General features: G+C 74.1%; 36 protein-coding genes and 2 pseudogenes. 23 read left to right on the forward strand and 15 right to left on the reverse strand.

From position 1 onward, the window contains the following. A partial coding sequence (locus Q0994_RS31220; RefSeq protein WP_299541527.1) for an alpha/beta fold hydrolase occupies nucleotides 1–1,324 on the forward strand: 1,324 nt, incomplete at its 5' end. A 461-nt stretch (nucleotides 1,325–1,785) separates the two neighbouring features. Here Q0994_RS31220 and sbnB read toward each other — a convergent pair. The 6 genes from sbnB to Q0994_RS31250 form a co-directional block, all read right to left on the reverse strand. Then, nucleotides 1,786–2,793: a 2,3-diaminopropionate biosynthesis protein SbnB gene (gene sbnB / locus Q0994_RS31225; protein WP_299541529.1), complete on the reverse strand. Its 1,008-nt coding sequence runs from the start codon at nucleotides 2,791–2,793 to the stop codon at nucleotides 1,786–1,788. A gap of 54 nt (nucleotides 2,794–2,847) precedes the next feature. Beyond that, nucleotides 2,848–3,795 carry a 2,3-diaminopropionate biosynthesis protein SbnA gene (sbnA, locus tag Q0994_RS31230; RefSeq protein WP_299541531.1) on the reverse strand — a complete coding sequence of 316 codons (948 nt, stop codon included), beginning with the start codon at nucleotides 3,793–3,795 and terminating at the stop codon, nucleotides 2,848–2,850. Continuing rightward, nucleotides 3,792–5,018: a glutamate synthase-related protein gene (locus Q0994_RS31235; protein ID WP_299541533.1), complete on the reverse strand. Its 1,227-nt coding sequence runs from the start codon at nucleotides 5,016–5,018 to the stop codon at nucleotides 3,792–3,794. The genes sbnA and Q0994_RS31235 overlap by 4 nt, the downstream gene beginning before the upstream one ends. Then, nucleotides 5,015–6,031 carry an asparagine synthetase A gene (locus tag Q0994_RS31240; protein ID WP_299541535.1) on the reverse strand — a complete coding sequence of 339 codons (1,017 nt, stop codon included), beginning with the start codon at nucleotides 6,029–6,031 and terminating at the stop codon, nucleotides 5,015–5,017. Before Q0994_RS31240 ends, Q0994_RS31235 begins: the two co-directional genes overlap by 4 nt. 74 nt (nucleotides 6,032–6,105) lie before the next feature. Then, a complete protein-coding gene (locus Q0994_RS31245) occupies nucleotides 6,106–7,389 on the reverse strand; it encodes a methylaspartate mutase (protein ID WP_299541537.1) in 1,284 nt (427 codons plus the stop codon). Then, on the reverse strand, nucleotides 7,376–7,846 hold the full coding sequence (locus Q0994_RS31250) for a cobalamin B12-binding domain-containing protein (protein ID WP_299541539.1): 471 nt from the start codon (nucleotides 7,844–7,846) through the stop codon (nucleotides 7,376–7,378). The genes Q0994_RS31245 and Q0994_RS31250 overlap by 14 nt, the downstream gene beginning before the upstream one ends. A 411-nt stretch (nucleotides 7,847–8,257) precedes the next feature. Between Q0994_RS31250 and Q0994_RS31255 the strand changes: the two genes are divergently transcribed. After that, nucleotides 8,258–17,086 carry a non-ribosomal peptide synthetase gene (locus tag Q0994_RS31255; RefSeq protein WP_299541541.1) on the forward strand — a complete coding sequence of 2,943 codons (8,829 nt, stop codon included), beginning with the start codon at nucleotides 8,258–8,260 and terminating at the stop codon, nucleotides 17,084–17,086. 63 nt (nucleotides 17,087–17,149) lie between these two features. Here Q0994_RS31255 and Q0994_RS31260 read toward each other — a convergent pair whose 3' ends face one another. Then, nucleotides 17,150–18,133, reverse strand: coding sequence for a helix-turn-helix domain-containing protein (locus Q0994_RS31260; protein WP_299541543.1), 984 nt, complete (start codon nucleotides 18,131–18,133; stop codon nucleotides 17,150–17,152). A 292-nt stretch (nucleotides 18,134–18,425) separates the two neighbouring features. Here Q0994_RS31260 and Q0994_RS31265 point away from each other — a divergent pair, with 292 nt between their 5' ends. From Q0994_RS31265 to Q0994_RS31300, 8 genes are all read left to right on the forward strand, one after another. Continuing rightward, nucleotides 18,426–19,166: a peptidase E gene (locus tag Q0994_RS31265; protein ID WP_299541545.1), complete on the forward strand. Its 741-nt coding sequence runs from the start codon at nucleotides 18,426–18,428 to the stop codon at nucleotides 19,164–19,166. Nucleotides 19,167–19,400: 234 nt separating this feature from the next. Continuing rightward, on the forward strand, nucleotides 19,401–22,499 hold the full coding sequence (locus Q0994_RS31270) for a type 2 lanthipeptide synthetase LanM family protein (RefSeq protein WP_299541547.1): 3,099 nt from the start codon (nucleotides 19,401–19,403) through the stop codon (nucleotides 22,497–22,499). Nucleotides 22,500–22,597: 98 nt separating this feature from the next. Beyond that, nucleotides 22,598–22,816, forward strand: coding sequence for a hypothetical protein (locus Q0994_RS31275; RefSeq protein ID WP_299541549.1), 219 nt, complete (start codon nucleotides 22,598–22,600; stop codon nucleotides 22,814–22,816). Between the two features lie 88 nt (nucleotides 22,817–22,904). Continuing rightward, nucleotides 22,905–25,829 (forward strand): AAA family ATPase, encoded by a 2,925-nt coding sequence (locus Q0994_RS31280; protein ID WP_299541551.1) that lies wholly within the window; start codon nucleotides 22,905–22,907, stop codon nucleotides 25,827–25,829. 332 nt (nucleotides 25,830–26,161) lie between these two features. After that, nucleotides 26,162–26,728, forward strand: a complete 567-nt coding sequence (locus Q0994_RS31285; protein WP_299541553.1) for a DUF6643 family protein — start codon at nucleotides 26,162–26,164, stop codon at nucleotides 26,726–26,728. Between the two features lie 89 nt (nucleotides 26,729–26,817). Further along, complete coding sequence (locus Q0994_RS31290; RefSeq protein ID WP_299541555.1) at nucleotides 26,818–27,636, forward strand: MOSC domain-containing protein; 819 nt, start codon at nucleotides 26,818–26,820, stop codon at nucleotides 27,634–27,636. 198 nt (nucleotides 27,637–27,834) lie between these two features. Beyond that, complete coding sequence (locus tag Q0994_RS31295) at nucleotides 27,835–28,437, forward strand: hypothetical protein (RefSeq protein ID WP_299541557.1); 603 nt, start codon at nucleotides 27,835–27,837, stop codon at nucleotides 28,435–28,437. Nucleotides 28,438–28,666: 229 nt separating this feature from the next. After that, the gene (locus tag Q0994_RS31300) at nucleotides 28,667–31,114 is read left to right on the forward strand and encodes a right-handed parallel beta-helix repeat-containing protein (RefSeq protein WP_299541559.1); all 2,448 of its coding nucleotides are present in this window, start codon (nucleotides 28,667–28,669) and stop codon (nucleotides 31,112–31,114) included. Here the strand turns inward: Q0994_RS31300 and Q0994_RS31305 are convergent. Then, complete coding sequence (locus tag Q0994_RS31305; protein WP_299541562.1) at nucleotides 31,084–33,522, reverse strand: hypothetical protein; 2,439 nt, start codon at nucleotides 33,520–33,522, stop codon at nucleotides 31,084–31,086. The two genes, Q0994_RS31300 and Q0994_RS31305, sit on opposite strands and share 31 nt — an antisense overlap. Before the next feature lie 237 nt (nucleotides 33,523–33,759). Here Q0994_RS31305 and Q0994_RS31310 point away from each other — a divergent pair, with 237 nt between their 5' ends. From Q0994_RS31310 to Q0994_RS31320, 3 genes are all read left to right on the forward strand, one after another. Then, nucleotides 33,760–34,596: a DeoR/GlpR family DNA-binding transcription regulator gene (locus Q0994_RS31310; protein WP_299541564.1), complete on the forward strand. Its 837-nt coding sequence runs from the start codon at nucleotides 33,760–33,762 to the stop codon at nucleotides 34,594–34,596. Between the two features lie 236 nt (nucleotides 34,597–34,832). After that, nucleotides 34,833–35,285 (forward strand): SRPBCC family protein, encoded by a 453-nt coding sequence (locus tag Q0994_RS31315; RefSeq protein ID WP_299541566.1) that lies wholly within the window; start codon nucleotides 34,833–34,835, stop codon nucleotides 35,283–35,285. A gap of 498 nt (nucleotides 35,286–35,783) precedes the next feature. Beyond that, nucleotides 35,784–37,820 carry a hypothetical protein gene (locus Q0994_RS31320; protein ID WP_299541568.1) on the forward strand — a complete coding sequence of 679 codons (2,037 nt, stop codon included), beginning with the start codon at nucleotides 35,784–35,786 and terminating at the stop codon, nucleotides 37,818–37,820. Nucleotides 37,821–37,856: 36 nt separating this feature from the next. Here Q0994_RS31320 and Q0994_RS31325 read toward each other — a convergent pair whose 3' ends face one another. Next, nucleotides 37,857–38,990, reverse strand: a complete 1,134-nt coding sequence (locus Q0994_RS31325; RefSeq protein ID WP_299541570.1) for a PLP-dependent cysteine synthase family protein — start codon at nucleotides 38,988–38,990, stop codon at nucleotides 37,857–37,859. Between the two features lie 220 nt (nucleotides 38,991–39,210). Here Q0994_RS31325 and Q0994_RS31330 point away from each other — a divergent pair, with 220 nt between their 5' ends. Both Q0994_RS31330 and Q0994_RS31335 read left to right on the forward strand, forming a co-directional pair. Beyond that, entirely contained in the window at nucleotides 39,211–39,618 is a 408-nt protein-coding gene (locus Q0994_RS31330; RefSeq protein ID WP_299541573.1) for a hypothetical protein, read from the forward strand. Between the two features lie 260 nt (nucleotides 39,619–39,878). Next, nucleotides 39,879–40,397, forward strand: a complete 519-nt coding sequence (locus Q0994_RS31335; RefSeq protein WP_299541575.1) for an ATP-binding protein — start codon at nucleotides 39,879–39,881, stop codon at nucleotides 40,395–40,397. A 65-nt stretch (nucleotides 40,398–40,462) separates the two neighbouring features. On the opposite strand, the gene Q0994_RS31340 is transcribed toward Q0994_RS31335, so the two are convergent. Then, nucleotides 40,463–41,677 carry an ROK family protein gene (locus tag Q0994_RS31340; RefSeq protein ID WP_299541577.1) on the reverse strand — a complete coding sequence of 405 codons (1,215 nt, stop codon included), beginning with the start codon at nucleotides 41,675–41,677 and terminating at the stop codon, nucleotides 40,463–40,465. A gap of 121 nt (nucleotides 41,678–41,798) precedes the next feature. Here Q0994_RS31340 and Q0994_RS31345 point away from each other — a divergent pair, with 121 nt between their 5' ends. The 3 genes from Q0994_RS31345 to Q0994_RS31355 all read left to right on the forward strand — a co-directional run bounded on the left by Q0994_RS31345 (nucleotide 41,799) and on the right by Q0994_RS31355 (nucleotide 45,908). Then, a complete protein-coding gene (locus tag Q0994_RS31345; RefSeq protein WP_299541579.1) occupies nucleotides 41,799–43,025 on the forward strand; it encodes an MFS transporter in 1,227 nt (408 codons plus the stop codon). A 319-nt stretch (nucleotides 43,026–43,344) separates the two neighbouring features. Further along, nucleotides 43,345–44,853, forward strand: coding sequence for a SulP family inorganic anion transporter (locus Q0994_RS31350; protein WP_299541581.1), 1,509 nt, complete (start codon nucleotides 43,345–43,347; stop codon nucleotides 44,851–44,853). 302 nt (nucleotides 44,854–45,155) lie between these two features. Continuing rightward, nucleotides 45,156–45,908 (forward strand): maleylpyruvate isomerase family mycothiol-dependent enzyme, encoded by a 753-nt coding sequence (locus tag Q0994_RS31355; RefSeq protein ID WP_299541583.1) that lies wholly within the window; start codon nucleotides 45,156–45,158, stop codon nucleotides 45,906–45,908. A gap of 27 nt (nucleotides 45,909–45,935) precedes the next feature. Here the strand turns inward: Q0994_RS31355 and Q0994_RS31360 are convergent, their stop codons facing one another. Next, nucleotides 45,936–46,646 (reverse strand): TetR/AcrR family transcriptional regulator, encoded by a 711-nt coding sequence (locus Q0994_RS31360; RefSeq protein WP_299541585.1) that lies wholly within the window; start codon nucleotides 46,644–46,646, stop codon nucleotides 45,936–45,938. 153 nt (nucleotides 46,647–46,799) lie between these two features. On the opposite strand from Q0994_RS31360, the gene Q0994_RS31365 reads away from it, so the two are divergent. Further along, nucleotides 46,800–47,267, forward strand: coding sequence for a nitroreductase family deazaflavin-dependent oxidoreductase (locus Q0994_RS31365; RefSeq protein WP_299541587.1), 468 nt, complete (start codon nucleotides 46,800–46,802; stop codon nucleotides 47,265–47,267). Between the two features lie 143 nt (nucleotides 47,268–47,410). Here Q0994_RS31365 and Q0994_RS31370 read toward each other — a convergent pair whose 3' ends face one another. Beyond that, nucleotides 47,411–48,625, reverse strand: coding sequence for a geranylgeranyl reductase family protein (locus tag Q0994_RS31370; RefSeq protein ID WP_299541589.1), 1,215 nt, complete (start codon nucleotides 48,623–48,625; stop codon nucleotides 47,411–47,413). Between the two features lie 191 nt (nucleotides 48,626–48,816). On the opposite strand from Q0994_RS31370, the gene Q0994_RS31375 reads away from it, so the two are divergent. Next, a complete protein-coding gene (locus Q0994_RS31375; protein WP_299541592.1) occupies nucleotides 48,817–50,181 on the forward strand; it encodes a dipeptidase in 1,365 nt (454 codons plus the stop codon). Nucleotides 50,182–50,333: 152 nt separating this feature from the next. Here the strand turns inward: Q0994_RS31375 and Q0994_RS31380 are convergent, their stop codons facing one another. Beyond that, a complete protein-coding gene (locus Q0994_RS31380; RefSeq protein WP_299541604.1) occupies nucleotides 50,334–51,377 on the reverse strand; it encodes an NUDIX hydrolase in 1,044 nt (347 codons plus the stop codon). Between the two features lie 543 nt (nucleotides 51,378–51,920). Next, nucleotides 51,921–53,026, reverse strand: a pseudogene (locus Q0994_RS31385) (hypothetical protein). Between the two features lie 463 nt (nucleotides 53,027–53,489). Here Q0994_RS31385 and Q0994_RS31390 point away from each other — a divergent pair. Next, a complete protein-coding gene (locus Q0994_RS31390) occupies nucleotides 53,490–53,666 on the forward strand; it encodes a hypothetical protein (protein ID WP_299541595.1) in 177 nt (58 codons plus the stop codon). Nucleotides 53,667–53,733: 67 nt separating this feature from the next. On the opposite strand, the gene Q0994_RS31395 is transcribed toward Q0994_RS31390, so the two are convergent. After that, on the reverse strand, nucleotides 53,734–54,687 hold the full coding sequence (locus Q0994_RS31395; RefSeq protein ID WP_299541597.1) for an ROK family protein: 954 nt from the start codon (nucleotides 54,685–54,687) through the stop codon (nucleotides 53,734–53,736). A gap of 185 nt (nucleotides 54,688–54,872) precedes the next feature. Here Q0994_RS31395 and Q0994_RS31400 point away from each other — a divergent pair, with 185 nt between their 5' ends. Together Q0994_RS31400 and Q0994_RS31405 are read left to right on the forward strand one after the other, a co-directional pair. Further along, nucleotides 54,873–55,901 (forward strand): LacI family DNA-binding transcriptional regulator, encoded by a 1,029-nt coding sequence (locus Q0994_RS31400; RefSeq protein ID WP_299541600.1) that lies wholly within the window; start codon nucleotides 54,873–54,875, stop codon nucleotides 55,899–55,901. Between the two features lie 66 nt (nucleotides 55,902–55,967). Beyond that, nucleotides 55,968–56,861 (forward strand): annotated as a pseudogene (locus Q0994_RS31405) (hypothetical protein); the annotation flags it as partial. Nucleotides 56,862–57,671: the final 810 nt, after the last annotated feature.

Below are 57,671 nucleotides of genomic sequence, written 5' to 3' on the forward strand. Positions count from 1 at the left end.
CCACATCCACACCACCACCGTCACCACCCGCGAAGACACCCCCGGCGACAAACGCCTCACCGCCTACATCGTCACCACCTCCCCCCTCGACAACGACGCCCTACGCACCTACCTCCAGCAGCAACTCCCCCACTACATGATCCCGAGCACCTACATCACCCTCGACCAACTCCCCCTCACCCCCAACGGCAAAGTCGACACCAAAGCACTCCCCGCACCCGACACCCACCGCCCCGACCTCGCCAACGCCTACACCGCCCCCCGCACCGACACCGAACGCACACTGGCGGCGATCTGGGCGGACGTGCTCGGAGTGGACACGGTGGGCGTGCACGACAACTTCTTCGCCCTCGGCGGACAGTCGATCAGCGCGGTGCGGGTGACGTCGCGGATCCGGGAGGCGGGGCTGCCCGTCGCTCTCCAGCAGATCATGCGGCATCCGACGGTGGCGGGGCTGTCGGCCGTACTGGACGTGCCGGAGGCCGGAGCCGGCGGCCTGGTCGTCCTGCTCTCCTCCGAGGCCGACCCCGCGCTTCCCCCGCTGTTCTGCGTACACCCCGGCGGCGGGAGCACGCACCCGTACCGGGCCCTCGCGCAGCGCCTCGCCGGGGAGTTCACCGTGTACGGCATTCAGGCGCCGGGGCTGAACGCTGGCGAGGCGCCGCTCGTCGGCTTCGAGTCCACCGCCGACCGGTACTGGCGGGAGATCCGCCGGGTGCGGCCGGAAGGCCCGTGCACCATCCTCGGGTGGTCGACCGGCGCGGTGATCGCGCACGCCATGGGGGCACGGGACCCGCAGTCGGTGGCGGCCCTGTTCCTGCTGGAACCGGCGGTGACCGGGGACGACCAGCGGGCCCGGTTCCAGCAGCACGCGGAGGTGTACCACCGGGTGAACGCTCTCTGGCAGCGCGGCCAGGGCGAGTCCGGGGCCCGACGCGCCTCCATCGAAAGGGAGTTGAAGCGTCTGGCTCCGCAGATGAACATCGAGGAGGAGGCGGTCACCCTCGACGAGTGGTTGCCCTATGCGGTGCTGGAGGCCGAGGTGCGCTCGCTCGCCGCCTACCGTCCCTCGGGCTCGACGGCCCCGGCGACGCTGTTCGTCAGCGACACGGTCCGGGACGGCAGCGGGGACGAGGTGCCTCCGGCGCGGTACCTCGCGCACTGGCGCGACCTCTACCCGATGGGCCTGGAACTCCGCCCGGTGCCCGGCCGGCACATGGAGATGGTGAAGGGGGACGAACAGCTGTCCCTGCTGGTCGCGGCCGTACGGGAGTCCGTGACGGTCGGCGTCCACCGCGGGCCGGAGCTGCTGCTGCCGGCCTGACGGCCCTCGCGGCCTCCACCGGAAGCCGCCCCCCGCACGCGCGGGGGGCGGCTTCACGTCGTCGTGGAACTGCACGGCCTGCCCTCGGCGCCGGGGCGTTCCCCTCCGTCACACACGGCGTGTGCGACGGAGGCCCGCGGTCGGAACGCCCGGCGCCGGAGGCGTTCCCTCGGGCCGTCCCGCACGAGGGCCCGGGCCCGCACACGACAACGTCCGGGCTGCTCCCGCGCACGCCCGTACACGAGAACGTCCGGGCGGCTCCGTACCGGAGTACGGGCGAACCCGACGGGCGGCTCCTCACACGCGGGTCCGGGTGGACCCGCGCCGGCGGTCGGGTGTCCGCCCTCGCCTGCCGTACTACCCGTCGAAAAGCCCCGGTCCCGGCCCCTCCGACTGCTGCGGAGGGAACCGGGACCGGGGCGAAGGGGCGGCGTCGTGCGGTGGTCAGTGCGGTGGCCGGGTCACCAGCGGGTCAGCTCCGGGAAGAAGCCGGGCACTTCGGTGGCGCGACCGCTGTCGACGGCTGCCCGGTAGATGTGGCGGCCGACGGCCAGGTCCAGCACACCGAGACCGAACGGGGAGAAGATGACCGGCCGGTCACGGTCGAGGGTGACCTCGCCGCGCAGGACGTCGGCCAGGGTGCCGTCGATGAAGTCGCGGTGGCCGTATTCCGTCTCGGTGAGGTGGGGCGAGGTCTGGGCCTTGAGGCAGTGGTCGACGTCGTCCAGGACGTTGTGACACTTGATCATGACGGTGGGGTGGATGTCGCGCAGGGAGAGGTTCAGGATGAGCTGGCCCGAGGGCAGGGTCTGGCCGTCCGCCAGCCAGGGCGCCGGAGCGGTGGTGGCGAGGACGACGAGGTCGGCGGTGGCGAGGGCTTCGTCGATCTCGGTGACGGCTCTCGCCCGCCAGCCGTGGGTGTCGGACGCGTAGGCGGCGAACTTCTCCGCGTAAGCGTCCACATGGTCGTGGACGAGGCACTCCCGGACACCGAGTCCGCGGGCCGCGAGGAAGTCGGAGACCGTGCGGCCGATGATGCCGGCGCCGACGAAGAGCACCGTGCGGGGGGCGTCGTCGGGGGCCAGGGTCTCCACCGCGAGCGCGGCCGAGGCCGCCGTCCGGGCGGCGCTGACGAGAGAGGCTTCGAGGCAGGCGAACGGGTACCCGGTGTGCGCGTCGTTGAGGAGCAGGACGGCGGAGGCGCGGGGCAGGTTGTGCCGCACGTTCTCGGGGTAGCTGGCGATCCACTTGAGGCCGGAGACCGCGGCCTCGCCGCCGAGGTGCGCGGGGAGGGCGATGATGCGGGCGGCGGGGTTGTCCGGGAAGCGCAGGAAGTAGCTGTCGGGGTTCACGGTGGCACCGCGGCTGTGCTGGAGATAGGTGTCCCGCACGATCTCCAGGATCTCGGACGGCGCGGAGGTGATGACGTCCTGGGCGACGGCACCGTCGATCACATGAAAAGTCGACATCGATGTATCCCTTTCGAGGGCGGGAGGAGCGCGGCAGCGGGTGCGGTGCCGTGGTCAGGCGAGAACACCGAGGTTCTCTCCCACCCACGCGTCGTTGTAGACCGTGCCGAGGTAGCGCTCGCCGAGGTCGGGTGAGATCGCGGCGACGCGGGCGCCCGCGGGCAGCGTGTCGGCGTACTGGCGGATCGCGGCCAGAACCGATCCGGTGGAGCCGCCCACCAGGAGGCCGTGGGTGCGGGCGAGCAGTCGGCACTCCTCGACGGCGTCCTCTTCCGCGACGAGCACGACGTCGTCGGCGAGCGAGGGATCGAACAGTTCCGGTATGCGGCTGGCTCCGAGACCGGGGATGCGCCGGGGCCCCGGAGGCGCGCCGAAGATGATGGAGCCCAGGGCGTCGACGGCGACGATCCGGGTGCCGGGAGAGAACTCGCGCAGGTAGCGGGAGCAGCCGACGAACGTGCCGGTGGAGCCCGCTCCGACGAACAGGTAGTCGATCTGCTGGAGTTCCTTGAGCAGGGTGCGGGCGGTCTGTTCGTAGTGGGCGCGCGGGTTGGCCGGGTTGGCGTACTGGTTGAGCCAGACCACGGTGGGGTCGGCCTCGACCCGGCGCCGGATGTGGGTGATGCGGGACTGGAGGTAGCCGCCGTTGGCGTCCACGGTGTCCACGACGACGACTTCGGCGCCGAGGGCGCGCATGTGGTCGATGCTGGTGGCGTTGGTGTTGGGGTCGACCACGCAGGTGAAGGGGTATCCCTTGGTGGCGCAGATGGAGCTCAGGGCTATCCCGAGGTTGCCGGAGGACGACTCGATGACGCGCGCGCCCGGGGTGAGCACGCCCCGGTGCTCGGCGTCCTCGACGAGGCTGAGGGCCGTCTTCAGCTTGACGGAGCCGGCCGGGTTGAGGCCCTCGATCTTGAGGAAGACCTCGGCGCCCGGCGCCACCCGGGTCAGGCGGACGAAGAGGTCGTCGGTGACGAGCTCGTAGGTGTGCTCGCAGATCATGACTCGGGCCTCCACAGGTCCTCGGGTCCGGTCTCCTCCGCCGCGTACCTGCCGAGGGCGCTGACGGCCATGCGCATCTCCAGGGCCATCGCGTCCAGCAGGCGTTCCAGCCCGTGGTCCGGGTCCTCGTCGGCGGCCACCAGGGCCGCCCGGCCGAGCCCTACGGCTCCGGCTCCGAGGGCGAGGAGTTTGACGGCGCGGATGCCGTCCCAGACCCGTCCGCTGGCGAGCAGGGTCCGGCCGGCCGGGTCGATCCTGCGCAGGCACTCGGCCAGCGGAAGTCCGACGTGTCCGAGGAAGCCGGTGGGGGCCCAGCCGGTGCCGCCCTCGGCTCCGTCGACGGTGACGGCGTGGGCGCCGGCCTCCCAGGCGATGTCGGCGGCGTGGCCGACGTCGCGGCCGGGGAAGAGCTTCACCCAGCAGCGGGCGCGCGGGTAGTTGTTGCGCATGAGCTGGATCTGCCGGCGGAAGATCTCCTCGGTGAAGGTGCCGGGGCTGGAGCAGCGCAGGACCGATGCGCCGTCGGGGGTGAGGCGTTCGAGGGCGTACTGCCCGTCGAGGTCGTCGGCGCGTGTCTCGCTGATCATGGTGAGGCCGCCGAGGCCGGGCTTGGCGCCCTGGCCGACCTTCATCTCGAAGCCGAGGCGGCCGGAGGCGAGGAGTCCGGAGACGGCGGGGTCGCTGTAGACGTGGTTCCACACCTCGGAGTCGGCGTCCTCGGTGCTCTGCTGGACGCAGACGCCGCCGACTCCGTCGGGCAGCTCCTCGCAGTAGGCCAGGATGCGCTCCAGCAGTCCCTTGCGGTGGTCGTCGCCGCTGCTGCGGAAACCGTTCATCGGAGCGACGTTCTCGCCGATGACCATGGGGATGCCGAGGCGTCCCGCCTGGCGGCTGAGGGCGAGGCTGGTGCCGGCGACACGGGTGGAGCCGAGGGCCGACACGTACACGGGCACCGGGGCGTCGAAGCCGCCCAGCGCGGTGGTGAGGCGGACGTCGGAGTAGAGGGGTTCGCGGCCGAGGTCGATGAGTGCGGCCAGGCGGCCGGGCATGAAGACGGGCGGGGCCAGGCGCAGGGCGTCGATCTCGTCGCCCGGTCCGGCCGCTTCCGCGCCGAACACGGTGGTCCCGTAGCTGTCGAGCGGCGGGAAGACGGCGGCGGCCCCGTCGCGGGCACGGGCGCGGACGGCGGCCTCGGGCAGGCCGGGCGCGGTCAGGTACGTCACGGCGACACGACCCCCGCGAGCTTCGGGAAGGCCGTGGCCTGCCAGACGGAGTCGAGGCCGGCGACCCAGCGGGTGAGGCGTTCCAGGCCGATGCCGAAGCCCGCGCTGCGGGGGATTCCGTGGCGGGCGACGTCGAGGTACCAGGCGTACTTGGAGGGGTTCTCGCCGGTCTCGCGCATGCGGGTGACCAGGGTGGCGTACTCGTTCTCGCGCTCGCTTCCGCTGCACAGTTCACCGCAGGACTCGGGGGCGATGAGGTCGAAGTTGAGCAGGGTGCCGGGCTCGGCCGGACTCTCCTTGTCGTAGAAGCCGCGCGAGCCCTTGGGGTAGCCGACGATGAAGAACGGGGCGTCGGCCCGGCGGGAGATGAGCTCCTCGGCCTCCCACTCGATCTCCGTGCCGAGTGCCTGCGGGTAGCCGTCGCGGCGGAGGCGTTCGACGACCTCGCCGTGCGGGACGCGGGCGAACGGCGCGGCGACGAAGCGGCGCAGGACGTCCGGATCGCGTCCGAGGACGGCGAGTTCGGCGCCGCACTCGTCGGCGACGGTGGTGACGGCGTGGCGGACGAGCCCTTCGGCGATGTCCATCGCGTCGTCGCGGGAGGCGCCCCCGTATTCGACGTCGATCTGGCGGAACTCGGAGAGGTGGCGGTGGGTCGAGCTCGTCTCCACCGGCTCCAGGCGGACGTTGGGGGCGACGAGGAAGATGCGGTCGTACGCGAGCAGGGACGCCTGCTTGTAGAGGATGGCGCTGGTCATCAGCTTGTAGCGGTGGCCGTAGTAGTCGACGTCGACCTGCTTGGCACCGCGGGAGCCGGGGTCGGTCACGGGACCGATGATCGGGTGGGACATCTCCACCGCGTCGTCGGCGCGCAGGAAGGCGCGGGCTCCCGCCACCAGGGCCTGCTGGACGCGCAGGGCGGCCCGGGTCCGCGGGTCGCGCAGGTGTTCCAGCGGGGAGGGCAGGGTGGGAGCGGCGGCGAACGCCGGGGGGAGGTCGATCTGGAGTGTCATGTCGGTCCTTGTCCGTCGACGTACGGGTTCACCGGCCCGGGGCGGGCCGGGGTGGCGGGAGGGAGGCCGCGGGGTCAGCCCGCTCGTGGGAGCGGGCCGACGGGCGCGTCGTAGCGGTTCTTGACGTGGTGGAGCGCGTGCATCAGTCCCGACGAGGTCAGGCGGCGTGAGCGGTGCACGGGGGTGGTGGACGGGCCCAGGGGCAGCGATCCGGTGCGGGACCACTCCAGGCCGCCCTGCTCGGAGACGACGCTGCGGGTGCGGCCCGCGTTGTCGGGGTGCAGGCAGAAGGGGACGTCGAGGTAGCCGCGGGCGAAGGCCCGGATGAGGGCCTGTCCGACGTCGTCGTGCAGGCCGAGGACGGCTTCGACGAGGGAGCGCGCCTCCGCCTCGACGCCGGTGGCCGGCGGCGGCCCGGCGCGCCGCGCGGAGCGGCCGGCGCGGGCGGCCGTCTCCAGCGCCGTGACGTTCTCCGCGATCGACGGGATTCGGGCGGCCTCGGCCGCGGTCTTGACGATGAGGCGGGCGGCTCCGGTGCGTACGGCGAGCCGGGCGGCGTCCGCCACCAGGGCCGTCGCGCCGGGCGCCGTCTCCGGGTAGACGCCCATGTAGGCGTAGACGACGACGTGCCAGGAGGCCTCGGGGAGGTGGTCGGCGGCCAGGGCGTGCAGGGCGTGGACGGCTTCCTCGTCCTGTGCGGCGCTGGTCTGCTGCGCATAGCTGAGGGAGATGCTGCGCAGGCCCTGCTGCTGGAAGAACACGCCCTCCAGGACGGAGAGCGCGACGAGCAGCGAGGGTGGGCAGAGCTGCCCCAGCATGCAGCCCCCGAAGCTCTCCAGGTGCGGTTCGACGCCGGTGGCACGGAGTGCGGCGAGGGTGCGGCACGCCTCGCGCCACGCTCTGACGGAGGTGGCCAGCGGGGTGCGGCCGTAGGGCAGGCAGTAGGAGACGGGGCCGCCCTCGGTGGCGTCGAGGCCGGCGCGGACCAACGCCTCGACGATGCGTCCGGGCCGGGCGGAGCCGTGCCGCACCTGGACGGGAAAGTCCTCGCCCCGGACGCCGTCGAGCATGCCGGTGGTGGTGGCCAGGGGCGTGCTCACCAGCGGGTAGCCGTTGAGCGGGTGCCCCTGTTCGGCGGCGCGGGCGGCGGCCGCGTAGTCGCCGACGCGGGTGAAACTGTCGAGGGTGAGGGTGCCGACGGTGGTGGCGGCCGCGCCTCGGGTGGCGAGCAGGCCGGTCCGCATCAGGGCGGGGTCCGCGAACCCCATGCGGGGCTGTACGACGAGTGTCCCGGAGCGTGCGGCGGCGTCCATGAAGCGGTGGAACGCGCCGCCCGGGGCGGGGTCAGCCGACGGCATCGGCGTAGGCCCTTCCGTGCCCGTGCTGCCTCAGGGAATCGAGCAGGGTGAGCAGGCCGGGTACGGCGTTCGGCCCGGTCAGGACCGCGTCGAAACCGGCTTCGGTGAACGCGGGGTGGGTGTCCGCGGTGGTGGAGCCCCGGGTGTCGAGCTTGCCGCCGATGACCATCGGCACGCGCGCCAGCGCGGGCTCGGCCCGCACCGCACGGGCCAGGGCCGGGGCCTCTTCGGCTCCGTGGCCGTTGACGGTGCTCACGACGATGAGGCCGGGGGGCCGGGCGGCGCACTCGGTGACCAGGGTCTCGACCGGGACACAGGCACCGAGATTGGTGACCTCCCATCCCTGTTCCTCCAGCAGGAGCTGCAGGAACAGCAGGTTCCAGGTGTGCGAGTCCGAGGGGATGGTGCTCAGGACCGCGTGGGGCGGGCTCTCCGGGAGCTGGCGACGCAGGTGCACGACCGGCTTTCCTCTCCGTGGGGGACCGCGATCGCTGTGATCGGGCCGTTCACCCGGGGGCCGGCGCCGCCCGGACCCGCTCCGGCACGTCCCCCCACGTCCGACGGACGTGCGGAGGGCTGTACGGAGAGCGGCTCGGGGGGTGCGGGCTTGCGGCGGGTGACGTCGTCCATCGTGGCCAGCCGTGATCGGCCGCGGCACTGGGCACTTGTGGCCAGCCGGCCGGGGCGTCACTTGTGCCCACTGGGGGCGCCGGCCTCCGCGTCCTAGCGTGCTCACCGCGGACGTCGTTCCGTCTCCGTCGGCCGCTTCGGCGCCTTCGGAAGGCCGTGGCCGCCCGCCCCGTGCGAGCTGCTCGACCGCTCGAACCGCTCGAACCGCTGACAACGTGCTGACGATGGGGAGTGAACGGTGGCTGATCACCAGGTGGAGGAGTGGCGGCGGGCGCCGGCGGACACGGAGCCGCTGGAGCTGCCCGCGGACCGGCGTCCGTCGGGGGACGGGCCGGTTCCTTCGGACCGGGTCCCCTTCCGGGTGCCCGCCGCGACGGCCGCGGCCCTCTCCGGGCTGGCGCGCGAGAGGGGCGTCGAGCTGTCGTCGGTCCTGCTGACGGTGTTCCACGCGCTGCTCGCGCGGCACGGTGGCCGCGGCGGCGTCCCGGTGGTGGTGCGCGGCGACGACGGAACGGTGCGCGCCGTGCGGGGACCGGACGGCGACCCGACGTTCGAGGAGGGCGTGGCGCACCTCGCGGCGGCCCTGCGGGCGCACCCTCCCCTGACAGGTGCGGAGTTCTTGGGAGACGCGGGCCGTGTGCCGGCCGGTTCCCCGTGGTTCGCGTGGCGCTCGACGGACGGGGAGCCGGCCGTCTTCCCGCCGGAGGCGCAGGTCACGGTGGAGTTCGCCCGTGACGGTGCCGCGCTGAGCGGTGTGCTCGGCTACCGCGCCGACCTGTTCCGACGGGACACGGCGGAGCGCATGGCCGGCCACTTCGGCGAGCTGGCGCGGTCCGCCGCGGCGAGGCCGGCCGGACGGACTGCGTCGCTGGAGATGCTGACGGCGCCGGAGCGCGAGCGCATCCTCGTCGAATGGAACGGCCCCCGGTCGGCCTTTCCGGACACCTCGACCGTCCACCGCCTGATCGAGGAGCGGGTCGCGCTCCAGCCGGACGGGATCGCCCTGGAGCACGACGGGCGTCTGCTGACCTACCGCGAACTCGACGAGCGGGCGAACCGTCTGGCACACCACCTGCACGAGCGTGGGGTGGGCCGCGGGGCCCTGGTCGCGGTGTGCCTGGACCATGGCCCCGATCTGGTGTGTGCGCTGCTCGGTGTTCTCAAGTCGGGCGCGGCGTACGTGCCGCTGGACCCGTCGTACCCGGCCGAACGGCTGCGGTACATGGTCGGCGACAGTGCGGCGCCCGTGGTGGTGACGCAGTCCGCGCACGCGGGGCTGTTCGAGGCGGGCCCGGAACTGCTGCTGACCGACCTCGCGTGGCCGGCCGGCGACGGCTCCGCCCCGGCGGTGGCTGCGGACGCGGCCGATCTCGCCTACGTCATCTACACCTCCGGTTCCACGGGCCGCCCCAAGGGCGTCCGGGTCGCCCACCGGGGTGTCGTCAACTACTTGCACTGGTGCGACCGCAACTACCCGCCCGCGCCCGGTGCCGGGATCGGCTCGTTGCTGTGCTCGTCGGCCGCGTTCGACCTGACCGTCACCGCCCTGTTCCTGCCGCTGGTGCAGGGCCTGCGGCTGGTGGTGCCGAGCCCGGGGCCGGGACGGACCGTGTTCGACGCGGCGGTGGAGATCGTGGCCGGCGGTGCGCGGATCAGCTTCCTCAAGGCGACCCCGTCGCACCTGGAGCTGCTGACCGCCCGGCTGGAACGGGAGGGGCTGCGGCACGCCGTCGCGACGGTGGTGGCGGGCGGCGAGGACCTGACGCCGGCGCTGACCCACCGGGTCCTGGTCAGCGGCGCGGCCGACACGGCCGTGGTCAACGAGTACGGGCCGACCGAGGCGACCGTGGGCAACGTGGTGAGCCGCACGGTCTCGGTGGACCCCGCGGCGGACCACGTGCCGATGGGCCGCGCGATCGACAACACCGAGGTGTACGTGGTCGGTGCGCACGGCGAGGTGCAGCCGGTGGGTGTGCCGGGTGAGCTGCTGATCGGGGGGGTGAACGTGGCCCTCGGTTACCTGGGACGGCCCGCTCTCACGGCGGAGCGGTTCGTCCCGCACCCGTTCTCGGCCGATCCGGACGCCCGGGTGTACCGGACCGGGGACCTGGTGAAGTGGCTTCCGGACGGGCGGCTGGTCTACCTGGGCCGGATCGACGACCAGGTCAAGCTGCGGGGCCACCGGGTGGAACTGGGTGAGATCGAGAACGCGCTGCTCGCCCGCCCCGGTGTCGCGGCAGCGACCGTGCAGGTACGCGAGGACGTCCCCGGTGACCGCCGGCTGGTGGCGTACCTGGTGCCGTCGGGCGGAACCCTGCCGTCGGCGGCCGAGCTTCGGCGGGCGCTGGCCGCGAGTCTGCCGGAGCACATGGTGCCGGCCCGGTACGTCGAGCTGGAGAGCGTCCCGCTGACGCCGAACGGCAAGGTGGACCGCAAGGCGCTGCCGGCTCCCCGGGGCGACCGGCCCGAGCTGGCCGTGGCGTACAGGGCGCCCGGCACACCGACGCAGGCGGCGGTCGCGGGCGTCTGGTCCGAGGTGCTGGGTGTGGACCCGGTGGGCGCCGACGACGACTTCTTCGAGCTGGGCGGGCACTCGCTGCTGGCCGCGCGGGTCGCTTCCCGGCTGCGCCGGGACCTGGGCGTGGACGTGTCCCACCGCACCCTGTTCGAGGCGCCGACGCCGGCACTGCTGGCGGCGGCCGTCGACGCGCTCGAACCGGGCACGGACGCGCCGATGCCGCGCGCCGACCGGTCGGCGGGTCCGCCCCCGCTGTCCTTCGCCCAGCAGCGTCTGTGGTTCCTCGACCAGTTGGAGCCGGGCCGGTCGCAGTACACGATCCCGGTCGGGCTGCGCGTCACCGGCAGCTTCTCCCCCGGCGCCTTCGGCACGGCGCTGACGGCTCTGGTGGCGCGGCACGAGATCCTGCGGACCCGGTTCGTCGCGGACGGCGCGGGGCGTCCGGTCCAGGTCGTCGACGGCCCGAGCCAGGTCCTCGTGGACACCCACGACTCCCGGGGGTCAGACGAGGCCGCGGCGCTCCGTATCCTGCGCGAGGCCGCGGGCCGGCCCTTCGACCTGGCCGCGGGCCCGCCGCTGCGGGCTGTCGCGGTGCGCGTGGCCGAGGAGGAGTGGCTGCTGCTCGTCGCGGTGCACCACATCGTCTCCGACGGCTGGTCGGAAGGCGTGCTGGCCAGGGAGGTGCGCGAGCTCTACGGGGCGGCGGTGGCGGGCCGCGAAGCCGCCCTCGCTCCGATGACGTTGCAGTACGCGGACTTCGCCGTCTGGCAGCGCGACGCGCTGGGCGGGGCGGCGCTGGAGGGGCAGGCGGCGTACTGGCGCGACCGGCTCGCCGGGCTGCGGCCGGTGGAGCTGCCGGTGGACCGCCGGCGCCCGGCGGAGCGGTCGGGGCGCGGCGACGCGGTCTCCTTCACCGTACCCGCCGAGGTCACCGAGGCGGCGCGGCGGCTGGCGGCGGGGCGGGGCGCGAGCCTGTTCATGTCGCTGCTGGCGGTGTTCCAGCTGCTCGTGTCGAAGTACGCCGGGCAGGAGGACGTCGCCGTCGGCAGTCCCGTCGCGGGCCGCGGGCGCGCCGAGACCGAGGACCTGATCGGCTTCTTCGTCAACACACTGGTCATGCGCACCGACCTGTCGGGCGATCCGCTCTTCGCCGAGCTGCTGGACCGGGTCAAGGACACCGCGCTCGGCGCGTACGACCACCAGGACCTGCCCTTCGAACGCCTGGTGGAGGAGCTCGCCCCCGAGCGGGACCTGTCGCGCACCCCGCTGTTCCAGACCATGTTCGTGCTGCAGAACACGCCGGACCACAACTCCTGGGCGCTGCCCGGCCTGCGGGTCGAACCGTTCGCGGTGCGGACGGAGGAGGCCAAGTTCGACCTGACGCTCTTCCTGACCGAGCAGACCGACGGGTCACTCGCCGGCAGTCTCGTGTTCGCCGTGGACCTGTTCGAGCGCGCCACCGCGGCGCGGATGGCCGGCCACTTCACCACGCTGCTGGAGGCTGCGGTCGTGGGCGGGGACCGGCGGCTGTCCGAACTGGAGCTGCTGGCCGGGGCCGAGCGCCGGCGGGTGCTGACCGAGTGGTCGGGCACGGCTTCGCTCGCCGAGGACGCTCCCACGACGGCGCACCGGCTCGTCGAGGAGCGCGCGGCCCACCTGCCCGACGCGGTGGCCGTGAGCTCCGGGGCCGGGGAGCTGACCTACCGGGAGCTGAACGAGCGGGCCAACCGGCTCGCCCGGCACCTGCGGACCGTCGGCGCCCGGCCCGGCCGGGTGGTCGCCGTCTGCCTGGACCGCGGGCCCGCCCAGATCACCGCGCTGCTCGCCGTGCTGAAGTCGGGGGCCGCGTATCTGCCCCTCGACCCGGAGCACCCGGCCGACCGGCTCGCTTTCATGATCGAGGACGCCGGGGCGGTGCACCTGGTGACGGACACCGCGCACGAGGCCCGGCTGCCCGGGGCGCCCGGCCGCTTCCGCACCGACCTGGACCGGCTCCGCCTCCAGGAGTTCCCGGCGGACGATCCGGAGCCAGCCGCCGCTCCGGACGATCTCGCCTACCTGATCTACACCAGCGGGTCCACCGGGCGCCCCAAGGGGGTGCAGATCGAACACCGCGGTGTGGTCAACCTGATCCGCTGGACGGTGGAGAGTTTTGGTGCGGCACCCGGCCGCCGGGTCGCGCACCTCGCCGGTCTGGGCTTCGACGCCGCGGCCTGGGAGCTGTGGCCCGCCCTGGCGGCCGGCGCCACGGTGTGCGTGCCGGACGAGACCGTGCGGCGCGCCCCCGAGTTGCTCCAGCACTGGCTGGCGGCACGGCGGGTGGACGGCACGTTCCTGTCGACGCCCATGCTGGAGGCGCTGGCCGCGCTCGACTGGTCGGAGCCGACCTCTCTGGCCCACGTCCTCACCGGCGGGGACGCCCTGCGTCTCCCGGCCGGGCTGCGGCTGCCGTTCCGCGTCGTCAACAACTACGGACCGACCGAGTCGACGGTGGTCACGACCTCCGCCGAGGTGGTGCCCGGCGTAGCGGTGCCGCCGATCGGACGCCCGGTCCGCAACACCGTCGTCCACGTGGTGGACCGGCACGACCGTCCGGTACCGATCGGGGTTCCCGGTGAACTCCTGGTCGGCGGAGCCGGGTTGGCCCGGGGCTACCAGGGGCTTCCGCAGCAGACGGCCGAACGTTTCGTGACGGTGGACGTCGACGGCACACCCCGGCGGATCTACCGCACGGGCGACCGGGTGCGCTGGCTGCCCGACGGGCAGCTGGAGTTCCTCGGACGCCTCGACGACCAGGTGAAGCTGCGCGGCCACCGCATCGAACCGGGCGAGATCGAGTCGGTGCTGCTGGCCGGCCCCGACGTCGCCGCCGCCACCGTCGTGGTCCGCGAGGACGTCCCCGGCGACAAGCGGCTGGTGGCCTACGTCGTCCCGGCGGAGCGGGCGCCCACCGCCGAGGGACTGCGGGCCCGGCTGGCCCGGGACCTGCCCGCCTCCATGGTGCCGTCGGCGTTCGTGATGCTGGAAAGGCTGCCGCTCACCCCGAACGGCAAGGTCGACCGGCGGGTGCTGCCGGCGCCGGAGCCCCGCTCGTCCGCGGCGGGGCGCGCGCCGCGCACCCCCGCCGAGTGCGCGGTGGCCGCGGCCTGGTCGCAGGTGCTGGGCACCGACGTGACCGGTGTCGACGACAACTTCTTCGAACTGGGCGGCCATTCACTGCTGGCCACCCAGGTCACCTCGCGTCTGCGCGCGGCCCTCGGTGTGGAGGTGCCGGTACGGACCCTGTTCTCCTCACCGACGGTCGCCGCTCTCGCGGCGCGTGTCGAGGAACTCGGCACGGGCGACGCGGCGCGCATCACACCTGCCGAGCGGACCGGGGGGCCGCTGCCCCTGAGCCCGGCCCAGCAGCGGCTCTGGTTCCTCGACCAGCTGGAGCCGGGACGCGCCGAGTACGTCGTGCCGTTCGCGCTGCGGGTCCGGGGTGCGCTGGACGTGACGGCGCTGGACTCGGCGCTCACCGGCATGGTCGCCCGGCACGAGGTCCTGCGGACCCGGTTCGTCGCCCAGGACGGTGAGCCGGGACAGGTCATCGACCCGCCGGCCCCCGTACGGGCGACCGTCCACGACCTCCGCGGCCTCCCCGGTCCGCAGGAACGGCGCTCGGCGGCGCTGCGGTTCGTGGAAGACCAGGCCGCCCGTCCGTTCGACCTGGCGACGGGTCCGCTGCTGCGCGCCCATGTGGTGCGGCTCGCCGACGACGAGGCGACCGTGCTGCTGACGGTGCACCACATCGTCGCCGACGGCTGGTCGGAGGGCGTCATGGCGCGGGAGCTGCGCGAGGGGTATCGGGCGGCCGTCTCGGGTGCGGAGCCGAGCGGGCTGCCCGGACTCCCGGTGCAGTACGCGGACTTCTCCGTCTGGCAGCGGGAGCGGCTGGCCGGGGAGGAGTCCGGGGAGCAGCTGGCGTACTGGCGGGACCGGCTGACCGGGGCGGAACCCCTGGAGCTGCCGACCGACCACCGCCGTCCGGCGGGTCCGCCCCGCGGCGGCTCCACCGTCCGGTTCGACGTGCCGGCCGGGGTCGCCGCGCGGCTGCGGACGACGGCCACCGCCAACGGCGCGAGCCTCTACATGGTGCTGCTGGCCGTCTTCCAGGTCCTTCTGGCCAAGTACAGCAGGCAGGACGACATCGCGGTCGGCAGCCCCATCGCCGGACGCAACCGGGCCGAGACCGAGGATCTGATCGGCTTCTTCGTCAACACACTGGTCATGCGCACCGACCTGTCCGGCGACCCGGACTTCGGTGAGCTGCTGGACCGGGTCAAGGACACCGCGCTCGGCGCGTACGACCACCAGGACCTGCCCTTCGAACGCCTGGTGGAGGAGCTGGCACCGGACCGTGACCCGTCGCGCAATCCGCTGTTCCAGACCCTGTTCGTGCTGCAGAACACGCCGGACGACCATGCCTGGAGCCTGCCGGGGCTGGAGGTGGAGCCGTTCGCGGTGGCACTGCCGGACGCGAAGTTCGACCTGAGTCTGATGATGTCCGAAGGCCCGGACGGCGGTCTGAGCGGTGCTCTGGAGTACCGCACCGACCTCTTCGAGCGGGAGACCGTCGCACGTCTCGCCGGCCACCTGGGCATCCTGCTGGAAACGGTCGCCGGCTCCCCCGCGGCACGGCTGTCGCAGCTGTGCATGCTCACCGAACAGGAGCGGCGCACCACGCTCGTCGAGTGGAACGACACCGCCGCCGCCCACCCCGGAACGGCCACCCTGCACGGCCTGTTCGAGGAGTGGGCCGCCCGGCAGCCGGACGCCGTGGCGGTCGAGACCCCGGACGCCTCCCTGACGTACGCGGAGCTGAACGCGCGGGCCAACCGGATCGCCCACCACCTGCGCGGCCGGTACGGCGCGCGGCCGGACATGCCGGTGGCGGTGTGCCTGGGGCGCGGGACCGACCTGGTGACGGCGGAGCTGGCGGTGCTGAAGTCTGGCGCGGCGTACGTGCCGATGGACCCGGAGTATCCCGCCGAGCGGCTGGCGTACATGGTGGAGGACACCCGGACCCCGGTCGTCCTGACCCATTCCGCGCACGCGGACCGCCTCCCGCCCGGCATCCCGCTGCTGCTGCTCGACGCGTGCGACGCCGAGGGGGGCCCGCTGGCCGGCGAGCCGGTCACCGACCCGGAGCCCGCGGCCACCGCCCACGACCTGGCCTACCTCATCTACACCAGCGGCTCCACCGGCCGTCCCAAGGGGGTGGAGGTCGAGCACCACAGCCTGGTCAACCTGACCCACTGGACGGCGGACACCTACGGTCTGGGGGCCGGGCAGCGCATCGCGCTGCTCGCCGGGGTCGGATTCGACGCGGCCGCGTGGGAACTGTGGCTCGGCCTCACCCGGGGCGCGACCTGCTGCACCACCACCGAGTCGGTCCGGCTCGCTCCGCAGCTCCTGCGGGACTGGCTGAACGAGCGGCGCATCCACGCCACCTTCCTGTCCACGCCGATGTTGGAGGCGCTGGCTGCGCTCGAATGGGGGCCCGACAGCCCCCTGGACTACGTGCTGACCGGCGGCGACCGGCTGCGCATGCCGCCGCACGCCCGGCTGCCGTTCCGCGTGGTCAACAACTACGGGCCGACGGAGACCACGGTCGTCGTCACCTCCACCGTGTGCGTGCCCGGGGAGACCGTCCCGCCGATCGGCCGGCCCTTCGCCAACAACCGGTGCTTCGTGGTGGACCAGCACGGCACTCCGCTGCCGGTGGGCGTCCCCGGTGAACTCCTGGTCGGCGGGGTGCAGGTGGCCCGGGGCTACCGGGAGCGCCCGGACCTGACGCGGGAGCGGTTCGTCGAGTTCGCGGCCGGGGAGACGGCCTGCCGGGTCTACCGCACCGGCGACCTGGTCCGGTGGCGGCCGGACGGGCAGCTGGAGTTCCTGCGCAGGATCGACGAGCAGGTCAAGATCCGCGGGAACCGGATCGAACCGGGGGAGATCGAGGCCAACCTGATCACCCACCCCGGCGTCGGCGAGGTCACGGTGGTCGTCCGCGAGGACGTGCCGGGCGACAAGCGGCTGGTCGCCTACCTGGTGGCCGCGGGACCGGACGCTCCGAGCGTCGCGGAACTGCACGCGCACCTGGGGGGTTTCCTTCCCGACCACATGGTCCCGGCCGCGTTCGTGGTGCTGGAGCGGCTGCCGCTGACCGCCAACGGCAAGGTGGACCGGGCGGCGCTGCCGGTCCCCGACGGCCGGCGCCCGGCCCTCGGGACGTCGTACACGGCACCGCGCAACGCCGTGGAGCGCCACATCACGGCCGTCTGGTCGGATCTCCTGGGGGTGGAGCGCGTCGGCGTCGACGACAACTTCTTCCAGCTCGGCGGGCATTCACTGCTCGCGACGCAGGTCGCGTCGAGGCTGCGGAAGGCGTTGCGGGTGGACGTCCCCGTGCGGACGGTCTTCGACCACCCCACCCCCGCCGGACTGGCGCAGGCCGTCTCGGACCTGATGATGGCGGCGATCGACGCGCAGTTCGCCCACGCGGGATGAGACGGTGCGCCCCCGCCGCGTACGTCGGACGTACGCGGCGGGGGCGCACCGGCGCGGGGCGGATCAGGCCACGTCCTCGACGAGGATGCCGCCCTGCGCGATGGCCAGGGCGCCGAGCTGGAACCGGCTCTGGGCGCCGAAGCGGTCGGTCAGCTTCTCGGAGAGCCGGCGCACGGTGCGCAGCGAGACGTCCATGCGGCGGGCGGCCGCGGCGTCGGTGAGACCCTGGGCCCACAGACGCAGCACGTGCTGCTCCTGCAGGCTGAGACCTCCACGGGTGCGCGGGCGCGCCTCGGTGAGCGGCAGTGCCTCTTTCCACAGGCGTGCGAACAGGGCGGCGAAGGCCTCGGTGACGGAATCGACGCAGCACACCATGGCGCCGACGACGGACTGGGCGCCGGCGACCGGGACCACCGCGTGGGTGCGGTCGCAGAGGATCATCCACGCGGGCAGCGACGGCAGCGTACGGATCGATCCGATGCTGTCGCCGCTTCCCCGTACCCGGTCCATCGCCTCGGGGTCGTTGCGCACGCTCTCCAGGACGATGGTGCGGGCGGCGGTGCCGCGACGGCGCAGGATGTCCTCGACGGGCCGGGCGGACCGGGCGGCGACGGCGAGGCGTTCGGTGGGACCCACGGTCAGCCACTCCTGCTCGCATCCTTCGGCGAGCTCGGCCACGCGCCGCCACACGGCGTCCGCGCCGGCCAGCCACTCGACACCCGGCATGCTGCCCCGGCCGTGCTCGGTCAGCAACCGGGTCACCTCCAGACGGCTGTCCTCCACCTGCAGCCGGTGGCGGGCGAGTTCTGCCTGCTGACGGGCGAGTATCGCCGCCAGGCCCAGTTCCAGGTCGACGGGCCGCCACCCGGTGGCGGTGTCGCCGGGGACCACGAGCAGGAGGGCGGAAAGCCGCTCCAGTCCCTGCCGGACCGTCTCTTCGGCCTCTTTCAGCTGCTGCGCCAACTCCGTGATCCCGGCGCCGGGCAGGTCGACCATGGCGAGATAGACGCTCCGTGAGACGGAGTCGATGTCCAGAGGGGTCCGCATGTCCTTCACTCACTCCTGTTGTCCGGTTGTACGGCACCTGTCGGTCACGAGTCGTGCGGCGCTCCGCCGAGGGCGGCGCGGTCGCGGGCCGACGGTCCGGTCGGCCGGATTCCAGTAGAGGGGAGGCCGGACGGCGGCGGATGCGGGCCGAACACCCAAGTTGTGGCCGGCCGCGCCGCCGCATGCGGCGGCAAGCACCCCGCGCGACCGCCGGCCGCCGTCCGGGCACGCGGGGCGGTCTTCGGTGACGGGCGGTCCGGGGCCGATCGCGCCAGGGGCTACGATCGCGCGCATGCCCGCTTCCCAGCCGACCGTCCTCGCCACCTCCGGAGGGCATCGCGCCGGTGCCCGCGCGCGGGTGCTGTTCGACTCCCTGGTCCACCACGCGGTCGACCTCTCCGGGGCGCACGGACGCCGTCCACGCATCCTGTACCTGGGCACGGCGGTGGGGGACGCGGAGCACGTCACCGCGCGGATGCACGAGGCGGCCAGGGTGGCCGGCTTCGATCTGACGCCGCTGCACCTGTTCCCGATGCCGAGCGTCGAGGACGTGGAGGGCACGGTCCTCGACCACGACGTGGTGTGGGTCATGGGCGGTTCGGTGGCCAACCTGCTGGCGGTGTGGAGGGTTCACGGCCTGGACGCGGTGCTGCGGCGCGCCTGGCGGAGGGGGGTGGTGCTGAGCGGGGTGAGCGCCGGATCGATCTGCTGGTTCGAGGGCGGCGCCACCGATTCGTACGGCCCGGAACTGCGGCCGGTGGTCGACGCGCTCGGCTTCCTGCCCTACGGGAACGGCGTCCACTACGACTCCGACCCGGGCCGGCGTCCGATCATCCACCGGCTGGTCGCCGACGGCACCCTGCCGACGGCACACTGCACGGACGACGGGGTGGGTCTCGTCTATCACGGCACCCGTCTCGTGGAGGCGGTCACGGAGTCGGCGGGCAAGGGCGCGTACGTGGTGTCGCGCGAGGGCGGCCGGGCCCACGAGGAGCGGCTGGAGCCGCGCCTGCTGCCGCGGAGCGGTGACTGACCCGGCCGGTCGCCGGTGCCGGGACGGACCGCCGGTCCGCAGCCCCCACCGGCCCACGCACGGCCGGGCGTCCGGCGCCCGGTCCGGCCTGCGGGTCCGCCGCGCGTCACGTGGGACGACGGCTTCCCGCACAGAGGTCCGGCCGGTCCGTCCCCATCCCTGGACGGGCGCCGCCGGAGAATATGGGGGACGCACCCCCATACGCAACGGCGCGGACTCTGGGACGTTCGTCCTGTGACCGAATCAGCCGCACCCACGACGCCCCGGAGCGCGCACCTGCCGCTCGCCTGGTGGGCCCCCGCGCTCTCACTCGCCGAGCGCGTCGCCGCTCCCGGGCCTTCCGCGGCGTCGTCCACGACCGTCACGGCCGGCCACTCCCCGTGGGCCGTCGGAGACACGGACGGTTTCGCGGCACGGCTGTCCCACCTGGGTCTCGACGCGTCCGCTCTGCGGGCCCTCGCCGACGAGAGACCGCAGGACCTGGCCCGCCGCGCCGCCGCCCCGCGCTGGGCCGGTTACACCGAAGAGGCCCTGGCCCGCGCCGTCCACACGGCACCTCCTGCGCCGCACGGCGCCGTCACCGGGCCGGAGGAGTTCACGTCGGTCGTGGCTCCGATGGTGGTGCCGGCCTCCGCGTCCCTCGACCGGATGCTGGCACCGGTTCCGGCAGCCGAACGGGACGTCCTGCGCACCTCGTTCGAGCAGTGGCTGCTGCGGCGTCTGGCCCTGCTGGCGGCCCGCACGCTCGTCCGCGAGCTGGACGGCGCCCGGCGGGCCGGCCGGCTCCCGGGCGTGACACCGCGCGACCGCTTCGCCTCCTTCCTCGCCGCCGCCGGCAGCGCCGAGGGTCTGCGGGCGCTGTTCACCACGTATCCGGTGCTGGCGCGGATGCTGGGCGAGACGGCGCTGGACGCGGCGGAGGCCGCCGCCGAGCTGGGCCTGCGCCTGCACGCCGACCGCGAGGAACTGGTGGCGGTCCTTCTCGAAGGACGCGACCCGGGCCCGCTCACCCGCGTCGAACTGGGCCGCGGCGACGCCCATCACGGCGGCCGCGCGGTGGCGGTGCTGCGGTTCGCGGACGGCTCACGGGCGGTGTACAAGCCGCGTCCCCTCGGGCAGCACGCCCTCCTGGACGATCTGACCCGCTGGCTCACCGGACGCGTCGAAGGGCTGGAACTGCGCACCCCGCGCACGGTGCGGCGCCCCCGACACGGCTGGCTGGAGTTCGTCGAGCACCGCTGGTGCGACTCGGTGACCGAGGCGGACGCCTTCTACCGGCGCCAGGGCGCGCTGCTGGCCCTGCTCTACGCCGTGGACGGCGCCGACATGCACTACGAGAACCTCATCGCCGCCGGCGACCAGCCGGTACTGGTGGACGCCGAGACCCTGCTGCACACCGGACTTCCGCAGGCCGCCACGGTGGGGGCCGACCCGGCCGCCGAAGCCCTCCAGGCGTCCGTCCACCGGACCTGCCTGCTGCCGCACCTGCTGATCGGTGAGCACGGCGCGCTGGACATCTCCGCGCTGGGCCGGGCGGAGGGCGGAACGTACCCGAGCGAGGGCCTGCGCTGGGAGGACAGCGGACTGGACACCATGCGCTGCGTCCGGGGGCCGGTGACCAGCCCGGCCGCCCAGAACCAGCCGCTGCCCGGGGGCCACCGTCTCCGGGGTGCCGACCACCGCGCCGCGCTGCTCGACGGCTTCCGCACCACGTACGCCGCGATCCGGGAGAACGGCGACGAACTCATCGCTCCCGGTGGCCTGTTGGGGCGGCACGCGGAGAGCACAGCACGGCTGATCGTCCGCTCCACCCGCTTGTACGCGACCCTGCTGGAGGAGTCCAGCCATCCCGCGCTGCTCGGCGACGCGCTCGCCCGGGACGCCGCGTTCGCGGTGCTGTGGACCGAGTCGGCGCACGATCCGGCGCGCGCCCGGCTGGTGGAGCACGAGACCCGGGACCTGTGGCGCGGAGACATTCCCCTGTTCGTCCACCGACCGTCCGGCACCGGGGTGCGGACCGCCGACGGGACCTGGGTCGCGGACCTGCTGCCCGAACCGGGTCTGGAGGCGGTCCGCGCCAAGATCGCCCGGATGGACGAGGTCGACTGCCGGAACCAGGAATGGATCGTCTCCGCCGCGCTGGCCGCACGGGGGGCGGACTCTCCGCTGCCGCGGCCGCGCTCCGAACTGGTGCCCCCGCCGATGCCCCCGGTGGTGCCGACTGCGTCCCGGCTGCTCGCCGCGGCCTGCGGGATCGCGGACGAGATCGCCGCCCGGGCCGTGCGGTCCGGCGGGCGGGCCAACTGGCTCGGCCTGGAACGCCTGCCGGGCGGGCACTGGTCCGTCCTGCCCATGGGCGCCGGACTCGCCCAGGGGTACACCGGGGTGGCGCTCTTCCTGGCCCAGGCCGGACTGCTGGCAGGTGCCGGGCGGTACACCGCGCTCGCCCACGAAGCCGTACGGCCGCTGCCGGCCCTGCTGAAGTCGCTGGCGGCCGACCCGGAGCTGTGCGCCGCCGTGGGACCGGGGGCGTACGACGGGATCGGCGGCATCCTGTACGGCTTGGTGCGGCTGTCGGACCTCCTCGACGCCGACCTCTCCGACTCGCTGCCGGACGCGCTGACCGCACTCGAGCACGCCGTCACGGCCTGCTCCGACCCGGGATTCTCCGACGGTGTCGCCGGCGCCCTGGCCTCCGCGGTCGCCGCGCACGAGGCGACGGGCTCCCGCCGCTCCCGGGACCTCGCCGACGCGGTGGCGGACGCCCTGGCCCCCGCGGCCGCGAAGGGCGGCGGCACCCCGGGTTTCGCCGAGGGCGCGGCGGGGATCGGCTGGGCATTGCGGCGGCACGCGGCGGGACGGGCCGACGGGAAGGGACATCCGGAGGTGGCGGGCGGACTGCTGCGCCCGGCGGGCACCGCACCCGAGGCCGCGGCGCACGACATGTCCTGGACCACTGGTCTGCCCGGTGTCGCCGCCGCCGCGCACCTCACGGGGGGCGAAGGGCTCGCCGGCCGGCTGGCCGACCTCGGCGACGGCACCGACCTCAGCGCGGGCCGCGGCGCGTTCGGCGCCCTGGAGGCCCTCTCCGTCCTGGCACGCCGGGGCGACACCGCCGCCCGTGCCGCTCTCACGCACGCCACCGGGCGGGTACTGGCGACCGTCGAGGCGCAGCAGCACCGCTGCGCCACCCCCGACCAGGTGCCTTCGCCCGGATTGCTGACCGGCCTGGCCGGCATCGGCTACGGGTTGCTCCGGCTGCACGCTCCCGGCCGGGTGCCGTCCGCACTCCTGCTCGAACACTCCTGTCCGGGCTCACCGGCCCACCAGTGAGCCCGGAGTCCTCCCGGGTCTCCGCCTCGACGCCTTCGCGTCCTCTTCCGTTCCGCGTCTTTCTTCATCCGTGCGCTTCCTCCCGAAGGAGAACCCCCATGAACCAGCACATCAGCGGTGCCTCTTCCGTCTCCGCCGCCGACGCCGCCCCCTCCCCCGCGCCGTCCGCCACCGAGCAGGACGCCGCGGGCGGCATCACCCTCTCGGGCCGCAACCGCGCCTGCGCCCGTGCCCGCGTTCTGGCCGGGATGGTCCTCACCAGCGGCATCGTGATCACGCTGAGTTCGATCGACACCTCGGTGTCCGCGCCCCAGTAGCCTCCCCGCCGCGGTCCGGACGATCCGGGCAGCAGGAAAGCCGGGACGCACTCTACGGTTCCAGATATTCCGATTATGCTTCGAGTTCATGCGGTTCCAAGCACCTTCCCTCATCGGCCGGGATGCCCAACTGGGGCTGCTCGACCAGGCGTTGGCCGACGCCCGGCACGGGCGTGGTGGTGTCGTCTTCCTGGTGGGCGAGGCCGGCGTCGGCAAGTCGCGGCTGGCGGCCGAAGCCGTGGGGAGCGCACTCGGGGCCGGAATGGGCGTGCTGCGAGGACGCAGCAGCACCACCGGCCCCGCAGTGCCCTTCCGGCCGCTGACCGAGGCGCTGATGTCGCTGTTCCGGACCGGCGAACCGCTGGACGAACTCCCCCTGGGACCGTACCGACCGGTACTCGGTCGGCTCATCCCGGACTGGAACACCGGGGCCGGCGACAGCAGTTCGATGGTCATCCTGGGCGAAGCCGTGCTGCGCCTGCTCATGGCCACCGACCACGGCCGGGGCCGGCTCCTGGTGCTGGAGGACCTGCACGACGCGGACCCCGAGACGCTGGGCGTCCTCGAATACCTCGTCGACAATCTGGAGTACAGCCCGGTCCTGCTGCTCGCCACCGTCCGTACCGACTTCAGCGACGCCCTGGATCTGGCGCAGTCGGCCCGCCGGCGGGGTGCGGCCTCGCTCGTCGAACTGTCCCCGCTGACCCGCCCCGAGGTCGGCGAACTGGTCGCGGGTCAGCTGGGCACCACGCCCGACGACGTGCCCGCGGCGGTGCTCGAGCGGCTGTGGGAGGGTTCCGCCGGCAGCCCCTACCTGGTCGAGGAACTCCTCCAGTCGATGATCGGCGCGGGCACCCTGGTGCAGGCGCTCGACGGCTGGCGGACGGTCGGCGACCCGCGCGGCGACGTCTCCTCCGCCCTGGCACGGGGCATTCTCCGCCGCATCGAGCGGCTCGGGGCGGAGGGCCTGACGCTGCTGTCCGCGGCCGCCGTACTCGGCAGACGGTTCCCGCTCACCGTGCTCCAGAGGATGACGGGCATCGACGACCGGGCACTCCTCAGCCATCTGCACGCCGGTGTCGCCGCCCGCCTCGTGGTACCGGACGAGCCCGCTCCGGACTGGTACTCGTTCCGTCACTCCCCGACGGTGGAGGCCCTGTTCACCCAGCTGACGCCCGGCCAGCGCGCGGACCTGGCCCGCCGGGGCGCGGAGGCGGTGGAGAAGCTGCACCCGCTGCTGCCCGGCGAGTGGTGCGCGCTCGCGGCGGGGCTGCGCTCCGAGGCGGGCGAGGACGCGGAGGCCGGGAAACTGTTCACGGAGGCGGGCCGCCGGGCCCTGGCGGCGGGCGCGCTCGGCTCGGCGGTGACCCTGCTCAACCAGGCCGAAGCCCTGCTGGCCCGCGCGGGCGACCCGCAGGAACGGGCCGGCGCGCTGGAGCACCTGCTGCCCGCGCTGGCGGAGTCCGGCGACTTCCACCGGGCCTTCGAGCTGGTGGAGCACCTGCACGCCCTGGACAGCGCCGGGCTCGGCGCGTCCCGTCTGGCGGTCCTGCACACCCGGCTGGCCAAGGTGGCGCACACGGCGGGACGCTGGGGCGACGGGAACCGGCAGATCGACCGCGCCCGCGAGGTGCTGGGGACCAGCCCGGACGGCGCGGCGTCGGCTTCCGTCGACGTGACCGCCGCCTATCTGGCACTGGACACCCCGGGTTCGGACCGCACCCAGCACGCGGAGAAGCTCGCCCGCTCGGCGGCCGAGGCCGCCGAGCGCCACGCGCTGCCGTCGGTCGCCTGCCAGGCGTGGGAGCTCCTGGCGACCGTAGCCCGCGAGCGGGACCCCGACGAGTCCCGGGCCATGCTCCAGAAGGCCCTGACGACGGCCGAACGGCATCAGCTTCCGCTGCGGCGGATGTACGCGGCCACACGGATCGGCGGCAACGACTGGCTGGCCGAAGGCGACACCGCCGGACTGCTGGCGGCCCGGGAGGAGGCCCTGCGGCTGGGTTCGATCAACATCGTGCACACCGTCGACGGCATCCTCGTCCTGGACGGCGTGATGCGGGGCGGGCGCGAGGAGACGAGGGAGGCGGCGACCGAGACGCTGACGATCGTGCGCCGGCTCGGGCTGGCCCCCGCCGTCCGGTACCTCCTGATGTCACTGGCCTCGCTGGAGGCGCACCAGGGCGACCGGCAGGCCATGCGGACGGCCCTCGACGAGTTCGCCGAGTGGGAGGGCGCGGGCTCGCAGGAGGAGCCGCTCACCCTGGGCATGGCCCGCGCCTTCTGCGCCCTCATGGAGGAGGACCGGGATCTGGCCAGGGCCGAACTGAGGGCGGTGTCGGCACTGGAGGGGCACAATCCCAGCACCTACCACCTCAGCGGCACGCACGGCGTCGGACTGCTGCTGGACGTCCTGGCGGGCGACGCGGGCCGCGCCCGGCAGCAGGCGGTCGCCGCCACGGCGGTCGGGGGGATGCGCTGGAACCGCCAGTTCGTCACGCTCGCGGAGGCGGTCGTGCTCGGCAGGGAAGGGAAGGGCGAACGGGCGACCGAACGCATCGGGACCGCGCTGCGCGATGCCGCCGTGTACCCCGCGGCCCTGCATCTGGGTCTGCGGCTGGTCGCGGAATCCGCTCACGAGGACGGCTGGGGAGAGCCGGTCGCCTGGCTGAGGCGGGCCGAACACCACTTCCACGAGAACCGGGTGCCCGCCGTCACGAACGCCTGCCGGGCCGCCCTGCGGCGGATGGGAGCCCCGGTGCACCAGCACCGCAGCGGCACGGACGGCATCCCCGAGGAGTTGCGGACCCTCGGCATCACCGTGCGCGAGTACGAGGCGTTCCTGCTCCTCGCCGACCGGCTGAGCAACAAGGACATCGCCGACCGGCTGTTCATCTCGCCCCGCACCGTCGAGAAACACATCGCCGGCCTGATGAACAAGACGGGTGCGGCGAGCCGAGCGGACCTGTGCGCCCGGTCGGTCCGGCTGGCGCGGCCGTGGCGCGAGACGTAGGGACCCTGCCGCCACGGACTCCGCGGACCGGGCTCCCGCACGGGCGAACCCACGGGCCGGCCGGCCCCGGGTGTTCCCGGGGCGGTCGGGGTGCGAGGCCCCACCAGGAACCCGGCGGCCCCCGTGCGAGCCGTCGGCAGTGGCGTGTCCGCGTCCCCCGCACCCCGTCGGCAACCCGCCGCGAAACCGGCTTTTTACACGATCACAACGCCCCCGGCTGCCCCATTTTGACAAGTTCGCTCGCATTGATGAACACAGCTGGCCCACAACCGGTGAAACAACCGTCTTTTCGGGCTCCCCAACCGGCACATCGTGGGCTTAACTTAGGTGCCATGACCTCCCCCCGCTCCAGCTACGGCAGCGGCTACTACGCCGCCACGTCGTTCCCCGACACTCCGATCTACGACTCCCTGGTCGCGGAGCGGGGCACGCCTCAGATCGCGCCGATCCGAGTGCCTGCCGCCTACGAGTCCGGCAACAGCTACCTGCCGGCGCTCCCGTCGGCACTGCCGGCTCTGCCCGCGGCCCCTTCCCAGCCGACCGGTTCCTACGGCTACCAGCAGCCCATGGCTCAGCCGTACCAGCCGCAAGCCCCCCTGCAGCCCGCGCCGATGCAGCCGGCACATCTGCAGCACGCCCCTGCGCCGTACATACCCCAGCAGCCGCAGGGCCGCGGGTACCAGCAGCAGCCGGCCCGCGGGTACCCGCAGCAGCAGACGCCGCCCCGCGGGTTCCCGCAGCAGCCGCAGCCCGCCCGCGGCTACCCGCAGCCCCAGCCGGCCCGGCCCGCGCCGGCCACCGGCTACGAGGCGATGCGTCCGGCGTCACCGCGCCCGGCGCCCGCCCCGTCCCCGTACGAGGACCCGTACGACAGCCCCTACCAGGGGCGCGGCTACTGAACCCTCGCGCACGCGCCGCGCGGGGGTCCGGCCGGGAGGACCGGGGCACCCGCGCGGAAGGCCGTGGGACGGGCTGACAAAATGGACACATGTCTGCACTCCGGTCCGTTCACGTCCATCCCGTCAAGTCACTGGCCGCGCGATCCGTGCGTGAGGCCGCCGTCGAGCCATGGGGACTCGCCGGCGACCGCCGCTGGATGCTGGTCGACGCGGCGGACCGTGCGGTGACGCAGCGTCAGCAGCCGCGCCTGGCGCTGCTGTCGGCGCGAGCGCTGCCGGACGGAGGGGTCGTGGTCACGGCGCCGGGTCACGAGCCGCTGACGGTCCCGGTGCCCGATCCGGTCGCCGCGCTCCCCGTGGAGCTGCACGGGAAGAAGTTCGACGTCGTGGAGGCGGGTCCGGCCGCCCACGCGTGGCTCGGCGCGTTCCTCGGGACGGAGGTCCGGCTCGTCCACCAGGACGCGCCGTCGTACCGGAGACCCGTCGACCCCGCGTACGGACGCCCCGGCGAGACGGTCAGCCTCGCCGACGGCTTCCCGCTGCTGCTCACCGCGGTCGCCTCGCTCGACGCGCTGAACACCCTGATCGCCGACGGGGACCACCCGGACGAGGGCCCGCTGCCGATGGACCGGTTCCGGCCGAACCTCGTGGTGGAGGGCACCGAGCCGTGGGAGGAGGACGGCTGGCGGCGGATCACCGTCGGCGACGTGCCGTTCCGGGTGGTGAAGCCGTGCGGCCGGTGTGTCGTCACCACCACCGACCAGCGCACGGCCGCGCGCGGCAAGGAGCCGCTGCGCACGCTCGCCCGGCACCGCAGGCGGGGAGCGCAGTTGGTCTTCGGGCAGAACCTGATCCCGGACGGCACCGGGACGGTCCGGGCCGGCGACCCGGTACGGGTCCTGGACTGAGGTCCCGCCCCCGGGCAGGACCGGCACACCGCGCAACGCGCCTCTTTGCGGGGGCCGTTGCCCACTCCGCCGCTCGCTGCGGCCACCGCGCGGCGCCCACCGGGCCCCGCGCGGAGTGAGGTTGCTCTCTCTTCGCCGGTCCGGCAGCCGAAAGCGGCCGGGTCGGGTTATCACGGACGGAGAAGGGGGTGCGTTCCCATGCGGACCGTTCTCGGAGTCTGGCGCTGGCGGCACAACCCCCTGCGCCGTGCCACCGACCGTCACGAGGCGTGGCTGGCGCTCGTGGCGCTGCTGCTGATGGTGTGCGTCGCCCCGGTGGCCGCCTGGCGCGCCGGGGCCGCGACGGACGCGGTGCTGCTCGACGCCGTCCGCGCCCAGCGCCTGCACCGCCACCTGGTCCCCGGCGTCGTCGTGTCCCGGGCCCGCCCGGCCGGCTTCGCGGGTGATCCCGAGGCGGGCGCGACGGCTGTCACCAGCACGGTGGTCGCCCGCTGGAAGACCCCGGACGGATCGACGCGCACCGGCACGGTGCCCACCGGGTCCGCCCCCCGGACGCCGGGTTCGCGCATCGCGGTCTGGACCGACGACCGGGGCGCCCCGGCGGTGCGCCCGATGGACGCGCCCACGGCGCACACCCACGCGGTGCTGGCCGGTCTCGGTGCGCTGCTGCTGACGGCGGGCGGCGTGGAGGCGGGGCGCAGACTGCTTCTGCGGGGCATGGTCCGCCGCAGGCACGAACGGCTGGACCGGGCCTGGGCGTCCGTCGGACCCGACTGGGGCAGAGCCGGAACCGGCTGCTGACAAAAGGGAATCGCCCTCCCGTACCGCGCACCCCATCAGGGGGTTCGTGGAGGGACCAGTCAACTGCGGGTCCCCGCGCGCGCTACGGTGGAGCGGACCGCCCGTCTCCCTCGGCCGGCGGGCCCGCGAACGTCGCCGCCCCCGGGGCTACGACGGCTCGGGCGTGCGCGCGCGGCGGGCACGGACACGAGGGGTCGCACACAGCACGAGGTGGGGGCAGAGCAGCGCCATGGCACAGGGCACGGTCCAGGTGACGCACACCGGCACATCGCGATGGCGGCGCCGCACCGGCGAGTACGCCTCGCTCTCCGCGGCCCTGGAGGCCGCGGCCGAGGGGGACGTCCTGACCGTCGCCCCCGGCACCTACCGGGAGAATCTCGTCGTCCGGCGGACGGTGACGCTGCGCGGACCGGAGGGCTCCGTCGGGTCCGTCCGGATCGCTCCGGTGGACGGCGTGCCGCTGACCGTCCGGGCCTCCGCCACCATCCACGACCTGCACATCGAGGGGCAGGACTCGGCGGCCCCCGCGGTCCTGATCGAAGACGGCACGCCGGAACTGACGGATCTGCGGATCGTGACGCGGTCGGCTGCGGGCATCGAGGTGCGGGGCGCGGGCAGGCCCTCGGTGCGCCGGTGCACGGTCGACAACCCGGCGGGCGTCGGCATCGCCGTGCTGGACGGCGGCGGCGGGGTGTTCGAGGAGTGCGAGGTCGTGTCGGCCGGGCAGTCCGGCGTCTCGGTGCGGGACGGGGCGCGCCCCCGGCTGGAGCGGTGCCGCGTGCACCACGCGTCGGGGGCGGGGCTGAGCGTCACCGGCGAGGGCAGCGGCCTGGAGGCCGTGGGCTGCGAGATCTACGAGGTCAAGGGCAGCGGGGTGCAGGTCACGGCCCGTTCGTCGGCCCATCTCACCGAGTGCAACGTGCACCGCACCTCCGGGGACGGGGTCACCCTGGACACCGACGCGGTGCTGACGCTGGCGGACTGCGACATCCACGACATCCCGGAGAACGCGATCGACCTGCGGTCGCGGTCGGTGCTGACGCTGACCCGTTCGACGGTCCGGCGGTTCGGCCGCAACGGTCTGTCGGTGTGGGACCCGGGGACGCGGGTGGACGCCAACCAGTGCGAGATCCACGACAGCACGGGCGACTATCCGGCGGTGTGGGTGAGCGACGGGGCGACGGTGATACTGGACGCCTGCCGGGTGCACGACGTCCCCGACGCCCTGTTCGTGCTGGACCGGGGCTCCCGGGCGGACGTCGTGGACAGCGACCTCTCGCAGATCCGCAACACCGCGGTGTCGGTGAGCGACGGCGCCACCGCGCAGTTGGACGACTGCCGCATCCGGGAGGCGTCGACGGGCGCCTGGTTCCGGGACCACGGCAGCGGCGGAACCCTGAACAACTGCACGATCGACAGCGCGCAGACCGGGGTCATCGTCACCAAGGGCGCCGACCCGACGATCGAGCGCTGCACGGTGACCGGCCCGGCCGAAGCCGGGTTCTACGTCTCCGCGGAGGGCCGCGGCACCTTCCACGACTGCCGGGTCACCGGCAGCGAGGGATACGGCTTCCACGTGATGGACGGCTGCCGCACCACGCTGACCCGGTGCCGTACCGAGCGCTGCGCGCGGGGCGGTTACGAGTTCCCCGAGGGGGCGTCCGGCGACGGCGGCGCGGGCGGCAACGGCCCGGTCGCGGAGGACTGCACCAGCGACGAGAGCGCGCTGCGCGGGTCTCCCGTCGCTCCGCCGGTGCTGACGGCCACCCAGACGGCCGGGGGCGGGCTGCTCGGCGCGTTGCCGGCGCCGCGCGGCGCGGACCCCGCGCCGCCGTCCGCCGCTCCGCCGGCACCGGCGGCACCGGCCCGGGACTCCGCGGACGTGCTCGGCGAACTCGACGCCCTGGTCGGGCTGGAGAGCGTCAAGCGCGAGGTGCGGGCGCTCACCGACATGATCGAGATCGGCCGGCGCCGCAAGGAGGCCGGGCTCAAGGCCGCGTCGGTCCGCCGCCACCTGGTCTTCACCGGCTCCCCCGGCACCGGCAAGACGACGGTGGCCCGGCTGTACGGCGAGATCCTGCACTCCCTCGGGGTGCTGGAGCACGGGCATCTGGTGGAGGTGTCCCGCGTCGATCTGGTGGGTGAGCACATCGGTTCGACCGCCATCCGGACGCAGGAGGCGTTCGACCGGGCACGCGGCGGGGTGCTCTTCGTCGACGAGGCGTACGCGCTGTCGCCGGAGGACTCCGGGCGGGACTTCGGCCGGGAGGCCATCGACACGCTGGTGAAGCTGATGGAGGACCACCGCGACGCGGTCGTGGTGATCGTCGCGGGCTACACCGCCGAGATGGAGCGGTTCCTCACCGTCAACCCCGGTGTGGCGTCGCGCTTCTCCCGCACCATCACCTTCAGCGACTACGTGCCCGACGAGCTGCTGCGGATCATCGGGCAGCAGGCGGAGGAGCACGAGTACACCCTCGCCGAGGGGACGGCCGACGCGCTGCTGAAGTACTTCACGGAACTGCCCAAGGGCCCCGCGTTCGGCAACGGCCGCACTGCCCGTCAGACGTTCGAGTCGATGGTGGAGCGGCACGCCGGCCGGGTCGCCCAGCTGCCCGCCACCAGCACCGACGATCTGACGATGCTCTACCCGGAGGACCTCCCGGAGCTGCCCTGAGCACCGGTGTCCGGCCGCCCGGCCCGCTCGTCGGCACCGGGCCCGTTCCCGGCGCCCTGGCGGGGCACGGCGGGGCCGAGCCGGCCGAGGAGGGCGGCACGCTCCTCGGCGAACGCCGGGTCGGCCCGATAGTCGGAGTGGCCCAGAATCGGTGCGGGCAGCGGGTGTTGCGGGGTGCGGCCGTGGGTGAGCGGGTCCTTGAGCGGGCCGCGGTCGATCCCGGGGCCGTCGCCCCCGTCGATCCTGACGGGACCGCCGATGGGGTCGGTGGCCCGCCAGAGGTTGCGCCAGCAGTGCACCGAGGCGTGCAGTCCGCGCAGGGCGGCGGGGCCGAAGTAAGCCGGGAACCAGCGTCCGTAGAGGCGTTCCACGGGTGAACCGTAGGTGAGCAGGGCGACGCGGCGGCGGGTGGCGGCGGGCAGTTGCCAGACGGCAGCCGCGGCCAGCACGCTGCCCTGCGAGTGGCCGGAGATGACGAGCCGTCCGCCGGTCGCGCCGGTCCAGGACGCCATCCGGGAGGCGAGGTCGGGGACGGCCCGCTCGGCGTAGCAGGGCGGGGCGAAGGGGTGGGCGGCCCGCGGCCAGAAGGTGCCGACGTCCCAGAGGATGCCGATGGTGCGGCGGGCGGCGGGGTCGCGGTAGGCGCGGCGCCCGGAGGCGACGAAGAGGACGAAGCCGAAGCCCACCATCCAGGAGCCGGTGGACTGGGCGGCCTCGGCGGCCGATTCGAGGAACGGGCCGCTGCCGTCCATCGCCAGTCCGGGCACCTGCCCGGTGGCCCAGGAACCCGCCACGGCCGCCGCGCCGAGCAGCAGGGTGGCGGCGGAGATCAGGCCGACGACGACGGGCGCGGAGTCGGTGAGCGCGGCGGCGGCCCGGGTGGTGGCGATCCGCCGGGTGCGGTCGGCGTCGGGCCGGCCGCCGCGCGACTCGTCGGCGTACTCGGCCTCCACGGCCGGTTCCGACCGGCGGGCGGCCCCGAGGGTGCGCAGGGCGAGGACGAGCACGGGGACGAGCAGGACCAGCAGCAGCACGGGCAGGACGGACGCCTGCCAGCTCAGCAGCACCGGTGGTCCGCCTATGGCCGAGCCGTGGCCCATGCCGGGGGTGCCGGGTCCGTCGAGCCAGTCGCCGACGCGCTGGGCGACGCCGCCGGTCATCACCCCGGCCAGGGCGCAGGCGAGCATCGCGACGGCGGGGCCGCCCAGCCCGCGCAGCGCGGTGCGGGGGCCGGCGGCCCGCCGGTGGAGGTGGTGGGCGACGGCCGCGAGGGCGACCACGAGGGCGCCCTGCGCCAGGGTGAGGGCCCGGAAGGAGGTCTCGCCGGGCAGCGTGCCGGACGAGGCCCAGCCGGGCCGCGACCACGCCGCGTGCACGGCCACCGCCAGCAGCAGGAGGGCCGCGCCGGCGGGCAGCGCGGTGACCGCGGTCCGGTCCAGACGGTCGTCGAGGCGGCGTTCGCTGCGGCCCCTGCGGCAGACCAGGATGACGACCGCCAGGGCGCAGACCGCCAGCGCCGCTTGGAGCGCGGTGCCCGGCGCGGTGGACAGCGGGCCGCCCTCGGCGCGGTCGTGTTCCACGACGGCCCGGTGGAGCGCCGCGGCGACGGTGAGCAGCCCGGCGGCGGTGTGGGCGGCCCGCAGCCGGGCGACGATGCGGCGGCCGTACCAGAAGCCGGGCCGGGCGAGCGCGGAGCGGACCGCGCGGGGAGAGCCGGCGGCGGCGTCCGGGCCGGCGGGCGCGTGTGCGTCGGCGGGCGCGGCTTCCGGGTCCGCGCCGGTGAGCGGGCGCTGGGTCTCGTACGCGCTCCAGGTGCGGCGGGAGAGGATCCAGAGCAGGCCGACGAGGGCGGCCGGGACCACCGAGGCGAGCGCGAGGCGACGGCCCGGCTGCGACCACCAGCCGCCCTGCGCCGAGGAGAGGAAGCCGAGCCAGGACCGCCGGTCCGAGCAGGCGGGGGTGCCGGCGCACTGCCAGGCCACCAGGTCCAGCGCCACCTCGCAGGCGGCGGCCGTCAGCAGCACGGTGAGGCTCAGCGCCACCAGTCGCACCAGCACCCCGTACACGCGCACCGCACGGGCCCGTCCGCGCGCCGGCGGGCGCATCCAGTGCGCGAGGTTGACGACCATGAACGGCAGGAGCAGCAGCCACAGGGCACGGGAGCCGTTGCCGGAGGTGAGATTGGACCAGCAGTAGGCCTCCGCGATCGGCCGGTCGCCGGGCCGGTCCGCGCGGTGTTCGGCCTCGACGTCCTCGGCGCACCGGTATATCGCCGCCGTGTTGTCGCCGGTGACCCGGACCGTGCGGGGGTCGTTCAGCATCTCCTGCGGGGTGGTGCCCCCGACGCCGTGGACGAGCAGTTCCAGCGCGGCCCCGGTGGCGCGTGGGGCCTGGGTGGCAGGGGGCAAGGGCGTGACTCGCTCTCTGGACGGCCCGGCTCCGCGGCGGCCGCGGCGGGGGCGAACGTGACCGCGCCGGTCCGGCGGACGGGGTGCGGGCCTCCAGAATCGCGGATCCGGCCCGTTCGCGGCGAGGTCTCACCGAATCTCCCCAGTGGCACCGCGGACCGGGGCGCGTGGCAGGATGAAAGGGCTTCGCGCGCCGGTGCGGGGCCCCACCGCCAGAGGGAAGGACCGGGCACCGCGTTGAGCGAGAATCAGAACCTGCTCGCGGAGCAGCGGCGTGCCTTGATCCTCGACGAGGTACGCAGGCGGGGCGGAGCCCGGGTCAACGAGCTGACCCGGCGGCTGAACGTCTCCGACATGACCGTGCGACGGGATCTGGACGCGCTGGCGCGTCAGGGCGTCCTGGAGAAGGTGCACGGCGGTGCGGTCCCGGTGGCCGAGGCCAGCACCCACGAGCCGGGCTTCGAGGCGAAGTCGGCGCTGGAGCAGGGCGCCAAGGAGCAGATCGCGCGGGCCGCCGCGTCGATGGTGGCGCCGGGCGGGGCGGTGGCGCTGTCGGGCGGCACGACGACGTACGCCCTGGCCCGGCATCTGCTGGACGTCCCCGGCCTCACGGTGGTGACCAACTCGGTGCCGGTGGCGGACGTCTTCCACGAGGCCCGGTCCGGCGGCGAGCTGCCCCCGGGCGCCGCCACCGTGGTGCTGACCGGCGGGGTGCGGACGCCGTCCGACTCGCTGGTGGGGCCGGTGGCGGACCGGGCCATCTCCTCGCTCCACTTCGACGTCCTGTTCCTCGGGGTGCACGGCATCTCCGCGGAGGCCGGGCTCTCCACCCCGAACCTCGCCGAGGCGGAGACCAACCGGCGGCTGGTGCGGGCCGCCCGCCGGGTGGTGGTGGTCGCCGACCACACCAAGTGGGGGACGGTGGGACTGAGTTCGTTCGCCTCGCTCGACGAGGTGGACACCTTCGTCACGGACGCGGGGCTCTCCGACGAGGCACGGGCGGAGATCGAGGAGCGGCTGCCGGGCCTGCTGGTCGTCGGCGACGACACCGGCCCGGGTCCGGCACGGGGCTGACGCGGTACGAGGCTGACGCGGTACGAGGCTGACGCGGTACGAGGCTGACGCGGTACGAGGCTGACGGGCGGCGGGCGCAGGCGAACGCGGGCCCGGGGTGCGGTGGCGGGCCGCGCGATGCGGGACGAGGGTTCCGACGCCAAAGGGGGCGCACGCTCCGCTTGGCGCACTCCGGCCCGTCGTTCGCACAGGTTTCGCAACGGTGGCCGGTGCGCGGCAGGTCCTAGGATCATGGTGTGGCCGTCTTCCGCATCGAGCGTTTCACTCCCCTCCCCCCGGCCGAGGCCTGGCGGCGGGTGACCGACTGGGAGCGCCACGGCGCGTTCGTCCCGCTCACCTCCGTCACGGTGTCCCCCGGCCCGCCGGTCGGCCCCGGGAGCATCGTCGTGGCCCGGACGGGCATGGGCCCCCTCGGATTCGACGACCCGATGGAGGTGGTGCGCTGGACGCCGCCGGAGGCGGGGCGGGCCGGCCTCTGCCTGCTGGAAAAGCGCGGCGGCACGGTCCTCGGCCGGGCCTCCATCGACGTGGTGCCGACCGGGTCCGGCTCCCATGTGGTCTGGGTGGAGGAGCTCGGGGTCCGCAGACTCCGCCGACTGGCCCGCTGGACCGACCCGCTGATCGCGGCGTCCGGCCGCCGGGTGTTCGGCCGGGTCCTCGACGGGCTGCTGGGGGACCGCCGGGGGTGACCCGCGAGAAGGACCGGCGGGCGTGACCGGGCAGGGGGGCGGGACCGGCGGGCGTGACGGGCCAGGGGAAGCGGAGCGGGACCGACGAGTGACGTCGGGCCGCGCCCGTCCACCCGACGAACCGTCACTCCGGTGTCGCCGGAACCATCGGCCCCTCCCCCGCCCGAACCGCCCGGCCCCGCCCCGCCCGCTGCGCCCCGTAGCTTTCGGCCTCCTACGCCTGCCCTTCCCGCCGTCCCCCGCGCACCGAGCCAGCGTGCACACGGCGCACGCGCCGCGCGCGGGGGCAGGTGCGCGCCGGGGCGCACGCCCGGTGCCCGAGGCATCCCGGTGGCGGCGGCGCTTGCTCGGGCCCCGGAACGTGCTCCGCGCACGCCGGGCGTACGTCACGCGACCCGTGCGCCCGCTCCGACCGCCACGGGTGATGTGACCGTCACACCATTGACTCGTTTGCCGGAGTGACGGTTACCGCCCCACGGCTCAGGAAGGCTCCCTCCCATGCCGCTCTCCCCCGCCCGCTCCTCCGGTACCGGCGGACGCCTCGGCGTGCAGGAGGCCGAGGCAGCGCTCGTCGAGCACTACCCGCGCCTCGTCCGCCTGGCCCACCTCGTGCTGCCGCCGTCCCTCGGACGGCACCGCAGGGTGCTGGCCGCCCATGCGGCGGTGCAGCGCGCCCTGCCGGGGCCGCGCGCCGCCCCGAGGCCGCCTGCGGCCGTGCCCGCCCAGCGGTCCGGCGTCCCGTCGGACGCGTCCGGGCAGACCGGCGGCCCCGCCTCCGCGTACGCCTGGATGCGTCTGCGGGTGCTCCGTGCCGCGTTGGCGTACGAGCGCCGGCCGGGCTGGTGGCCGGAGCGGCTGCCGGCGCCGGCCGCCCTGCGGCCCGCCGTCCCCGTCGTCCGGGGCCTGCGGCTGTTCCCCCGGGCCGGCGGGGCCGACGAACTCGCGCTGGACCGCGCCCTGTCGGAAGTGCCCGCCGCGGTGCGGGCGGCGCTGGCGCTGCGGCTGCTGGAGAGCCTGGACGACGACGGGGCGCGGGCCCTGCTCGGCGAGGCGGGGGCCCGCGACCCGGCGGGAGCGGTGCGGGCGGCGGCGTCCGTCGGCGGTGCGGACCACGCGGCGGTCGCGGCGATGCTCCGCTCCCCCGAGTTCGACCCGTGTACGGTCCAGACGCGCCCGAGCGACCTGCTGCGGCGCCGGCACCGGATGCGGGCGGCCGCCGCTGCCGTGGCCCTGTGCGCGGTGGCCGGCGTCCTCGCGGTGTCGGCCGGGCGCGGCGAGGGGCCGTCGCCGTCCGGTACGGGCGTCGGCGCGTACACCCCGCTCGCGGGCGTACCCGCCGAGGTGGCGGCGGCGCTGGACCCCGGGCGGCTGCTGCGGGCGCCCGCCGGACAGTGGGCGGACACCTCGCGCGTCGACTTCACCGCCTGGGCGCCGCGCGGCGACCGTGCCGACGACCGGGAACTACTGGGCCGGGCGCTGCGGACGTGGGCGCGCAGGCCCGCCGGCGCAGCGGTGACCACCACTCCGGGCGCGTCGACGGCCCCGCCGGTCCAGCCGCCGAGGCTGCTGTACGCGGGCGAGGTGGACGGGGCCGCGGTGGTGCTCTTCCACGACGGCGGGGTGCGGGTGGTGCGCTACGCCGAGCCGGCCGGGCGGCGCTCGGGCGCGGACTCCGCGGCGCTGGACTTCGCGCGGGTGGACGACGCCGACGTGACGACGGCGGCGGCGCTGGTCGTCAGCCGCACCGGTGCGGCCGGGCGGTTCCTGCTGGCCCCGTGGATCGCGGAGTCGTCGACCCGCGACCTGCTGGCCCCGGACACGCCCGCGCGGCCGCTCGGGGTGGGGCCGGACGGGGTGACCGCGGCAGTGGGCAGGCCGGGTGCGGACGGCGGCTGCGACGCGTGGCCCGCGGTGCAGTTGCGCTCGTCCGGGGAGATCGTGGAGAAGCACGCGTTCCTCGTCACGGACCTCGGTGACCTGACGCCGGTGCACCTCACCCACACCCCGGCGCCCGGCGCCGGGCAGCCCGCCCGTCAGCCGCGCGAGGCGACCGGGACCGAGGCGCTGGCCGGCTGGTCCCGCACCGCCTGTTCGCTGCGGGCGCTGAGCGGTTCGGGGGTGCGGGCGGTCAACAACTGGGAGTTCGCCCGTCAGCGGCTGCCCGGCACCCCGGAGCCCGCCGCGTGGGTGTGCACCCGGGCGGACACCTGGCGGGGGCCGGGGCGGGTGCTGGTGCAGTTCGTCCGGCCCGGGGCCTCCGCGAAGTCCCCGGCGGCGGTGGTGGCGGACCGTCAGGACACCGCGCTGTGCAGCCGGTTCGGCCAGCACGTGCTGGCCGGGACGCACTGGCGGTCGCCGGCGGGCGACTGGTACGTGCTGGCGGCCGGCAGCCGTGCGGTGCGCCGGATCGACGCGTCCGGGGCGGTGACCGCGAGGGCGGAGGGGACGACGCTCGCCGTGCGGGCGCCGCAGGACGCGCGGGTGCGGCTGACGTCGCTGCTGCCCGACGGCTCCACGCTGCCCGCGGTGGAGTGAGCCCGGCCGGGGCGCGGCGGGCCGCGCCCCGGTGGGTCAGCGCGGCCAGCCGCCCGTCTCCAGGAACGTCCCGATCGTCGCGGTGTGGGGTGCGATGTCGAGCCCTTGGCGGGCCAGCCAGTCGTCGGAGTAGTACTTGTCGAGGTAGCGGTCGCCCGGGTCGCAGAGGAGGCTGACGACGCTGCCGGTGGTGCCGGTCGCCAGCATCTCGGCGACCAGGGTGAACGCGCTCCACAGCCCGGTGCCGGTGGAGCCGCCCGCCTTGCGTCCGATGGCGCGGTCCAGGGCGCGTACGGCCGCGACGGACGCGGCGTCGGGCACCTTCATCATCCGGTCGATGGCCCCCGGCACGAAGCTCGGCTCCATCCGGGGGCGGCCGATGCCCTCGATGCGCGAGCCCCGGTCGCTGGTGGCCAGCGGGTCGTGCCGGGTCCAGCCGTCGAAGAAGCAGGAGTTCTCCGGGTCGGGTACGCAGATCCGGGTGTCGTACTGCATGTAGTGGACGTAGCGGGCGATGGTCGCCGACGTCCCGCCGGTACCGGCCGTCGCGACGATCCAGGCGGGCTCCGGGTAACGCTCCAGACGCAGTTGCTGGTAGATCGACTCGGCGATGTTGTTGTTGCCGCGCCAGTCCGTGGCCCGCTCGGCGTAGGTGAACTGGTCCATGAAGTGGCCGCCGGTCTCGGCGGCGAGCTCGGCTGACCGCTGGTACATGGTGCGCGGGTCGTCCACGAAGTGGCACGTGCCGCCGTGGAATTCGATCAGACGGCACTTCTCCGGGCTGGTGGTGCGCGGCATCACGGCGATGAACGGGACGCCGATGAGCTTGGCGAAGTACGCCTCCGAGACCGCGGTCGAACCGCTGGACGCCTCGATGACCGGCTTGTCCCGGTGGATCCAGCCGTTGCAGAGCCCGTAGAGGAACAGCGAGCGGGCCAGGCGGTGCTTGAGACTGCCCGTGGGATGGGTGGACTCGTCCTTGAGGTACAGGTCGATGCCCCATGCCTCCGGCAGCGGGAAGCGCAGCAGGTGCGTGTCGGCGGACCGGTTGGCGTCCGCCTGGACCTTGCGGACCGCCTCCTTGAGCCAGGCCCGGTGCCCGGGATCGCTGCGGTCGACGTCGACCGTCACCGCGGTCCCGCCGTCGCCTCCGTGCCCACTGGTGTCCATCAGCCCGGCTCCTGTTCGTGCGCCCCATGGTTCCCGCCCAAGGTAGCCCCCCTACCTGGGCAAACGATGACTTGGACGATCTATGGGCCGGCCTTGGACACCGGAACGGGCGCGGCCGGGACGGTCCCGAGGGGATCGGCGCCGGGACGCGTTGTTGAAGCGGGGCGCGGATGGGCATGCTGCCGGGGGCAGCATTCGGTACGAAGGGGGCGGGGCCGCCATGTCGGACGTCGGGTTCAGCGCGCGCGAGGCGGAGTACGAAGGGGTCGGCGGAGTGGCGCCGGGGGTCGAGTTCAGCGCACGCGGGGTGCGGATCGAGCGGTGGGCCCGCTCGCTCACCCGCGCCGGCCAAGTGGTCGTGAAGGACGGCCGGCTGGCGCTCCTGACGAGCAACGGCCGGGAGATCGACAGCGCGCCCGTGCACACGGTGAGCACCGGCAGACGGTGGTTCTTCTCCACCGCCGACTCGATCGTGGCGCGCGTCAACGGGGTGCGGTACCGGCTGACCATGGGGCAGCGCGGACGCCGGCGCGACGGCGTCGCTCCGCTGCGCCACTTCCTGGAGGTGCTGCGCAGCGCCCGCGGGCTGCCGGAGCGGTCCGCCGCGGGCCCGGAGACCGCCCGGTGAGGGAACGGACCACCGGGCCGCGCCCTCCCCCCGGTGCCCGCCGTCCGTGCACCGGGCGCCGCGCGCACACCGCGAGTTGCGGAGCGGTACCCCCTGAGTGACGCTGGACACACGTCACCCGAGGTTCACCGGCGGTCACTCAGCGATCATGACCGGTGCGCTCGGGGCGACGGACCAAGAGCAGACCCAGAACAGCAGCCAGCCACATGCTGGATCCGTTCCTCCGTCTTCTTCCGGACCTATTTCGGGGAGTCGCAGCCGTGATCAGCGAGCCAAGCAGGCACTGCGCGGTGGAGCTCCAGGCCCTGCCGTCGCGGATCGGTCAGGTCCGCAGAATCCTCTCCGCCCAACTCCGCTACTGGCATCTCGACGCACTGATCGACCATGCCGCCCTGGGCGTCACCGAGCTTCTGACCAATGTCCACCGGCACGCGGAGCCGGACAAGTCCTGCACCGTCGAGATCGAGCTGCTGCTCGACCGGCTGACGGTGTCCGTCCACGACCACGACCCGCGCCTGCCCACGGTCAACGAGGCGGAGTCGTTCGCCACCTCGGGCCGGGGCCTGGCGCTGATCGCGGCCGTCAGCGAGAGCTGGGGCGCCAGACCGATCAGCGACGCGGGCAAGGTCGTCTGGTTCACCCTGCCCGCCGCGTGCGGGACCTCGACGCTGCCACCGCTCGCGGTGTACGGGTCGATGACCGACGGGCCGTTCGGCGACCGGCACACCGGGGCGGCGATCGGCGCGGACTTCCCGTCGGGCAAGGCCGTCGTCGGCTGACGCGGTCCGCGGGCCGGACGCCGCCTTCAGGGTCGGCGTCCGGCCCGCGGCGCTGTGCGCCGGCGTCAGGCGAGGGCGGCCAGCGGATCGTCGAGCACCGGCTGCCAGGCCAGTTCCGCCGCGCCCACCAGGCTGTTGTGGTCCAGGGTGCAGGGCAGGATCGGCACGCTGCCGCTGCGTCCCCAGAGGCTGCGGTCGGCGACCACGGCGCGCAGCCGCTCCGGATCGGCGTCGAGCAGGTCCCGGTGGAGTCCGCCGAGGATGATCCGGTCCGGGTTGAGGATGTTGACCAGGCCGGCGAGCCCCAGCCCCAGCCGGTCGATGAGGGTCTCGGAGGCCCGGCGCACGCCCGCGTCCTCGTACTCGTTGCGCAGCAGCGCGCCCGCCTGCTTCAGCAGGGACTCCTCGGGGCCGGGTCGCCGCCCGGCGGTCACCAGGAAGGCCAGCGGGTCGGTCTCGACGTCGAGGCAGCCGCGTCCGCCGCAGTGGCAGGGGCGGCCCTCGGCGTTCACCGTCAGATGGCCGACTTCCAGCGCCAGGCCCGAACTCCCGCTGTGCAGACGGCCGTCGAGGACGAGTGCGCCGCCGACGCCCCGGTGTCCGGTGGCCACGCAGAGCAGGTGCTGGGCGCCCCGGCCCGCCCCGTGGCGGTGCTCGGCGAGCGCGGTGAGGTTGACGTCGTTGCCGGTGAACGCCGGTCCTTCGATGCCCGCGTCGCGGACGCAGGCGGCGAAGATGTCCCGGACGGGGGCGCCGGGCGGCCAGGCGATGTGCAGGGGGTTGAGCGCGGTGCCGTCCGGTTCGGCGACCGCCGACGGCACCGCGAGGCCGGCGCCGACGCACCGCAGGCCGGTCTCCCGGAGCAGGCGCGCACCCGCTTCGACGACTTCGCCGAGCACCTGCGCCGGGTCGGCCATCACCGTGACGCAGCTGGGAGCGGTGGCGACGATCCGGCCGCCCAGTCCGACCAGCGCCGCACGGTACCCGTCACCGTGGACCTGGGCGGCGAGGGCGACCGGGCCGCGCTCCTGCACGGAGAGGCGGTGCGAGGGGCGGCCTTGCGAACCGGCCGCGGAGCCGGGGCTGGAGTCGACCCGGATGAGGCCGAGCGCCTCCAGTTCGGCGGCGACGGCGCCCGCGGTCGCCCTCGTGACGCCGAGTTCGGACGTCAGCACGGCACGCGTGGGCGCGCGTCCCGTGTGCACCAGTTCGAGGGCGGGGCCCAGCGCGCTGCGCCCTCTCTCCAGTTTCGTCCGGGCGGTGGTGACCTTGCCGTTCATGGGGGCGAGTCTCCCATGATCCGGACGGCCCCAGCGCGGTCCGGTGCGCGGCGGGCACGTGCCGCGGGTCACGTGGGTGGGCGTCTTGCGCCTGCCGCGGTGGGGCCCCTATCCTCACTTTGTGCCGCAACTAAACAAATTGCGGACGGTTTCATCGGGGGGATCCGGCGCAGACACCGCATCGGCCTCCGCGATACGCCTCCGCGCCGCGCTGACCGCCTTCTTCGCTCTCGACGGTTTCCTCTTCGCCGGCTGGGTGGTGCGCATCCCGGCCATCAAGCACCAGACCGGAGCCTCGGCCTCCACCCTCGGCCTGGCCCTGCTCGGCGTCTCCGCCGGTGCGGTGATCACGATGGTGTTGACCGGACGGCTCTGCCGGCGCTACGGCAGCCACGCGGTCGTCGTGGTCTGCGGCGTCCTGCTGCCGTTGACCATCGCCCTTCCCGCGCAGACCCGTTCGGCGCTCTCGCTGGGGCTGGTGCTGCTGCTCTTCGGCGCCGCGTACGGCGGGATGAACGTCGCCGCCAACAGCGCCGCGGTCGAACTCGTCACCACGCTCCGGCGCCCGGTGATGCCCAGCTTCCACGCCGCGTTCAGCCTCGGCGGCATGGCGGGCGCCGGGCTCGGCGGGCTCGTCGCCTCCCGGCTCTCCCCCGGCACCCACCTGTTCGCCCTGGCGGCCGTCGGCCTCGCGGTGACCGCCGCCGTGGGCCCCCTGCTGCTCCGCCACGCGGCGGCCGCGATCGGGCCCGCCGCCCCGGAGCCCTCCGGCACCGCCCCGCAGCCGCGCCGTATCCCGCCGCACGTCCGGCGGATCGTGGTCCTCTTCGGCGTGATCGCGCTCTGCACGGCGTACGGCGAGGGGGCGCTGGCCGAGTGGGGTGCGCTGCACCTCTCGCAGGACCTGCACGCGGGCGCCGGCGTCGCGGCGGCCGGATACTCCGTCTTCGCCCTGGCCATGGCGATCGGCCGGCTCAGCGGCACCGCCCTGCTGGAACGGCTCGGCCAGACCCGCACCCTGGTGGCGGGCGGAGCGATCGCCTCGGCCGGGATGCTGCTCGGCGCCCTCGCGCCGACCGTCCCCCTGGCGCTGGCCGGGTTCGCCGTCACCGGCCTCGGCCTCGCCAACATCTTCCCGGTGGCCGTCGGTCGCGCGGGCGAGCTGGCCGGACCGGGCGGCGTCGCCGCCGCGTCGACGCTCGGCTACGGCGGGATGCTGCTGGGCCCGCCCGTCATCGGCTTCCTGGCCGACGGACTCACCCTGCCCCTCGCCCTGACCACCGTCACGTTGCTCGCGGCGGTCTCCGCCGTACTGGGCTGGGGCGCCCGGAACGCGGCGCACGGCTGATCGCCTCCGGCGGGACCGGCCGGCGGGACGGGGTGAGCCGGCCGCGGCGGGACGGGTAGAGTTCCGCGACGGTGAGGACCGGCCCGCCCGGGACCGACGACGCCCCCGGCCGGACGGCGGTCGCCGCACGGCGACGTCAACCGGCGGCCCGCCGGGCCCGTACGGTGCGCCGGCGCGGAGCCCGTATCCGTACGCCGCCTCCTCCCACCGACCCCACGGCCCGCCGCGCGCGGGCTCCCCGGACGGCCGCCGGCCGTCCCGCGCCCTTCCGCACGCCCTGGCGACGACAGGACGTGCCCGAGCACGACAGGTGCCGCTCTTGTCCTCGCCCTCGTCCGCCCCGGCCCCGGCCGCCCGGCTGCGCGCCCTGCGCCCCGACTGGCTGTCCGACCCGAAGGTCTGGCGCACCGAGATCCTGGCCGGCCTCGTCGTCGGTCTGGCCCTGATCCCCGAGGCGATCTCGTTCTCGATCATCGCCGGGGTGGACCCCGCGATCGGCCTGTTCGCCTCGTTCACCATGGCCGTCACCATCTCGGTCGTGGGCGGGCGCCGGGCGATGATCTCCGCGGCGACCGGCGCGGTGGCGCTGGTGATCGCCCCCCTCAACCGGGAACACGGCTTCGGCTACCTGGTCTCGGCGGTGATCCTGGCCGGTGTCTTCCAGATCGTGCTGGGCGCGCTCGGCGTCGCCAAGCTGATGCGGTTCGTGCCGCGCAGCGTGATGGTGGGCTTCGTCAACTCGCTCGCCATCCTGATCTTCCTGGCACAGGTCCCGCAGATGCACGACGTGCCGTGGGCCGTGTACCCGCTGCTGGCCGGCGGCCTGGCCCTGCTGGTGCTGTTCCCGAAGGTCACCACGGTGGTACCGGCCCCGCTGGTCTCCATCGCGGTGCTGACCGCGATCACGGTGGCCGCCGGCATCGCGGTGCCGACCGTCGGCGACGAGGGCGAACTGCCGTCCTCGCTCCCCGTGCCGGGCCTGCCCGACGTGCCGTTCACGCTGGACACGCTGACCACCGTCGCCCCGTACGCGCTCGCGATGGCGCTAGTGGGCCTCATGGAGTCGCTGATGACGGCCAAGCTGGTGGACGAGATCACCGACACCCACTCCTCGAAGACCCGCGAGTCCGTCGGCCAGGGCATCGCCAACATCGTCACCGGGTTCTTCGGCGGCATGGGCGGCTGCGCCATGATCGGCCAGACGATGATCAACGTGAAGGTCTCAGGCGCGCGCACCCGGCTCTCCACCTTCCTCGCGGGGGTCTTCCTGCTGGTGCTCTGCGTCGTCTTCGGCCCCCTCGTCTCCGACATTCCGATGGCCGCGCTGGTCGCGGTGATGGTGATGGTGTGCTTCGCCACCTTCGACTGGCACTCGATCGCGCCGAAGACCCTCAAGCGGATGCCGGCCGGCGAGATCGCCGTCATGGTGGTCACCGTCGCCTGCGTGGTGGCCACCGAGAACCTGGCGATCGGCGTGGTGGTCGGCTCCGTGACCGCCATGGTCATCTTCGCCCGGCGCGTCGCACACCTCGCCCTGGTCACCCCGGTCGCCGCCCCGGACGGGCGGAGCGTGGTCTACCGCGTCACCGGCGCCCTCTTCTTCGCCTCCACCAACGACCTCGTGGGGCAGTTCGACTACGCCGCCGACCCGGACCGGGTGGTCATCGACCTGTCCGCCGCCCACATCTGGGACGCCTCCTCGGTGGCCGCGCTGGACGCGGTCGAGGAGAAGTACCGGCAGCGCGGCAAGAAAGTGGAGATCACCGGCCTGAACGACTCCAGCGCCGACCTCCACACCCGGCTCACCGGCGAGCTCACCGGCCACTGAGGCGAGGCCGCCCGGCGGTACGGGGAAGCCGGCCGCCGCGCTCGCCCGGCGGGGCCGTGACCGGTGTGGTGTCCGGCGGGGCCGCGTCCGGCTACCGGGCAGCGGGTGGCACCTGATCCTGGCGGTGTACGCCTCGGCCCGGTCGCCGGGGCCGGTCCGTACGTCCGGTGCGCCCGCACGGCCGCCGAGGGCACGTTCCGGCCGGCGGAACCGGCCGTCCCCGGCCGCCGGCCCCGCGGGGACCTGCATCGATATGGTCAAGACGGGCGTCGGCACCACCGTCCGTGGGCAGAATCGGCGCCATGCTGATCACGGAGCGCATCGACAGACTCCAGTACGAAGGGCGGCTGCTCGGCGCCGCCGCGGCACGGGCCGGAACCGCGGCGCCCGTGCCGACCTGCCCCGGCTGGACCGTACGCGACCTCGTCCGGCACACCACGACGGTGCACCGCTGGGCCACCGCCTTCGTCGTCGAGGGCCACCGGACGTTCGTGCCGGCCGCCGCGGAACCCGATCTGGACGGCGAGGAGTTGCTCGCCCACTTCCACGAGGGGCACACGGCGCTGGTGGCGGCCCTGCGGGACGCGCCGGACGGCCTGGAGTGCTGGACGTTCATGCCCGCACCGTCGCCGCGGGACTTCTGGGCCCGCCGCCAGCTCCACGAGACCATGGTGCACCGGGTGGACGCGGAGAGCGCCTGCGACGGCCCGGTGTCCCCGGTGGAGGCTGCGCACGCGGTCGACGGGATCGACGAACTGCTGCGGGCCTTCCACGCGCGGGAGAAGAGCCGGGTGCGCACCCCGTCCCGGCGGGTGCTGCGGGTCCGGGCCACCGACACCGACGCCGCCTGGACCGTGCGGCTGTCGCCTGCCGCACCCGTGGCGTCGCGGGACGACGGCTACGAGCAGCCGTCACCGGCGGACTGCGAGCTGACCGGGACGGCCGCGGCTCTCTGCCTGACCCTGTGGAACCGGCTTCCGCTCACGGCCGTGCGGGTCACCGGCGATCCCGCGCTGGCCCGGCTCTGGCGGGAGAACTCCGCGGTCACCTGGTGACCGGTGGCCCGCGCTCACCTCAGCCGTTCACCGCCCGTCCTCCCCCGTCGTCAGCCCCACGGTGCGGGCCAGCTCCCCGGTGGCCCGCGCGAAGAACGCGTCCCGATCCTCGACGACCCGGTGGAACTGCCCGAAGAGCTCGAACGACAGCAGGCCGAAGAGCTGCGCCCAGGCGGCGACCAGCGCCGCCACCGTCGCGGGCGGGAGGTCGGGCGCCAGGTCGCCGGCCATCCGGGCGGCCTCCGCGGCCGCCGTCGCGCCGAGCGGCGGCACCTCGGCCCGGCCCGCGGCGTGGGCCTCCCGGACGAGGCCGATGAGCGTCAGCCCGACCCGGGAGGCCGGGCCGACGGTGTCCTGCGGTGCGCTGTAGCCGGGCACCGGAGACCCGTAGAGCAGGGCGTACTCGTGCGGGTGGGCCAGTGCCCAGGCGCGCACGGCGCAGGTCACCGCCGTCCAGCGGGCGGGGTACGGCCCGGACGAACCGGCCGCCGAGGCGCGGGCCGTCTCAGCGGCCTCGCCCAAAGCGTCGTAGGCGTCCACGATCAGCGCCGTGAGCAACTCGTCACGGCTGGGGAAATACCGGTACAGCGCGGACGAGACCATGCCCAGTTCGCGGGCGACCGCCCGGAGGGAGAGCGTGGAGGCCCCCTCGGCCGCCAGCTGCCGCCTGGCCTCGTCCTTGATGGCGAGCGTGATCTCGGTGCGGGCGCGCTCCCGCGCGCCTCGGACGGTACTCATGGGGCCAGTCTGCCATGCACGGAGAGCGCCGACCACGAACGAGAGCACTGCTCTTTACAGGACGCCCCAAAGCGCGCACACTGATCTGGAACGAGAGCACCGCTCTCAGATCTCCGTCCCACGGCGGAGCCCTTTCCGGCACCGGAGGCCGACATGTCACAGCCGTACTACCTGCGGGGCAGCGCTCTCAACGTCCGTCTGAACAGCCTGGTCGGCCGGCTCGCCCGGCTCGGGGTGAGCATGCTCGGCACCGCCGAGATGTCGGTCCGGGGCCGTAAGAGCGGCCGGATGCAGCGGATCCCGGTGAACCCGCACACCTTCGAGGGGCAGCAGTACATCGTCTCCGCGCGGGGCCACTCCCAGTGGGTGCGCAACATGCGGGTGGTCGGCGGCGGGGAGCTGCGGGTCGGCCGCAAGGTCCGTGACTTCACGGCCGTGGAGGTGCCGGACGACGAGCAGAAGGCACGCGTCCTGCGGGCCTATCTCCAGCGGTGGGGCTGGGAGGTCGACCAGTACTTCCGGGGCGTCACGGCGAAGTCGTCGGACGCCGAACTGCTGGCCGCCTGCGCCGACCACCCGGTCTTCCGGATCACCGTGCAGGCGGGCGGCGGCGCGCGCTGACCGCAGAGCGCCGCGCCGGGCCCCGGAGCGCGACGCGCCTACGGCCCCGGACACGCGAACGGCGCCCGCCCGGGGCGCCGTTCAGCCGTTCCGTCCACACCCTGGCCGCTCGAAGCTCCGGCCCGCCCGGCGCTCCGGGCCGCTCAGCGCTCCAGCGCCGACAGCGCGCGGTGCGCCAGCGGGTGCGTGCGGACCAGCTCCGCGAGCGAGGTGGTGCCCCGGGTGATCCCGGCGAACGCCTTCCAGGCCGGGCGGAACCCGGTCAGCACGGCGTGCAGAATGCCGGGGCGCCGCTCGAAGAGCTTGAGCATGCTGCGGCCGACGCTCATCTCCACGCCGAGCCCCGCCTTGATCGCGAACGCGTAGTTCAGCGCCTGCCGCCGCGCGTCCACCGCGTCGTGGGCCTCCGCGATGCGGACCGCCCACTCGCCCGCCAGCCGCCCGGAGCGCAGTGCGAACGAGATGCCCTCCCGGGTCCACGGCTCCAGCAGCCCGGCCGCGTCCCCGCAGACCACCACGCGCCCGCGCGACAGCGGCGAGTCCTCGCTGCGGCAGCGGGTCAGATGTCCGGAGGAGATCTTCGGCTCGAAGCCGGCGAGGCCGAGCCGGGCGATGAAGTCCTCCAGATACCTCTTGGTGCCCGCGCCGTCGCCGCGGGCCGAGATCACGCCGACCGTGAGCGTGTCGCCCTTGGGGAAGACCCAGCCGTAACTGCCGGGCATCGGGCCCCAGTCGATGAGCACCCGGCCCGCCCAGTCCTCCGCCACCGTCGCCGGGACGGGGATCTCCGCCTCCAGGCCGAGGTCCACCTGGTCGAGCTTGACGCCCACGTGCGCCCCTATGCGGCCGGCACTGCCGTCCGCCCCGACCACCGCGCGCGCCAGCACCGTCTCGCCCCCGGCCAGCACCACGGCGACCGTCCGGCGGTCCGGAACGGCCGAGCCGTGCTGCTCGACCCGGGAGACCGTGGCGCCGGTGCGCAGCTCGGCACCGGCCTTCTGCGCGGCCTCGACCAGTCCGGCGTCGAACTCCGGACGGTTGATCAGCCCGAACAGCATGCGCTTGGACCGGCGGGTGCGGGCCAGCTTGCCGTTGAGCGAGAAGGTGACGGCGTGCACCCGGTCCTGGAGCGGAAGCTCGAAGCCGGGCGGCAACGAGTCCCGCGAATACCCGATGATGCCGCCGCCGCACGTCTTGTAGCGGGGGATCTCCGCCTTCTCCAGCAGCAGTACCCGGCGGCCGGCGACGGCCGCCGCGTACGCCGCGGAGGCTCCGGCCGGACCCGCGCCGACTACGACGACGTCCCACACGGACGGCTCTTCGTGCTGACGTCCGGCGTCTGCGTTCTCGCTGCTCACGATGTGCTTCTGCTCCCGATCCGACCAGTGGCCCCGACTGCTCCCGGCATCCTACGGCGCGGCCCGCCCCCACACCGCTGTGGGAGGATCGCCGGGGGGCCGCCGCGGGGACAACGCCGGACAAACGACGCCGTCACCGTGCCGGACGCCCCACCGACCCGTACAACGTCGCACCCACGAGGAGCGTGCCCATGACCGCCCGTCCGATTGCCGAAACCGTCGCCTCGTTGATGCCCCGCGCCCGGGTGGAGCTGGGTGAGCTGGTGGCGTTCAAGTCGGTGGCGGACCCCGCGCAGTTCCCCCGGAGCGAGTGCGAGGCCGCGGCCGGCTGGGTCGCGGACGCGCTGCGCGCCGAGGGCTTCCAGGACGTGGCCCTGCTCGACACCCCCGACGGCACCCAGTCGGTGTACGGCTTCCTGCCCGGCCCCGCCGGCGCCCCGACCGTGCTGCTCTACGCGCACTACGACGTGCAGCCGCCGCTGGACGAAGCGGCGTGGCTCTCCCCGCCGTTCGAGCTGACCGAGCGCGACGGCCGCTGGTACGGCCGGGGCGCCGCGGACTGCAAGGGCGGGGTCATCATGCACCTGCTGGCGCTGCGGGCGCTCAAGGCGAACGGCGGCGTCCCGGTCTCCGTCAAGGTCGTCGCCGAGGGCTCGGAGGAGCAGGGCACCGGCGGCCTGGAGCGGTACGCGGAGGCGCACCCCGAGCTGCTGGCCGCCGACTCCGTGGTGATCGGCGACGCGGGCAACTTCCGGGTCGGCCTGCCGACGGTCACCGCGACGCTGCGCGGCATGACGATGCTGCGGGTCACCCTGGACACCCTCGAAGGCAACCTGCACTCCGGCCAGTTCGGCGGCGCCGCCCCCGACGCCCTGGCGGCGATGATCCACCTGCTGGCCTCGCTGCGCGACGAGGACGGCACCACCACGGTCGACGGCCTCGACGGCGACGCGTCGTGGCCGGGCCTGCAGTACCCGCAGGAGGAATTCCGCAAGGACGCGAAGGTGCTGGACGGGGTGGAGCTGATCGGCGCGGGCACCGTCGCGGACCGGATCTGGGCGCGCCCCGCGGTGACCGTCATCGGGATCGACTGCCCGCCGGTGGTGGGCGCCACGCCGTCCGTGCAGGCGAGCGCCAGGGCCCAGATCAGCCTGCGGGTGCCGCCGGGCCAGGACGCCGAGGAGGCCCGGAAGCTGCTGACCGCCCACCTGGAGTCGCACGCCCCTTGGGGGGCCCGGGTGACGGTGGAGCAGGTCGGCCAGGGCCAGCCCTTCCGCGCCGACGTCACCAGCCCCGCCTACGCCGCGATGGCCGACGCGATGCGGGCGGCCTATCCGGGCGAGGAGATGCAGAGCGCGGGCATGGGCGGATCGATCCCGCTCTGCAACACGCTGGCGCAGCTCTACCCGGAAGCGGAGATCCTGCTCATCGGCCTGAGCGAGCCGGAGGCGCAGATCCACGCGGTCAACGAGAGCGTGTCACCGCAGGAACTGGAACGGCTGTCGATCGCCGAGGCGCTGTTCCTGCGGAACTACGCGGCTTCCAAGGGCGTCTGACGACGCGTCGGGGCCCGGCCACCGGGTCCCTGAGCCGCCGGTCGCCGGGTCCTGTGGACCGCCGGGTGCGGGTCCTGCACGACGTGCGTAGGGGACCCGCGCCGGGCCGAGCCCGACGGCCGGGGACGTGCCGCGCCCCGACGACCGGGGCGTCAGTCCCGGCCGACCGGCACGCCGGCCTCCAGGTTGAGCACGGTGGACGTCTCGCGGGCCCGCAGAGCCCAGCGCAGCCGCCGGTAGCGGGTGGGCGGCAGCATGGTCGCCGCCTCCTCCTCGGTGACGAAGCGCCAGCCGCGCAGTTCCTCGCCCGGCAGCAGCAGCTCGGCCGCCTCCTCGGTGCGCAGCAGTCCGCCGTCGAAGAGGAAGCGCAGCCCGCCGTATCCGGGCGGGCAGGGGGCCTCCCAGTCCACCAGCAGAAGTCTCGGCTCGCCCTCCAGCCGCAGCCCTATCTCCTCGTGCACCTCGCGCACCCCGGCCCGCGCCGGAGCCTCTCCGGCCTCCACCACGCCGCCCGGGAACTCCCAGCCGGGCTTGTACGTGGGGTCGACGAGCAGGAAGCGGTCGTGTTCGTCGAAGAGCAGCACCCCGGCGGCCACGGTCTCGGCCTTCGGCTCCGGCGTCTGCACGATGTCGCACGGACCGGCCGCGCCGGTGCGGACCGCCTCGGCGATCGACCGGGCGGTCTCACGGGGGGTGAGGCCGCCGGTGTCGACGGTGTGGGCGTCGGCGCGGAGCCAGCCGAGGGCGGCCCGGTAGGGCTCGACGCGCTCCAGGGCCCGACGGCGTACGCGGGTGGCGTGCTCGGGATCGTCGGGGAAGTCGTCCCGGTCGGCGATCCGTTGACGCAGGATCGTTTCCTCGGGGTCGAGGAGCACATGGTGCACGGCGATGCGCCGGGAGGCGAGCCCGCCGAAGATCTCGTCCCGGTACTCCTGCCGCAGCAGGGTCATCGGCACCACCAGCGTGCCGGGCATCTCGGCGAGCAGGGCGGCCGCCGTGTCGACCACCAGGCGGCGCCAGATCGGCAGGTCCTGGAAGTCGCCCACCGCCGCGAGCCGTTTGCCCGGCAGCAGGTCGCGCAGCGCGTCGCCGGTCACCGCGGGGTCGTAGAGCGCGCTGTTCGGGATCAGATCGACCAGCTCGCCCGCGGCGCGGGTCTTCCCCGCACCGAACGCACCGTTGATCCAGACGACAATCACGAGGACTCCAAGACCGGAAGGCCGCTGACCAGCGGCGGAGAGGATTTCGCGGGACCGCCCGGGAGAGGTAGGGGAAAGAGGGACGTCCACAGCCCGGCTCCCACCACCTCCTTCTCCCAGACCCTCTGGAGATACCCAACGATCCGCTCCTCCATCGCGAGGGTCACTTCGCTGTGCCTTCCCTCCGCACCGGGCCGCTCATGCCGGTTGGTGCCGCGCAGACGGTGGCGATGGTGACCTTGCCGGTCTTGCGGTCGGTGCGGCGGCTTGATCCGGACAGCCTGGCAGGCCACCCCGTCCCAGCTCACGACGCCCCACTCCGGGACCACTGGGAGATCGAGGCCCTGCACACCACGTCCGCGACACCGCCTTCCAGGCGCGGCGGCGCCGGAGGACGCCGCGCGGCTGCGGACCAGGAACACTCCCGGGGCCTCGGCGTCCTGGCGCAACCTCGCCATGGGTCGGCGTCAGAAGATTGGACAGCAGATGTCGACCACTTCGGGAAGCACGTCCGGCTGGTGTTGTTCGATTGCCGGACGGTTAGAAGAAGCCAGCCGAGGTGCTCTGCGTGAGGTTCGCGAGGATCGTGCGCAGCCACGGGCTGCGCACAGCTGGCTGCCGGACCAAGGTGTGTTGGAACGTTCCCCGGTCGGCCCGGAACAGGCGGTTGGGGAGCAGCGGCAGCGGGTCGTCGCGGAGGACGTTTTGGGCTGTGCGGCCCGACGCGGGAACCGGCAAGTTCCATTCGGGCGAGACCAGCCACAGCCACACCCCGAGCGGCAGGGGCACCAGGTATGCCGGTGCGGTCGGGTCGGCAGGGGTCCAGGTCCGGCCCGTCTGGGGATGGACGGGGACGAGGAGGATGTCGATGCCCGTGTCCGGGGAGGGCTGTCCCGGTCCGGCCAGGACGGCGCGCCGTTTCAAGCTGTCTGCCGGCAGCAAGCCGTCGAGCGCGCGTTGGAACACGTCCGCAGTCAAACCGTCCGGGACCTTCACCGGCTGCCCCTGGGCGGCGATCAGCAGGTGGACGAGCGCCTGACCGGCTGCCGCCTCCCACCGCGGACTCCACGACCAGTAGTGGTTCGGCCCCAGCCGTCCTCCCCACGTGGCGATCGGCTCGAACGGGGGCGTTTTCTCCTCCGTCTCTGCCAGCTCCGCCCAGGAGAGGGGCGCGGCGTGGATACCCTCAGCGGGGACACGGTGCACAACATCCGAGCCGAGTCGCACCATCTGCCAGAGCGAGCAATCGTCGACCCTGGTTGCCACAGGGAGGTTGCATGTTTCGCAGACCATGTTGGGCCCGTCGGCCCCGTCGAGGCCACAGCAGGCGCCGCCACGCTTCTCAGGAATCAGCCGGTTCCACGGATATCACCGGGCGCGATGACACTCGCCCCGATCGTGCTGTCGGACAGGGCGTGGACCGGCGCGTAGATGCCGCGTGCCTCAGCCTCGCCCGGATCAATCTCGTCCCACAGCCGCCACGGCCCTCCCCAGGGATCCGGATCCACGGCAAACGTCCCTGTCTCCATGAGCACCGGAAGCTGGACCCCGTTCCCGTACTGCTGACGTGCGTGGACCGGCAGTGAGACCTGGGACAGCGGAATGGTCAACTCGGCACCGCATCCCGCACACACGAAAACGAACAAAATTCCTCCGGCTGGGAACCAGACGCATCTTCGCAGTTCACCGACAGGCGACCAACAGGTTTTCTCTTCCGCTGCGGGCACGGCACCTGTCCCGTCGTGGAGGATCAACGCGGCGTGATCACGTGTCGGCCGCCGCCCTCGGTGCACGGCAGGCGACTCACTCGTGCTCGCATTCCCGGTGTGCTGCGGCGCCTCCCGAAGAGGTGAACACCCGGTGCCGCCCGGCCGGGCACGCGCGCGGGCACACGCGCGGCAGGCTCCGGCCCCCTGTGGCGCGCCCGTAACACCCCGGCGCGAAAACCCGCGTCGGCCAAGCTGTTGTACGAACCGGGGACGGGGGTACGCGCTCAGCACGCCCCACCGTCCCCACCGACGCGACGCGGCAGCCGTAACGCGGGCGGCCACGGGTCGTTGGAGCCTTCGTCACCAGCATCACGATCACCTGCCACGAAGGGGGAGCACCATGAACAAGACCGTGCTCGAACAGTTTCCGGCCGGCGGTCCGCGCGGCAGTTGGCCGGCGGAGGAGTTCGCCGCGGCCAGGCGCGGCGAAGGACTGTCGGTGGAAGTGGTGATGGACCTGGAGAAGGACGCGTTCCTCGTCGTCGTTCCGGGCCAGATCGCGGACCGCGGCTACTGACGCTCCCGCCGGTCGGTGGGCGTCCCGGTACACCGGCGCCCGCGGCGCGGGGCCGTACCGGGGCGGGTCAGCCCACGACCGCCTGGGACGGCACCCGCGCGGCCAGCGCCGCGGCTGCCGCGCCCACCAGCCCGGCGTCGGCTCCCATGACGGCGGGCGCCACGGTGAGGCCGTCGACGAACGAGAGCGTGGCGTAGTCGCGCAGCGAGCGGCGCAGCGGCGCGAAGAGCACCTCGCCCGCGCCGGCCACTCCCCCGCCGATCACCGCGATGTCGATCTCGACCAGGGTCGCGGTCGCCGCGATGCCGGCGGCGAGCGCCTGCGCGGCGCGCTCGTACGAGGCCGCCGCGACGGGGTCCCCGCTGCGGGCCGCCGCGGCCACCGCCGCCGCCGTGTCGTCCCCGTCGGGTCCGGGCCGCCAGCCCGCCGCGAGGGCCCGGCGGGCGATGTTCGGTCCGCTGGCGATGCGTTCGACGCAGCCGCGCGCACCGCACGGGCAGACGTCCCCGTCCAGGTCCACGCTGATGTGGCCGATGTGACCGGCGTTGCCGGTGGGGCCGGGGTGCAGGGCGCCGCCCAGCACCAGGCCGCCGCCCACGCCGGTGGAGACGACCAGGCACAGGGCGTTGTCGTAGCCCCGGGCGGCACCGCGCCAGTGCTCGGCGGCGGTCATCGCGACGCCGTCGCCGACCAGGGTGACGGGCAGGCCGCCGATGGTCCGCGCCACCCGCTCCACCAGCGGGAAGCCGCGCCAGCCGGGCACGTTGACCGGGCTGACCGTACCGGCCGCCGCGTCGACCGGGCCCGCGCTGCCGATGCCGAGCGAGTGCACCCGCGCCCAGGCGCCGGACGCCATGAGGTCGGCGAGCACGCCGTCGACGGCGGCCATCACCGCCTCCGCGTCGCCCTGCGGCGGAGTGGCCCGGCGGGCGCGCACGAGCAGGGCTCCGGTCCCGTCGACCAGGGCGCCGGCGATCTTGGTGCCGCCGATGTCGAGGGCTGCGACGAGATCGATTTGCATCGGGGTTACCTGCTCCGGGCGTACGAGAAAGGTCCAACCTGCGTGTTCGACCCCATGACCCGCACAGTCTTCCTTCATCTGACAACGTTGTCCAGGGCCTATGCTCGTCGGCACGCACTCCGCGCCCTCCGGCCACCTCCCGTGAGGCGCGCCCAGCCGCCGCACCGACGACAGGACAGCGCATCGTGGCACAGACCGCCCGTCATTCCGAGACCCGCTACGGCAACCGGCCGACCATGAAGGACGTGGCGGCACGGGCCGGAGTGGGCCTCAAGACGGTCTCCCGCGTGGTCAACGGCGAGCCGGGCGTCACCGCCGACACCGGCCGTCGCGTCCAGGAGGCCATCGACGCGCTCGGCTTCCGGCGCAACGACAGCGCCCGGGTGCTGCGCAAGGGCCGCACCTCATCGGTCGGGCTGGTCCTGGAAGACCTGGCCGACCCCTTCTACGGGCCGCTCAGCCGGGCCGTCGAGGAAGTGGCCCGCGCGCACGGGGCGCTGCTGATCAACGGTTCGAGCGCCGAGGACCCCCAGCGCGAGCAGGAACTGGTGCTCGCCCTGTGCGCGCGGCGGGTGGACGGGCTGATCGTGATTCCCGCGGGTGACGACCACCGCTATCTGGAGCCGGAGATAAAGGCGGGCGTGGCCACCGTCTTCGTGGACCGCCCGGCCGGACGGGTCGAGGCGGACACAGTGCTCTCCGACAGCTTCGGCGGCGCGCGGGAGGGGGTCGCGCACCTGATCGCGCACGGCCACCGCAGGATCGGCTTCGTCGGTGACCGGCCCGCCATCCACACCGCCTCCGAGCGGGTGCGCGGCTACCGGGCGGCGATGGCGGACGCCGGGCTGGAGGCCGACCCCGCGTGGGTCTCGCTCGGCCCCACCGATCCCGGCCGGGTCCGGTCGGCGGTCGAGGCGATGCTCACCGGGCCGCGGCCGGTGACCGCGGTGTTCGCGGGCAACAACCGCGTGACGGTGACGGCGGTCCGGGTTCTGGCCGAACGCGAACGGCCCCCGGCCCTGGTCGGGTTCGACGACATCGAGCTGGCCGACCTGCTCGGGATCACCGTCGTCGCCCAGGACTCCGCCGCCGTGGGCCGCACCGCCGCCGAGTACCTCTTCCGCCGTCTCGACGGCTCGCACCACGCCCCGGCACGGGTCGAACTCCCCACCACCCTGATCGCCCGCGGCTCGGGCGAACGCCCGCCGGCCTGAGCCGACGGGAGACGCGTCGCCGTCGAGCGTCAGGCGTACTGGGAAGAAGGCCCCCCGGTTACTACGATGTCGGTCGCACAGCGCCCGCACGCCGTCACCCGGGGGAAGGCCAGAAGCAAGGTGGACGATCGCACACTGGAGGCGCTCGGTCTGGACCGAGCACCTCGTGAACACCCGCTCATCTATCCGGGGGCCTGGCCCGTCGAATCCGGGCTGTTGCACCGCGACCGATTCCTGCGGCTGCGCTCCCGACCGAACCGTCGGCTGGCCCAGTGGCTGGTCGAGAGCCCTCCCGGAGGCTTCGGAGACTCGGAGCAGGGCCAAACAGTGCCGCTCGACTACGCTCTCATGCGGTCCAACGAGCCGCTGGTGGGTGAACGGTTCCCGGTTCTCTCCGTGGGCTCGAATGCCTGCCCCGCCCAACTGCGGCACAAAATGGAGGGATTGGGCGTCTCGTCCACGATCCCCATGGTGAAGATCCGCGTCACAGGTATCGGCGTCGGCGTGTCCGCCTACGTCAGCCCACTCGGCTACGTTTCGTCGTCGCCGTTCCACGCCCCGGGTGTCACCCGCGATCTGTTCGTCACCTGGTTCGACGCCACGCAGTTGGAGATCGTCGACGCCAGCGAAGGCGTCTTCACCCCGGGTGGCGAGTACGACCGGGTACTGCTGCCCGGAGCCGAGTTCCCGATGGAACTGCCGTCCGGCGAACTGCTGGGGAGTGTGTACGCGTACGTGCACCGGTACGGCGTGCTCCACGACGGATCGGGCGCGCCCCGTCCGCACGACGGCGAGCGGCAACTGCTCACGGATCTGCTCTCGGAGTCACGGCGGCTGCGCGAGTGGTTCGGCGACACCGCCGAGGAGTTCAGTTCGCGGGCGCGCGGTGACGTCCGGCTCTGCGAGAAAGGCACTCGGCTGTTCCAGGACGAGGAGCGCACCACACGGTCCGGACTTGAGCACCACGTGCCCGCCGCCCCCGCGACGACGGTGTACGACGACATCCGTCCCGTCAACGCTCTGGCAGCCGGTTTCCAACGGGTGGCGCGCACCCCTGACGTCTACGACCAACGGGGTTCCGGTGTGGTGCGGATGTCGGCGGGACTCTCCGCCGACCTGGGCCACCCACGTCAGGTGATCGTGCAGAACATGCAGATCCCCCAGGCCCGGCACGAACGGCTGGGAGCTCTGGCCAGCGTGGTCGTCGCCCAAGACCTGGACCCGGAGGACCGGAGCACCGTCCAGGTGGACAGGTCCCTGCGGGTCTGCGTGGGGGTGGAGCCCGGTGAGGCCGTACAGGTGCGTGCCGCGGCCCTCCCCCGTACTCGCCACCACTGGCAGGACGTGCTGTTCGGCCCGCTGAACTACGTTACGTGCCGCATACAGGACGGCGACCGGGCGAGTGCCGAGCACGAGGTGTGCCTCCTGGACGGCCTCACCCTGGAACTGATCGGGGTGAGCAGCGGTGACGCCATCGTGCTGGAAGGGTTTCCGGACGAGAACGGGATAGTGCCGGTCCTCGAACTCAAGGCCATTCAGACGAGCGACGAGGTCCAGGAACGCCGCAAGGACTTGCACGGCGGCGACATGACGAGCCGCTATCCCAGCTCTCTCGACGCGCTCGGCACCTACCCGGATCTGCCATGGGCCTTCCTGGACCGCCGACTGTGGTCGGGCCTCGGGGTGGAAGGCCAGTGGCTGGCCACCGTGCGCATCCGGTGCAGCCGTACCTATCAGCTCAAGAAGGAACTCCGCGAGATGGTGTTCCTG

Origin of the sequence: uncultured Streptomyces sp., from assembly GCF_947488945.1 — a bacterium.
GTDB lineage: Bacteria > Actinomycetota > Actinomycetes > Streptomycetales > Streptomycetaceae > Streptomyces.

Coding starts and splice junctions, on each gene's coding strand:
- sbnB (WP_299541529.1), bottom strand. CDS start 2,793: ATGTCGACTTTTCATGTGATCGACGGTGCCGTCGCCCAGGACGTCATC.
- Q0994_RS31340 (WP_299541577.1), bottom strand. CDS start 41,677: ATGAACGGCAAGGTCACCACCGCCCGGACGAAACTGGAGAGAGGGCGC.
- Q0994_RS31320 (WP_299541568.1), top strand. CDS start 35,784: ATGCCGCTCTCCCCCGCCCGCTCCTCCGGTACCGGCGGACGCCTCGGC.
- Q0994_RS31375 (WP_299541592.1), top strand. CDS start 48,817: ATGACCGCCCGTCCGATTGCCGAAACCGTCGCCTCGTTGATGCCCCGC.
- Q0994_RS31245 (WP_299541537.1), bottom strand. CDS start 7,389: ATGCCGTCGGCTGACCCCGCCCCGGGCGGCGCGTTCCACCGCTTCATG.
- Q0994_RS31330 (WP_299541573.1), top strand. CDS start 39,211: ATGTCGGACGTCGGGTTCAGCGCGCGCGAGGCGGAGTACGAAGGGGTC.
- Q0994_RS31355 (WP_299541583.1), top strand. CDS start 45,156: ATGCTGATCACGGAGCGCATCGACAGACTCCAGTACGAAGGGCGGCTG.
- Q0994_RS31240 (WP_299541535.1), bottom strand. CDS start 6,031: ATGACACTCCAGATCGACCTCCCCCCGGCGTTCGCCGCCGCTCCCACC.
- Q0994_RS31265 (WP_299541545.1), top strand. CDS start 18,426: ATGCCCGCTTCCCAGCCGACCGTCCTCGCCACCTCCGGAGGGCATCGC.
- Q0994_RS31365 (WP_299541587.1), top strand. CDS start 46,800: ATGTCACAGCCGTACTACCTGCGGGGCAGCGCTCTCAACGTCCGTCTG.
- Q0994_RS31360 (WP_299541585.1), bottom strand. CDS start 46,646: ATGAGTACCGTCCGAGGCGCGCGGGAGCGCGCCCGCACCGAGATCACG.
- Q0994_RS31275 (WP_299541549.1), top strand. CDS start 22,598: ATGAACCAGCACATCAGCGGTGCCTCTTCCGTCTCCGCCGCCGACGCC.
- Q0994_RS31325 (WP_299541570.1), bottom strand. CDS start 38,990: ATGGACACCAGTGGGCACGGAGGCGACGGCGGGACCGCGGTGACGGTC.
- Q0994_RS31260 (WP_299541543.1), bottom strand. CDS start 18,133: ATGCGGACCCCTCTGGACATCGACTCCGTCTCACGGAGCGTCTATCTC.
- Q0994_RS31395 (WP_299541597.1), bottom strand. CDS start 54,687: ATGCAAATCGATCTCGTCGCAGCCCTCGACATCGGCGGCACCAAGATC.
- Q0994_RS31300 (WP_299541559.1), top strand. CDS start 28,667: ATGGCACAGGGCACGGTCCAGGTGACGCACACCGGCACATCGCGATGG.
- Q0994_RS31295 (WP_299541557.1), top strand. CDS start 27,835: ATGCGGACCGTTCTCGGAGTCTGGCGCTGGCGGCACAACCCCCTGCGC.
- Q0994_RS31280 (WP_299541551.1), top strand. CDS start 22,905: ATGCGGTTCCAAGCACCTTCCCTCATCGGCCGGGATGCCCAACTGGGG.
- Q0994_RS31390 (WP_299541595.1), top strand. CDS start 53,490: ATGAACAAGACCGTGCTCGAACAGTTTCCGGCCGGCGGTCCGCGCGGC.
- Q0994_RS31285 (WP_299541553.1), top strand. CDS start 26,162: ATGACCTCCCCCCGCTCCAGCTACGGCAGCGGCTACTACGCCGCCACG.
- Q0994_RS31290 (WP_299541555.1), top strand. CDS start 26,818: ATGTCTGCACTCCGGTCCGTTCACGTCCATCCCGTCAAGTCACTGGCC.
- sbnA (WP_299541531.1), bottom strand. CDS start 3,795: ATGATCTGCGAGCACACCTACGAGCTCGTCACCGACGACCTCTTCGTC.